Source organism: Pseudomonas sp. PsB (assembly GCF_043658375.1).
GTDB classification, from domain to species: domain Bacteria; phylum Pseudomonadota; class Gammaproteobacteria; order Pseudomonadales; family Pseudomonadaceae; genus Aquipseudomonas; species Aquipseudomonas putida_Z.
On sequence record NZ_JBIGLU010000005.1, the window covers coordinates 169673 to 224765 of the forward strand.

58 protein-coding genes (2 of these 58 cut by a window edge) are annotated in these 55093 nt (G+C 63.9%); 30 read left to right on the forward strand and 28 right to left on the reverse strand.

The window, feature by feature from the left end; all coding sequences use genetic code 11:
* From ACGLHT_RS09825 to gatC, 5 genes are all read right to left on the reverse strand, one after another.
* Window positions 1-429, reverse strand: the 5' end (the start) of a protein-coding gene (locus ACGLHT_RS09825) for a calcium/sodium antiporter (RefSeq protein WP_137164765.1). 615 nt of this gene lie to the left of the window's left edge; only the first 429 of its 1044 coding nucleotides appear in the window; the start codon lies at window positions 427-429; its stop codon lies off the left edge, out of view.
* Window positions 430-489: 60 nt separating this feature from the next.
* Entirely contained in the window at window positions 490-870 is a 381-nt protein-coding gene (locus ACGLHT_RS09830) for a septal ring lytic transglycosylase RlpA family protein (RefSeq protein ID WP_025337810.1), read from the reverse strand.
* A gap of 143 nt (window positions 871-1013) precedes the next feature.
* The gene (gene gatB, locus ACGLHT_RS09835) at window positions 1014-2459 is read right to left on the reverse strand and encodes an Asp-tRNA(Asn)/Glu-tRNA(Gln) amidotransferase subunit GatB (protein ID WP_013971062.1); all 1446 of its coding nucleotides are present in this window, start codon (window positions 2457-2459) and stop codon (window positions 1014-1016) included.
* Window positions 2460-2470: 11 nt separating this feature from the next.
* On the reverse strand, window positions 2471-3922 hold the full coding sequence (gene gatA / locus ACGLHT_RS09840; protein ID WP_024086328.1) for an Asp-tRNA(Asn)/Glu-tRNA(Gln) amidotransferase subunit GatA: 1452 nt from the start codon (window positions 3920-3922) through the stop codon (window positions 2471-2473).
* Between the two features lie 15 nt (window positions 3923-3937).
* A complete protein-coding gene (gene gatC, locus ACGLHT_RS09845; RefSeq protein WP_003255165.1) occupies window positions 3938-4225 on the reverse strand; it encodes an Asp-tRNA(Asn)/Glu-tRNA(Gln) amidotransferase subunit GatC in 288 nt (95 codons plus the stop codon).
* A gap of 205 nt (window positions 4226-4430) precedes the next feature.
* On the opposite strand from gatC, the gene mreB reads away from it, so the two are divergent.
* From mreB to tldD, 8 genes are all read left to right on the forward strand, one after another.
* Complete coding sequence (gene mreB, locus ACGLHT_RS09850) at window positions 4431-5468, forward strand: rod shape-determining protein MreB (protein ID WP_003255163.1); 1038 nt, start codon at window positions 4431-4433, stop codon at window positions 5466-5468.
* A 225-nt stretch (window positions 5469-5693) separates the two neighbouring features.
* The gene (mreC, locus tag ACGLHT_RS09855; protein WP_249352811.1) at window positions 5694-6710 is read left to right on the forward strand and encodes a rod shape-determining protein MreC; all 1017 of its coding nucleotides are present in this window, start codon (window positions 5694-5696) and stop codon (window positions 6708-6710) included.
* On the forward strand, window positions 6710-7198 hold the full coding sequence (gene mreD / locus ACGLHT_RS09860; protein ID WP_015269051.1) for a rod shape-determining protein MreD: 489 nt from the start codon (window positions 6710-6712) through the stop codon (window positions 7196-7198). Before mreC ends, mreD begins: the two co-directional genes overlap by 1 nt.
* Before the next feature lie 33 nt (window positions 7199-7231).
* Window positions 7232-7843: a nucleoside triphosphate pyrophosphatase gene (locus ACGLHT_RS09865; RefSeq protein ID WP_137163048.1), complete on the forward strand. Its 612-nt coding sequence runs from the start codon at window positions 7232-7234 to the stop codon at window positions 7841-7843.
* Window positions 7844-7897: 54 nt separating this feature from the next.
* Window positions 7898-9355: a ribonuclease G gene (gene rng, locus ACGLHT_RS09870; protein ID WP_013971067.1), complete on the forward strand. Its 1458-nt coding sequence runs from the start codon at window positions 7898-7900 to the stop codon at window positions 9353-9355.
* An 82-nt stretch (window positions 9356-9437) separates the two neighbouring features.
* Entirely contained in the window at window positions 9438-13271 is a 3834-nt protein-coding gene (locus tag ACGLHT_RS09875) for a YhdP family protein (RefSeq protein WP_274119721.1), read from the forward strand.
* 8 nt (window positions 13272-13279) lie between these two features.
* Window positions 13280-14131: a carbon-nitrogen hydrolase family protein gene (locus ACGLHT_RS09880; protein ID WP_025337815.1), complete on the forward strand. Its 852-nt coding sequence runs from the start codon at window positions 13280-13282 to the stop codon at window positions 14129-14131.
* A gap of 2 nt (window positions 14132-14133) precedes the next feature.
* Window positions 14134-15573, forward strand: a complete 1440-nt coding sequence (tldD, locus tag ACGLHT_RS09885; protein ID WP_025337816.1) for a metalloprotease TldD — start codon at window positions 14134-14136, stop codon at window positions 15571-15573.
* 118 nt (window positions 15574-15691) lie between these two features.
* On the opposite strand, the gene yjgA is transcribed toward tldD, so the two are convergent.
* A complete protein-coding gene (yjgA, locus tag ACGLHT_RS09890; RefSeq protein ID WP_025337817.1) occupies window positions 15692-16213 on the reverse strand; it encodes a ribosome biogenesis factor YjgA in 522 nt (173 codons plus the stop codon).
* A gap of 108 nt (window positions 16214-16321) precedes the next feature.
* Between yjgA and pmbA the strand changes: the two genes are divergently transcribed.
* The 4 genes from pmbA (at window position 16322) to ACGLHT_RS09910 (ending at window position 20369) form a co-directional block, all read left to right on the forward strand.
* On the forward strand, window positions 16322-17668 hold the full coding sequence (gene pmbA / locus ACGLHT_RS09895) for a metalloprotease PmbA (RefSeq protein ID WP_137163051.1): 1347 nt from the start codon (window positions 16322-16324) through the stop codon (window positions 17666-17668).
* Between the two features lie 243 nt (window positions 17669-17911).
* Complete coding sequence (locus ACGLHT_RS09900) at window positions 17912-18313, forward strand: hypothetical protein (protein WP_025337819.1); 402 nt, start codon at window positions 17912-17914, stop codon at window positions 18311-18313.
* Window positions 18306-19682, forward strand: coding sequence for a lyase family protein (locus ACGLHT_RS09905; protein ID WP_025337820.1), 1377 nt, complete (start codon window positions 18306-18308; stop codon window positions 19680-19682). Before ACGLHT_RS09900 ends, ACGLHT_RS09905 begins: the two co-directional genes overlap by 8 nt.
* A gap of 75 nt (window positions 19683-19757) precedes the next feature.
* A complete protein-coding gene (locus tag ACGLHT_RS09910) occupies window positions 19758-20369 on the forward strand; it encodes a superoxide dismutase (RefSeq protein ID WP_137163052.1) in 612 nt (203 codons plus the stop codon).
* 382 nt (window positions 20370-20751) lie between these two features.
* Here the strand turns inward: ACGLHT_RS09910 and ACGLHT_RS09915 are convergent, their stop codons facing one another.
* From ACGLHT_RS09915 to ACGLHT_RS09960, 10 genes are all read right to left on the reverse strand, one after another.
* A complete protein-coding gene (locus ACGLHT_RS09915) occupies window positions 20752-21024 on the reverse strand; it encodes an HPr family phosphocarrier protein (protein ID WP_023660775.1) in 273 nt (90 codons plus the stop codon).
* A 19-nt stretch (window positions 21025-21043) separates the two neighbouring features.
* Window positions 21044-21898, reverse strand: coding sequence for an RNase adapter RapZ (gene rapZ, locus ACGLHT_RS09920; RefSeq protein ID WP_025337823.1), 855 nt, complete (start codon window positions 21896-21898; stop codon window positions 21044-21046).
* A gap of 2 nt (window positions 21899-21900) precedes the next feature.
* Window positions 21901-22365, reverse strand: a complete 465-nt coding sequence (ptsN, locus tag ACGLHT_RS09925; protein WP_015269060.1) for a PTS IIA-like nitrogen regulatory protein PtsN — start codon at window positions 22363-22365, stop codon at window positions 21901-21903.
* 12 nt (window positions 22366-22377) lie between these two features.
* Window positions 22378-22686: a ribosome hibernation-promoting factor, HPF/YfiA family gene (gene hpf, locus ACGLHT_RS09930; protein WP_003255135.1), complete on the reverse strand. Its 309-nt coding sequence runs from the start codon at window positions 22684-22686 to the stop codon at window positions 22378-22380.
* Window positions 22687-22765: 79 nt separating this feature from the next.
* Window positions 22766-24259, reverse strand: a complete 1494-nt coding sequence (locus tag ACGLHT_RS09935; RefSeq protein ID WP_015269061.1) for an RNA polymerase factor sigma-54 — start codon at window positions 24257-24259, stop codon at window positions 22766-22768.
* 175 nt (window positions 24260-24434) lie between these two features.
* Window positions 24435-25160, reverse strand: coding sequence for an LPS export ABC transporter ATP-binding protein (gene lptB / locus ACGLHT_RS09940; RefSeq protein ID WP_015269062.1), 726 nt, complete (start codon window positions 25158-25160; stop codon window positions 24435-24437).
* Window positions 25161-25685, reverse strand: coding sequence for a lipopolysaccharide transport periplasmic protein LptA (gene lptA / locus ACGLHT_RS09945; protein WP_015269063.1), 525 nt, complete (start codon window positions 25683-25685; stop codon window positions 25161-25163).
* The gene (lptC, locus tag ACGLHT_RS09950; RefSeq protein ID WP_025337824.1) at window positions 25672-26244 is read right to left on the reverse strand and encodes an LPS export ABC transporter periplasmic protein LptC; all 573 of its coding nucleotides are present in this window, start codon (window positions 26242-26244) and stop codon (window positions 25672-25674) included. Before lptC ends, lptA begins: the two co-directional genes overlap by 14 nt.
* 8 nt (window positions 26245-26252) lie before the next feature.
* Window positions 26253-26777, reverse strand: a complete 525-nt coding sequence (locus ACGLHT_RS09955) for an HAD family hydrolase (protein ID WP_024086339.1) — start codon at window positions 26775-26777, stop codon at window positions 26253-26255.
* Window positions 26778-26789: 12 nt separating this feature from the next.
* Window positions 26790-27764, reverse strand: coding sequence for an SIS domain-containing protein (locus ACGLHT_RS09960; protein WP_003257920.1), 975 nt, complete (start codon window positions 27762-27764; stop codon window positions 26790-26792).
* Window positions 27765-28012: 248 nt separating this feature from the next.
* On the opposite strand from ACGLHT_RS09960, the gene ACGLHT_RS09965 reads away from it, so the two are divergent.
* The 13 genes from ACGLHT_RS09965 to ACGLHT_RS10025 all read left to right on the forward strand — a co-directional run bounded on the left by ACGLHT_RS09965 (window position 28013) and on the right by ACGLHT_RS10025 (window position 38851).
* Window positions 28013-28822 (forward strand): ATP-binding cassette domain-containing protein, encoded by an 810-nt coding sequence (locus ACGLHT_RS09965; RefSeq protein WP_012270662.1) that lies wholly within the window; start codon window positions 28013-28015, stop codon window positions 28820-28822.
* The gene (gene mlaE / locus ACGLHT_RS09970; protein ID WP_025337825.1) at window positions 28822-29619 is read left to right on the forward strand and encodes a lipid asymmetry maintenance ABC transporter permease subunit MlaE; all 798 of its coding nucleotides are present in this window, start codon (window positions 28822-28824) and stop codon (window positions 29617-29619) included. Before ACGLHT_RS09965 ends, mlaE begins: the two co-directional genes overlap by 1 nt.
* The gene (gene mlaD, locus ACGLHT_RS09975; RefSeq protein WP_003257921.1) at window positions 29619-30104 is read left to right on the forward strand and encodes an outer membrane lipid asymmetry maintenance protein MlaD; all 486 of its coding nucleotides are present in this window, start codon (window positions 29619-29621) and stop codon (window positions 30102-30104) included. The genes mlaE and mlaD overlap by 1 nt, the downstream gene beginning before the upstream one ends.
* Window positions 30105-30113: 9 nt before the next feature.
* Window positions 30114-30761, forward strand: a complete 648-nt coding sequence (locus tag ACGLHT_RS09980) for a phospholipid-binding protein MlaC (protein WP_025337826.1) — start codon at window positions 30114-30116, stop codon at window positions 30759-30761.
* Entirely contained in the window at window positions 30758-31060 is a 303-nt protein-coding gene (locus ACGLHT_RS09985) for a lipid asymmetry maintenance protein MlaB (RefSeq protein WP_025337827.1), read from the forward strand. The genes ACGLHT_RS09980 and ACGLHT_RS09985 overlap by 4 nt, the downstream gene beginning before the upstream one ends.
* A 117-nt stretch (window positions 31061-31177) precedes the next feature.
* Window positions 31178-31417 carry a BolA family protein gene (locus ACGLHT_RS09990; protein WP_003255121.1) on the forward strand — a complete coding sequence of 80 codons (240 nt, stop codon included), beginning with the start codon at window positions 31178-31180 and terminating at the stop codon, window positions 31415-31417.
* 23 nt (window positions 31418-31440) lie between these two features.
* Complete coding sequence (gene murA / locus ACGLHT_RS09995) at window positions 31441-32706, forward strand: UDP-N-acetylglucosamine 1-carboxyvinyltransferase (protein WP_085705453.1); 1266 nt, start codon at window positions 31441-31443, stop codon at window positions 32704-32706.
* Between the two features lie 167 nt (window positions 32707-32873).
* Window positions 32874-33509 carry an ATP phosphoribosyltransferase gene (hisG, locus tag ACGLHT_RS10000; RefSeq protein WP_003257924.1) on the forward strand — a complete coding sequence of 212 codons (636 nt, stop codon included), beginning with the start codon at window positions 32874-32876 and terminating at the stop codon, window positions 33507-33509.
* A gap of 134 nt (window positions 33510-33643) precedes the next feature.
* Complete coding sequence (gene hisD / locus ACGLHT_RS10005; RefSeq protein ID WP_085705454.1) at window positions 33644-34969, forward strand: histidinol dehydrogenase; 1326 nt, start codon at window positions 33644-33646, stop codon at window positions 34967-34969.
* A 2-nt stretch (window positions 34970-34971) separates the two neighbouring features.
* Window positions 34972-36018: a histidinol-phosphate transaminase gene (hisC, locus tag ACGLHT_RS10010; RefSeq protein WP_075043871.1), complete on the forward strand. Its 1047-nt coding sequence runs from the start codon at window positions 34972-34974 to the stop codon at window positions 36016-36018.
* Window positions 36019-36259: 241 nt separating this feature from the next.
* On the forward strand, window positions 36260-36910 hold the full coding sequence (locus ACGLHT_RS10015; RefSeq protein ID WP_274119720.1) for a FadR/GntR family transcriptional regulator: 651 nt from the start codon (window positions 36260-36262) through the stop codon (window positions 36908-36910).
* A 13-nt stretch (window positions 36911-36923) separates the two neighbouring features.
* A complete protein-coding gene (locus ACGLHT_RS10020; protein ID WP_274078563.1) occupies window positions 36924-38201 on the forward strand; it encodes an MFS transporter in 1278 nt (425 codons plus the stop codon).
* Window positions 38202-38365: 164 nt separating this feature from the next.
* Entirely contained in the window at window positions 38366-38851 is a 486-nt protein-coding gene (locus ACGLHT_RS10025; RefSeq protein ID WP_137163057.1) for a nuclear transport factor 2 family protein, read from the forward strand.
* On the opposite strand, the gene ACGLHT_RS10030 is transcribed toward ACGLHT_RS10025, so the two are convergent.
* Window positions 38830-39702: a hypothetical protein gene (locus ACGLHT_RS10030; RefSeq protein ID WP_137163058.1), complete on the reverse strand. Its 873-nt coding sequence runs from the start codon at window positions 39700-39702 to the stop codon at window positions 38830-38832. The two genes, ACGLHT_RS10025 and ACGLHT_RS10030, sit on opposite strands and share 22 nt — an antisense overlap.
* Window positions 39703-39739: 37 nt before the next feature.
* Between ACGLHT_RS10030 and ACGLHT_RS10035 the strand changes: the two genes are divergently transcribed.
* Window positions 39740-40048: a GIY-YIG nuclease family protein gene (locus ACGLHT_RS10035; protein WP_137164766.1), complete on the forward strand. Its 309-nt coding sequence runs from the start codon at window positions 39740-39742 to the stop codon at window positions 40046-40048.
* A gap of 113 nt (window positions 40049-40161) precedes the next feature.
* Here the strand turns inward: ACGLHT_RS10035 and yejK are convergent, their stop codons facing one another.
* Window positions 40162-41169, reverse strand: coding sequence for a nucleoid-associated protein YejK (yejK, locus tag ACGLHT_RS10040; protein ID WP_085664594.1), 1008 nt, complete (start codon window positions 41167-41169; stop codon window positions 40162-40164).
* A 370-nt stretch (window positions 41170-41539) separates the two neighbouring features.
* Here yejK and ACGLHT_RS10045 point away from each other — a divergent pair, with 370 nt between their 5' ends.
* Window positions 41540-41821: an HU family DNA-binding protein gene (locus tag ACGLHT_RS10045; RefSeq protein ID WP_003257928.1), complete on the forward strand. Its 282-nt coding sequence runs from the start codon at window positions 41540-41542 to the stop codon at window positions 41819-41821.
* 50 nt (window positions 41822-41871) lie between these two features.
* Here the strand turns inward: ACGLHT_RS10045 and rlmF are convergent, their stop codons facing one another.
* The 5 genes from rlmF to ACGLHT_RS10070 all read right to left on the reverse strand — a co-directional run bounded on the left by rlmF (window position 41872) and on the right by ACGLHT_RS10070 (window position 48406).
* Window positions 41872-42825: a 23S rRNA (adenine(1618)-N(6))-methyltransferase RlmF gene (gene rlmF, locus ACGLHT_RS10050; RefSeq protein ID WP_025337837.1), complete on the reverse strand. Its 954-nt coding sequence runs from the start codon at window positions 42823-42825 to the stop codon at window positions 41872-41874.
* Between the two features lie 179 nt (window positions 42826-43004).
* Window positions 43005-45851 carry a valine--tRNA ligase gene (locus tag ACGLHT_RS10055; protein WP_274119719.1) on the reverse strand — a complete coding sequence of 949 codons (2847 nt, stop codon included), beginning with the start codon at window positions 45849-45851 and terminating at the stop codon, window positions 43005-43007.
* 209 nt (window positions 45852-46060) lie between these two features.
* On the reverse strand, window positions 46061-46426 hold the full coding sequence (locus ACGLHT_RS10060; protein WP_013971096.1) for a hypothetical protein: 366 nt from the start codon (window positions 46424-46426) through the stop codon (window positions 46061-46063).
* 5 nt (window positions 46427-46431) lie between these two features.
* Complete coding sequence (locus ACGLHT_RS10065; RefSeq protein ID WP_137163060.1) at window positions 46432-46863, reverse strand: DNA polymerase III subunit chi; 432 nt, start codon at window positions 46861-46863, stop codon at window positions 46432-46434.
* Between the two features lie 49 nt (window positions 46864-46912).
* Window positions 46913-48406 (reverse strand): leucyl aminopeptidase, encoded by a 1494-nt coding sequence (locus tag ACGLHT_RS10070; protein ID WP_025337839.1) that lies wholly within the window; start codon window positions 48404-48406, stop codon window positions 46913-46915.
* A gap of 14 nt (window positions 48407-48420) precedes the next feature.
* Between ACGLHT_RS10070 and ACGLHT_RS10075 the strand changes: the two genes are divergently transcribed.
* The 3 genes from ACGLHT_RS10075 to lptG are packed head-to-tail and all read left to right on the forward strand — an operon-like array spanning window position 48421 to window position 50877.
* Window positions 48421-48711 carry a hypothetical protein gene (locus ACGLHT_RS10075; protein ID WP_025337840.1) on the forward strand — a complete coding sequence of 97 codons (291 nt, stop codon included), beginning with the start codon at window positions 48421-48423 and terminating at the stop codon, window positions 48709-48711.
* Window positions 48708-49823: an LPS export ABC transporter permease LptF gene (gene lptF / locus ACGLHT_RS10080; protein WP_025337841.1), complete on the forward strand. Its 1116-nt coding sequence runs from the start codon at window positions 48708-48710 to the stop codon at window positions 49821-49823. The genes ACGLHT_RS10075 and lptF overlap by 4 nt, the downstream gene beginning before the upstream one ends.
* The gene (gene lptG, locus ACGLHT_RS10085) at window positions 49816-50877 is read left to right on the forward strand and encodes an LPS export ABC transporter permease LptG (protein ID WP_137163061.1); all 1062 of its coding nucleotides are present in this window, start codon (window positions 49816-49818) and stop codon (window positions 50875-50877) included. Before lptF ends, lptG begins: the two co-directional genes overlap by 8 nt.
* Before the next feature lie 201 nt (window positions 50878-51078).
* On the opposite strand, the gene ACGLHT_RS10090 is transcribed toward lptG, so the two are convergent.
* The 5 genes from ACGLHT_RS10090 to gcvP form a co-directional block, all read right to left on the reverse strand.
* The gene (locus tag ACGLHT_RS10090; RefSeq protein WP_274078565.1) at window positions 51079-51567 is read right to left on the reverse strand and encodes an RDD family protein; all 489 of its coding nucleotides are present in this window, start codon (window positions 51565-51567) and stop codon (window positions 51079-51081) included.
* A gap of 91 nt (window positions 51568-51658) precedes the next feature.
* Window positions 51659-51871: a cold-shock protein gene (locus ACGLHT_RS10095; protein ID WP_003257941.1), complete on the reverse strand. Its 213-nt coding sequence runs from the start codon at window positions 51869-51871 to the stop codon at window positions 51659-51661.
* A gap of 356 nt (window positions 51872-52227) precedes the next feature.
* Entirely contained in the window at window positions 52228-53349 is a 1122-nt protein-coding gene (gene gcvT / locus ACGLHT_RS10100; protein WP_137163063.1) for a glycine cleavage system aminomethyltransferase GcvT, read from the reverse strand.
* Between the two features lie 27 nt (window positions 53350-53376).
* The gene (locus ACGLHT_RS10105) at window positions 53377-54753 is read right to left on the reverse strand and encodes an L-serine ammonia-lyase (protein ID WP_274119718.1); all 1377 of its coding nucleotides are present in this window, start codon (window positions 54751-54753) and stop codon (window positions 53377-53379) included.
* A 153-nt stretch (window positions 54754-54906) separates the two neighbouring features.
* Window positions 54907-55093: the 3' end of an aminomethyl-transferring glycine dehydrogenase gene (gcvP, locus tag ACGLHT_RS10110; RefSeq protein ID WP_274119717.1), read on the reverse strand. Its footprint extends 2669 nt past the window's final position; the window shows 187 of its 2856 coding nt (coding positions 2670-2856); its start codon lies beyond the right edge, outside the window; the stop codon is at window positions 54907-54909.

The window sequence follows — 55093 nt, forward strand, 5'->3', positions numbered from 1 at the left end:
GTAGTGGCGCGACTGGTGCCAAAGCATAGCCAGGTAGCCGACCAGCCCGGTCAGCAACAACACCCCTTCGACCCGGCCGAGGTGGCCGTTGGCGGATAACCCGTAGACCAGGCCGCTGGCGATGATCATCAGTGGGATGTCCAGGCGCACCAGTTGCCGCGACACGCGCAGCGGGATGATCAGTGCGGCCAGGCCGAGAATGACCAGTACGTTGAAGATGTTGCTGCCGATCACGCTGCCCACCGCCACGTCCGGCGCGCCCTGGTAGGCGGCCTGCAGGCTCACGGTCATTTGCGGGGCAGTGCTGCCGAAGGCCACCAGGCTCAGGCCGATGATCAGCGGGCGTACGTGCAGGCGCTGGGCCAGGCGCAGGGCTGCGCGTACCAGCAGTTCGGCACCGCCGACCAGCAACAGCAAGGCGATGCCCAGTTGCAAGAGGCTGAAGGTGGGAAGGGTAGCCAGGTCGAAAATGGTCGGACTCCTGTCGCGTCAGTCGCTAAGCCCTTGTACTCGCACGCGCGCGGTTCCGCTACGGATCATGCCGATTTTTTCTGCGGCGGCACGTGAAAGATCGATCAGGCGGCCGCGGGTATGTGGGCCACGGTCGTTGATGCGCACCACGACGCTGCGCTGGTTGGCCAGGTTGGTAACCCGTACCCGGGTGCCGAAGGGCAGGCTGCGGTGGGCGGCGGTGAGGCCATGCTGGTTGAATGGTTCGCCGCTGGCGGTGCGTTTGCCGTGGTGGCGCGCGCCGTAATAGGAAGCGGTGCCGGTCTTGTCGTAACCGTCGGGGTCGACGTCGATGTCCTGGCTGGCGCAGCCGGCCAGCAAGGAGAAGAGGGCGAGGGTGCTCAGGGATCGCTTTAGCAATTCGAATGCTCCGGTGCGGCCATTCGCGGCTAAAGCCGCTCCCACAGGTACGGCGCTGCACTGGCGAGCGGCGCTGTACCTGTGGGAGCGGCTTTAGCCGCGAACGAGGGCAAAGCCCTCGCAGGACTACAGGGGTAAAACAATCACCCTTCGAGCTTGGCCTTGAGCAATTGGTTCACTTGCCCCGGGTTGGCCTTGCCTTTGGAGGCTTTCATCGCCTGGCCGACGAAGAAGCCGAACATCTTGCCACGCTTGGCCTCGTCGGCTGCGCGGTACTGTTCGACCTGCTCGGCGTTGGCCGCCAGCACTTCGTCGAGCATCTTGTCGATCGCACCGGTATCGGTGACCTGCTTCAGGCCTTTGCTTTCGATGATGCTGTCGGCATCGCCTTCACCAGCGGCCATGGCCTCGAACACAGTCTTGGCGATCTTGCCGCTGATGGTGTTGTCGCGGATACGCAGCAGCATGCCGCCCAGCTGTGCGGCGCTGACCGGCGCCTGGTCGATCTCGATGCCCAGCTTGTTCAGCAGGCTGCCCAGCTCGACCATGACCCAGTTGGCTGCCAGCTTGGCATCGCCACCGATCTTCACCACTTCCTCGAAGTAGTCCGCCTGCTCGCGGCTGGATGCCAGCACGTTGGCGTCGTAGGCCGACAGGCCGTACTGGTTCTGGAAGCGCTCGACCTTCTGCGTCGGCAGTTCCGGCAAGCCGGCGCGGACGGTTTCGAGGAAGCTGTCCTCGATCACCACCGGCAGCAGGTCCGGGTCGGGGAAGTAACGGTAGTCGTTGGCTTCCTCCTTGCTGCGCATGGAGCGGGTCTCGTCCTTGTTCGGGTCGTACAGGCGGGTTTCCTGTACCACCTTGCCGCCGTCCTCGATCAGGTCGATCTGGCGCTGGATCTCGCTGTTGATCGCGCGCTCGATGAAGCGGAACGAGTTGACGTTCTTGATCTCGCAGCGGGTGCCGAACTCGGCCTGGCCTTTCGGGCGGATCGACACGTTGCAGTCGCAACGCAGCGAGCCTTCGGCCATGTTGCCGTCACAGATGCCCAGGTAACGCACCAGCGCGTGGATCGCCTTGACGTAGGCCACGGCTTCCTTGGCGCTGCGCATGTCAGGCTCGGAGACGATTTCCAGCAGCGGGGTGCCGGCACGGTTAAGGTCGATGCCGGTGGAGCCGCTGAAGTCTTCGTGCAGGCTCTTGCCGGCGTCTTCTTCCAGGTGCGCGCGGGTTACCCCGATGCGCTTGATGGTGCCGTCTTCCAGGGCGATGTCCAGGTGGCCCTTGCCGACGATTGGCAGGTCCATCTGGCTGATCTGGTAGCCCTTGGGCAGGTCCGGATAGAAGTAGTTCTTGCGCGCGAACACGTTGCGCTTGCCGATCTCGGCATCGATGGCCAGGCCGAACATGCACGCCATGCGCACGGCTTCCTGGTTCAGCACCGGCAGTACGCCAGGCATGCCCAGGTCAACCAGGCTGGCCTGGGTGTTCGGCTCGGAACCGAAGGTGGTGGCGCTGCCGGAGAAGATCTTCGACTGGGTGGCGAGCTGAGTGTGGATTTCCAGCCCGATCACAACTTCCCATTGCATGTGTGAATTCCTCAGAAGCCGTTAGGGGCGCGGGTGTGCCAGTCGGTCACTTGCTGGTAGCGGTGCGCGACGTTGAGCAGGCGGCCTTCCTGGAAGTATGGCGCCAGCAGCTGCACGCCGACCGGCAGGCCATCGACGAAGCCGGCCGGCATCGACAGGCCCGGCAGGCCCGCCAGGTTGGCGGTGATGGTGTAGACGTCTTCCAGGTAGGCGGCGACCGGGTCGCTGCTCTTGGCGCCGAGTTTCCAGGCCGGGTTTGGCGTGGTCGGGCCGAGGATCAGGTCGACGTCGTTGAAGGCGGCCATGAAGTCGTTCTTGATCAGGCGGCGGATCTGCTGCGCCTTCACGTAGTAGGCGTCGTAGTAGCCGGCCGACAGGGCGTAGGTGCCGACCATGATGCGGCGCTGCACTTCGACACCGAAGCCTTCGCCACGCGAACGCTTGTACAGGTCGGTGAGGTCTTTCGGGTTTTCGCAGCGGTAGCCGAAGCGCACGCCGTCGAAACGCGACAGGTTGGACGAGGCTTCAGCGGGGGCGATCACGTAGTAGGCCGGGATGGCGTGCTGCATGTTCGGCAGGCTGATTTCCTTGACCACCGCGCCGAGCTTTTCCAGCTCCTTGACGCTGGCCTGGACCAGATCGGCGATGCGTGGGTCGAGGCCGGCACCGAAGTACTCCTTCGGCAGGCCGATGCGCAGGCCCTGCAGCGAAGCATTCAGGTTGGCGCTGTAGTCCGGCACCGGCTCTTCTATGCTGGTGGAGTCCTTGGCGTCGAAACCGGCCATGCCTTGCAGCAGCAGGGCGCAGTCTTCGGCTGTACGGGCCAGCGGGCCACCCTGGTCGAGGCTGGAGGCGTAGGCGATCATGCCCCAGCGCGACACGCGGCCGTAGGTCGGCTTGAGGCCGGTGAGGTTGGTCAGTGCCGCCGGTTGGCGGATCGAGCCGCCGGTGTCGGTGCCGGTGGTGGCTGGCAGCAGGCGCGCAGCCACTGCCGCGGCCGAACCGCCCGACGAGCCGCCCGGGACGTGCTCGAGGTTCCATGGGTTCTTCACCGCGCCGTAGTGGCTGGATTCGTTGGCCGAACCCATGGCGAATTCGTCCATGTTGGTCTTGCCCAGGGTGACCATGCCGGCTTCGGCCAGCTTGGCGACCACGGTGGCGTCATACGGCGCCTTGAAGTTGTCGAGCATCTTCGAGCCGCAGCTGGTGCGTACGCCGTTGGTGCAGAACAGGTCCTTGTGGGCGATCGGGGCACCCAGCAGCGCGCCGGTTTCGCCGGCGGCGCGACGGGCGTCGGCGGCACGCGCCTGGCCCAGGGCCAGGTCTTCGGTGACGCTGATGAAGCTGTTGATCTGCGGGTCGAGCTGCTTGATGCGCGCCAGCAGGGCGCCGGTCAGCTCTTCGGAGGAAAACGACTTGTCGGCGAGTCCGCGGGCGATCTCGGCCAGGGTCAATTGATGCATGGCAGGCTCTATCCCTTACTCGATGACTTTGGGAACCAGGTACAGACCGCTTTCGGTCGACGGCGCGATGGCCTGGTAGGCGTCGCGCTGGTTGCTTTCGGTGACCTGGTCGGGACGCAGGCGCTGGCTGGCCTCCAGGGGGTGGGCCAGTGGCTCGATGCCGGTAGTGTCGACCGCTTGCATCTGGTCGACCAGCCCGAGAATGCTGTTCAGTGCGTCAGTAATGCGTGGCAGTTCGCCATCATTCAGGCCCAGACGGGCCAGATGGGCGATCTTTTCCACGTCGCAGCGTTCAAGCGCCATGGGGATCTCCAGGGGAAACAAAGACCGGAATTTGGGTCCGCAGTGAGGAACATGTCAGCTTTCTGGCGGTCTAACGGCCGCGAAATTCTGCTGGCGTGCTCGGAAAAACAGCCAATTTAACATATTGGCTCCTTGCCCAAAATCCCTGCCATTGTTAGAGTTTGCCGCACTTTTTTACCCACGCTTTCCCCAGGGTCACTTTCCCATGTTCAAGAAACTGCGTGGCATGTTTTCCAGCGATCTGTCCATCGACCTGGGTACTGCCAACACCCTTATTTACGTGCGTGAGCGCGGTATCGTCCTGAATGAGCCCTCGGTTGTTGCCATCCGTACCCATGGCAACCAGAAAAGCGTCGTCGCCGTCGGTACCGAAGCCAAGCGCATGCTGGGCCGTACGCCTGGCAACATTGCTGCCATTCGTCCGATGAAGGACGGCGTCATCGCCGACTTCAGCGTCTGCGAAAAAATGTTGCAATATTTTATCAACAAGGTTCACGAGAACAGCTTCCTGCAGCCGAGCCCGCGCGTGCTGATCTGCGTGCCGTGCAAGTCGACCCAGGTAGAGCGCCGCGCCATTCGCGAATCGGCGCTGGGTGCCGGTGCCCGTGAAGTGTTCCTGATCGAAGAGCCGATGGCCGCCGCCATCGGTGCCGGCCTGCCGGTCGAAGAAGCCCGCGGTTCGATGGTCGTCGATATCGGTGGTGGTACCACTGAAATCGCGCTCATCTCCCTGAACGGCGTGGTCTATGCCGAATCCGTCCGCGTTGGCGGCGACCGCTTCGATGAAGCCATCGTCACCTACGTGCGCCGCAACTACGGCAGCCTGATCGGCGAGTCCACCGCCGAGCGCATCAAGCAGGAAATCGGTACCGCCTACCCGGGCGGCGAAGTACGCGAAGTCGATGTGCGCGGCCGCAACCTGGCCGAGGGCGTACCGCGTGCCTTCACCCTGAACTCCAACGAAGTGCTCGAAGCGCTGCAGGAATCCCTGGCGACCATCGTCCAGGCGGTCAAGAGTGCCCTGGAGCAATCGCCGCCCGAGCTGGCCTCGGATATCGCCGAGCGTGGCCTGGTGCTGACCGGTGGTGGCGCCCTGCTGCGTGACCTGGACAAGCTGCTGGCCCAGGAAACCGGCCTGCCGGTGATCGTCGCCGAAGACCCGCTGACCTGTGTCGCCCGTGGCGGTGGTCGCGCCCTGGAGATGATGGACAAGCACGCGATGGACCTGCTCTCCAGCGAGTGATTCCGCTCGCTGTTCACGAGCCCCGGTTTACAGGTAGTACGCACAGTGCTACCTGTATGTGCTGGGCTGGCGCCCGTTCGGGGCGCCGTATCCGTCAACCCGCAACCAGGCTGGTGCGTTGTCCCATGTCCAATGACCTCCTGAGTCGTCCACGAGGAACGGCCCATTAAACCGCTTTTCTCCAAGGGCCCTTCGCTGGGCGTTCGCCTGCTCGTCCTGGTGGTGATGTCGGTCGCGTTGATGGTTGTCGACGCGCGCTTCGACGTGCTCAAACCAGTGCGCAGCCAGATGGGCCTGGTACTCATGGAGTCGTACTGGATCACCGACCTGCCGCAGCGTGCGTGGCAAGGTGTGGCCGGCCAGTTCGGCAGCCGCACCGAACTGATCGCCGAGAACGAGAAGCTCAAGACCGAAGCCCTGCTGCTGCAGGGGCGCCTGCAGAAGCTGGCGGCTCTGACCGAGCAGAACGTGCGCCTGCGCGAGTTGCTCAACTCCTCGGCGCTGGTCAACGAAAAGGTCGAAGTGGCCGAGCTGATCGGTGTCGACCCCAACCCGTTCACCCACCGCATCCTGATCAACAAGGGCGAGCGTGATGGCGTGTTCCTTGGCCAGCCGGTGCTCGATGCCCGTGGCCTGATGGGCCAGGTGGTCGAGCTGATGCCGTACACCTCGCGGGTACTGTTGCTGACCGATACCACCCATAGCATCCCGGTGCAGGTCAACCGCAACGGCCTGCGCGCCATCGCCAGCGGCACCGGCAACCCGGAGCGCCTGGAGCTGCGCCATGTGGCCGATACCGCCGACATCAAGGAAGGCGACCTGCTGGTCAGTTCCGGCATGGGGCAACGGTTCCCGGCCGGCTACCCGGTGGCCACGGTCAATGAAGTGATCCACGATTCCGGCCAGCCGTTCGCCATCGTTCGTGCCATCCCCACCGCCGCGCTCAACCGTAGCCGCTACATGCTGCTGGTGTTCAGCGACCGGCGCAGCCCGGAACAGCGCGCCACCGATGCCGCCATTGCCCAGGAAGAGGCTGACCGCAAGGGCACCTCGGCCGCAGGCCAGCCGGCCACGACGGGCGAGCAGGGCGCACCAGCTGGCAGCGCCCCTGCCACGCCGGCCACACCAGCGGCCACACCAGCGACACCGGCAGCCCCGGCTGCGCAGCCTGCAGCTCCGGCGGCCGCACCTGCCACGCCGGCTGCCGCGCCTGCCGCACCCGCTCACACCCGGAGGCAATGATGGCTGCATCACGCCGCAACAACGGCTGGGTCATCTGGCTGACTTTCGCCATCGGCCTGCTGCTCAGCGTCTCGCCCATGCCGCAGTTCATGGAAGTGTTCCGGCCCATGTGGCTGGCCTTGCTGGTGTCGTTCTGGACCCTCGCCGTACCGAACAAGGTCGGCATGACCACCGCGTTCGTGCTGGGCCTGGCCGAGGACGTGCTGTACGGCACCCTGCTGGGGCAGAACGCGCTGATCCTCACCCTCATCACCTTCCTGGTGCTGTCGTTGCAGCAGCGCCTGCGCATGTTCCCCATGTGGCAGCAGAGCCTGGTGATCCTGGTGATCTTCGGCATTGCCCAGCTGATCCAGCTGTGGCTCAGCGCGCTGACCGGCAACCGCCTGCCCACCCTGGCGTTGGTCTGGTCGGCGGTGATCAGTGCCTTGCTCTGGCCGTGGATCAGCTTCGCCCTGCGCGACCTGCGCCGACGCTTGCATATCAACTGACGGCGCCGCCGCGACTGACAGGGAGATGTCTGCATGACCCCGCTATACCTGGCCTCCGGCTCGCCCCGTCGTCGTGAACTGCTGACCCAGATCGGTGTACCGTTCAGCGTCGTCAGTGCCCCCATCGATGAAACCCCATTGCCTGATGAAAGCGCCCCGGCCTACGTCGAGCGCCTGGCCCGGGCCAAGGCTGCCGCCGGCCTGGCCTGCCTCGAAGGCCCGGCTGTGGTGCTGGGCGCAGACACTGCCGTGGTGCTCGATGGTCGTATTCTCGGCAAACCGGAAAACCGCGAAGATGCCCTGGCCATGCTGGCCGACCTTTCGGGCCGCGAGCACCAGGTATTGACCGCGGTCGCCCTGAGCGATGGCCAGCGCGTGCACAGCCTGTGCGTCACCAGCAAGGTGCGCTTCCGTGCGATCAGCGCCGAGGAAGCGCAACGCTACTGGGCCAGCGGCGAGCCCGCGGACAAGGCCGGCGGCTATGCCATCCAGGGCTTGGGCGCGGTGTTCGTCACCGGCCTTTCCGGCAGCTACTCGGCGGTGGTCGGCTTGCCCCTCAGTGAAACGGCCGAACTGCTCGGCCAATTCGGCATTGCCTGCTGGCAATCGCCCGCGCATACGCCAGAGGTAACAAACCCGCGGTAGCCAGCACTGCATACGCCATCCATCATTATCCAAGACCTTTGACGAGAGCCTGCCATGAGTGAAGAGATCCTGATCAACATCACCCCGATGGAGTCGCGCGTGGCGGTGGTGGAAAACGGGGTGCTGCAGGAAGTGCATGTCGAGCGCACCCAGCGCCGGGGCATCGTCGGCAATATCTACAAAGGCAAGGTGGTGCGTGTGCTGCCGGGCATGCAGGCGGCCTTCGTCGACATCGGCCTGGAGCGCGCGGCATTCATCCATGCCTCGGAAATATCCCAGCGCGAAGGCTCGGCGGTAGAGAACATCACCGCCCTGGTGCACGAGGGCCAGGCCCTGGTGGTGCAGGTGACCAAGGACCCGATCGGCACCAAGGGCGCGCGCCTGACCACCCAGCTGTCGATCCCGTCGCGCTACCTGGTGTACATGCCGCGCAGCAGCCATGTCGGCATTTCCCTGAAGATCGAAGACGAAGCCGAGCGCGAGCGCCTCAAGCAGGTGGTCAGCGACTGCATGGAAAGCGAGAACATCAAGGACGCCGGTGGCTTCATCCTGCGTACCGCCGCCGAAGGTGCACGCGCTGAAGAGATCCTGCAGGACATTCGCTACCTGCGCCGCCTGTGGGAGCAGATCGGCACCCAGATCAAGACCTGCGGCGCGCCCACGGTCATCTACGAGGACCTGGGTCTGGCCCTGCGTACCTTGCGCGACCTGGTCAACCCGAAGATCGAGAAGATCCGCATCGACTCGCGGGAAACCTTCCAGAAGACCACTCAGTTCGTTGGCGAGCTGATGCCGGAAATCGCCGACCGCCTCGAGCACTACCCGGGCGAACGGCCGATCTTCGACCTGTACGGCGTCGAGGACGAGATCCAGCGCGCACTGGAGCGCAAGGTACCGCTGAAGTCCGGTGGCTACCTGGTGGTCGACCCCGCTGAAGCGATGACCACCATCGATGTGAACACCGGCGCCTTCGTCGGCCATCGCAACCTTGAAGAGACCATCTTCAAGACCAACCTCGAGGCCGCCACAGCCATCGCCCGGCAACTGCGCCTGCGCAATATCGGCGGCATCATCATCATCGACTTCATCGACATGGAAGACGAGGAGCACCAGCGCCAGGTGCTGCGCACCCTGGAAAAGCAGCTGGAGCGCGATCACGCCAAGACCAATATCATCGGCATCACCGAGCTGGGCCTGGTGCAGATGACCCGCAAGCGCACACGGGAAAGCCTGGAACAGGTGCTGTGCGAGCCCTGCCTGGCCTGTCAGGGCCGTGGCAAGCTGAAAACCCCCGAGACCATCTGTTACGAAATCTTCCGCGAGATCCTGCGCGAGGCCCGTGCCTACCAGGCCGAAGGCTACCGCGTGCTGGCCAACCAGAAGGTGGTCGACCGGTTGCTGGATGAAGAGTCCGGTAACGTCGCGGAACTGGAGGCCTTCATCGGCCGAACCATTCGTTTCCAGGTGGAGTCGATGTATTCGCAGGAACAATACGATGTGGTGCTGCTCTGAGGCCTTCTGAAACGCGCCGCGGGTGGCCCGGGCTGGCAAAACCGGGACGACGGGCCATCATGGATAAACGACCTGGAGGGCCATGGCCATGGGACGTCTGACCCGCGTTCTTGTCGCCTTGACCCGCTGGGGGCTGGGCGTTTGCGCCCTGCTGGCGGTACTGGTGGCGCTGTATGTCAGCCTCGGCCGCGAACTGGTGCCGTTGGTGGCCGAGTACCGCGCCGATGTGGAAAGCAAGGCCGAACAGGCTTTGGGCCTGCCCGTGCACGTCGGTGCCCTGGAAGGCCGCTGGAGCGGCCTGGCACCGGTGCTGCGGGTGCGCGACCTGCAACTGGGCGAGGGGGCCACGGCCCTGCGCCTGGACGACGTCAAGGTGGTACCCGATGTCTGGGCCAGCCTCACCGCCCGCGAGGTACGCCTGGCACGCATTCAGTTGGGCGGCCTGCAACTGATCCTGCGCGAGAACGAGCAGGGCACCTGGAGCCTCGAAGGCCTGCCGAAGAAGGACGATGCGCCGCTCGACCCTGCCGAGTTGTTGCAGCGCCTGCGCCAGTTGGGCCGCATCGATGTGTTCGACAGCCAGGTCACCCTGCACCCCTGGCAGCGCGACCCGTTGACCCTGACTTATGTGAGCGTCGGCCTGCAGGCCGGGGCTTCGCGCCATGCCCTGGACCTGCGCGCGACCCTGCCCGATGGCCAGCCCCTGTCGCTGAACCTGCGCAGTCGTGCCTCGGCCAACGCCTGGCGCGACGGCCAGGTCGAAGCCTACCTGAGCCTGCCACAGAGTGACTGGGCGCGTTGGCTGCCGCCACGCCTGCTGGGCCAGTGGCATGCCGACGCCTTGCGGGCGGGCGGCGAGTTCTGGGTCGACTGGCGCAAGGGGCAGTTGCAGCAGGCCGTCGTACGCCTCAATGCACCGGAGCTGCAGGGCGCCTATGCCGGGCGCAAGGCGGCCAAGCTGAACAACCTGGCCCTGGGCGCCTGGTTCCAGCGCCGGGAGCAAGGCTTCGATGTGGTGGTCGACTCCCTGGCCATGGACGTTGGCAAGACCCGTTGGGAGTCGCACCTGCAATTGCAGCAGCGTCCAGGCGAGGACGCTGCCGCGGAAAGCTGGCAAGTGCAGGCCGACCGCCTCGACCTCACACCGTTGACCCCGCTGATCGATGCCCTGGCGCCGCTGCCGGACAAGGTCATGGCCGTGGTCGATGGTCTGAAGGTGACCGGCGCGCTGCGCAATGTGCGCCTGGAGGCCCGGCCCAAGGCCGAGGGTGACCAGCGCCTGCAGTTCGAAGCCAACCTGGAGAAGGTTGGTTTCGATGCCTATCACAATGCTCCTGCAGCCGGTAACGTCAGCGGCAGCATCAGCGGTGACCTTGGCCATGGCGAACTGCGCCTTGATACCGATGCTTTCATGCTGCATCTGTACCCGATTTTCGCCAAACCCTGGCACTACCAGAAGGCCAATGCGCGCCTGACCTGGGCCTTGGACAAGGAAGGTTTCACCCTGGTCGCGCCTTACCTCAAGGTACTCGGCGAGGAGGGCAAGATCGCCGGTGACTTCCTCATTCGCCTGTTGTTTGAAGAGGGTCGCGAGGACTACATGGACCTGCGTGTCGGCCTGACCGAAGGCGATGGCCGCTACACCGCCAAGTACCTGCCCGAGGTGCTCAGCCCAGCCCTTGACGAATGGCTGCGCAGTGCGATCGTCAAAGGCACGGTGGACGAAGGCTACTTCCAGTACCAGGGCTCGCTGAACCATGGCGTCGCGCCGGAAGCCCGCAGCATCAGCCTGTTCTTCAAGGTGCGTGATGCGGCCCTGGACTTCCAGCCGGGCTGGCCGCAAGTTCAGCATGTGGATGGCGATGTGTTCATCGAGGACAGCGGTGTGCGCATCAAGGCCCAGCGTGGTGTGCTGCTCGACACCAAGGTCAGTGATGTGAGCGTCGATATCCCGCATGTCGACCAGGGCCAGCAAAGCCACCTGTACCTCGATGGCGACTTCGACGGCAGCCTGGGCGATGGCCTGAAGATCCTCAAGGAAGCGCCAATCGGCACTGGCGAGATCTTCGCTGGCTGGGAGGGCGAAGGGCCGCTCAAGGGCAAGGTCAAGCTCGACATTCCGCTGGCCCACGGGCAGCGGCCGAAAGTGCAGGTGGACTTTGCCACCGACGACGCACGGTTGAAGGTAGCGCCGCCGAGCCTGGAGTTGAGCCGCCTGAAGGGTGACTTCAGTTTTGATTTGGACAAGGGCCTGAGCGGCAAGGGCATCAGCCTGCAGGCCTTCGGCAAGCCGGTAACGGCGCAAATCACCGCCGAAGGCCAGCCCGGGCAGATGCAGACACGCGTCAACGCCAGCGGCCAGGTGTCGCTCAAGGCACTGACCGACTGGCTGCAGTTCAACCAGGCCTTGCCGGCTTCCGGCGACCTGCCGTACCAGTTGCAGGTCAGCCTGGGTAGCCGGGACAACCGCCTGAGCATCAATTCCAGCCTCAAGGGCCTGGCCATCGACCTGCCAGCCCCGTTCGGCAAGGCAGCGTCCGATACCCGTGACACCCGTTTCAGCATGACCCTGCAGGGGCCGGAGCGGCGCTTCGATGTCGCCTACACCGACCTTGCCCGCTTTGCCTACGCCGCGCCGGCTGAGAAGCTGGGGCAGGGCCGTGGCGAGTTGCTGCTGGGCGCCGGTGACGCCCAGGTACCTTCCGGCCAGGGTCTGCGAGTGCGCGGGCACCTGGAGGCGCTGGACCTGGGGCCTTGGCAGGAACAGGCGGCGCGCCTGGCCGGTAACGACCCGGGTGGTAGCGCGCGGCAGAACCTGCAAGGCGTCGACCTGAGCATCGGCCAGCTGAAAGCCTTTGGCCTGGACCTGAACCAGGCCGTGGTGCGCCTGGCCCGTGGTGGCCCCGCCTGGGATTTGCGCCTCGACAGCAAGGAAGTCATCGGCAACGCCCGGGTGCCGGATGCCAAGGGCGCGCCCATGGTCGTGCGCATGCAGACCTTGCGCCTGCCCGCCGCCAGCGCTGCTGAAAAGCAGGCCGAGGCACAGGCCGAGGAGGGCCCGGACCCGCTGGCCTCGTTCGACCCGCGCAAGGTGCCGGCGCTGGACCTGAGCATCGACAAGCTCTATCGCGGTGACGACCTGTTCGGCAGTGCGTCGCTCAAGCTGCGGCCGACCGCGCGTGGCGTGATCGCCAGCGACGTCGACCTCGACTTCAAAGGCCTGCGTATCGATGGTGGCGGCGGCTGGGAAGGCGAACCGGGCAGCACCAGCAGTTGGTACAAAGGGCGCCTGGACGGCAAGAACCTGGCGGATGTGCTCAAGGCCTGGGGCTTTGCCCCGACCGTGACCAGCCGCGACTTCCGCCTGGATGTGGATGGCCGATGGCCGGGTTCGCCGGCCTCGGTGAGCCTCGAGCGCTTCTCTGGCAGCATGGACGCAGCGCTGCGCACTGGCCAGTTCGTCGAGGTCGAAGGCAGTGCCCAGGCGCTGCGGGTGTTCGGCCTGTTGAACTTCAACTCCATCGGCCGGCGCTTGCGCCTGGACTTCTCCGACCTGTTCGACAAGGGCCTGGCCTACGACCGGGTCAAAGGCTTGCTGGTGGCCAGCAACGGTGTCTATGTGACCCGCGAGCCAATCGCCGTGACTGGCCCGTCGAGCAACTTCGAGCTGGACGGTACCCTGGACCTGGTACGCGACCGGGTCGATGCCAACCTGCAGGTAAGTCTGCCAGTGACCAACAACCTGCCGCTGGCGGCCTTGATTGTCGGCGCGCCGGCCGTGGGCGGGGCGCTGTTCCTGGTCGACCGGCTGATCGGCGACCGTGTGTCGCGCTTCGCCAGCGTGCACTACCGTGTCGAAGGTCCGGTGAAAGAGCCTAGAATCACATTTGTGAAACCTTTCGAGAAATCCCGCTAGGAGTGCCCATGAAGGCAGCTGTAATCCAGATGGTCAGCCAGGACGATGTGCTGGCCAACCTGCAGCGCGCCGGTGCCCTGCTGGAGCAGGCCGCCTTTGGCGGTGCACAACTGGCCGTGCTGCCGGAAAACTTCGCCGCCATGGGCCGCAAGGACGCCGCTGCCATCGGCCGCGCCGAAGCGTTGGGCGAAGGGCCGATCCTGCCATGGTTGAAACGTACCGCCCGCGACCTCAAGTTATGGATTGTCGCCGGTACCTTGCCATTGCCACCGGTCGGCCAGCCCGAAGCAAAGGCGCATGCCTGCTCGCTGTTGATCGACGAACACGGTGAGGTGGCGGCACGCTATGACAAGCTGCACCTGTTCGATGTGGACGTTGCCGACAACCGTGGCCGTTACCGCGAGTCTGACGACTATGCCCACGGCGCCCAGGTAGTGGTGGCTGATACGCCGGTGGGGCGGCTGGGGCTGAGCGTGTGCTACGACCTGCGCTTCCCCGAACTGTACAGCGCACTGCGCGCCGCTGGTGCGGAACTGATCACTGCGCCGGCCGCCTTCACTGCGGTAACGGGCGCGGCGCACTGGGAAGTGCTGGTGCGCGCCCGTGCCATCGAGACCCAGTGCTACCTGCTGGCTGCGGCGCAGGGCGGCACTCACCCGGGGCCACGGGAAACCCATGGCCATGCGGCGATCGTCGACCCCTGGGGGCGCATCGTCGCGGAACAGGCGCAAGGTGAAGCGGTACTGCTCGCCGAGCGCGACATTGACGAACAAGCGTCCATCCGGGCGCGCATGCCGGTGGTATCGCACCGGCGCTTTTTCTCGCAGGGCGCGTTGCGGCCTGCGCACACCTCGGAGTGACTATGAGCCAGATGTTATCCACCGTCAGCGAGCAGCTCCTGGCCCCAGGCGGCTTGACCCTGGACAGCCTGCAGAGCGTGCTGGGTGAGTTGGCCGGCCCCGGCATCGATGCCGCCGACCTGTATTTCCAGGGCCAGATCTCGGAAACCTGGGCGCTGGAAGACGGCATCGTCAAAGAGGGCAGTTTCAACCTCGACCAGGGCGTGGGCGTGCGTGCCCAGTCCGGTGAAAAGACCGGCTTTGCCTACAGCAACGCAATCAACCTCGAAGCGTTGACCTCGGCCGCCCGTGCCGCCCGTTCGATCTCCCGTGCCGGGCAGAACGGCAAGGTGCAGGCCTTCCGCAGCCAGGACGTGACTGCCCTTTATCCGGCGGACAACCCGCTGGATGTGCTCAGCCGTGCTGAAAAGGTCGACCTGCTCAAGCGTGTCGACGCCGCCACCCGTGCCCTGGACCCGCGTATTCAGCAGGTCAGTGTGAGCATGGCCGGGGTCTGGGAGCGCATCCTGATCGCTGCGGCCGATGGCAGCCTGGCCGCCGACGTGCGCCCGCTGGTGCGCTTCAACGTCAGCGTCATCGTCGAGCAGAATGGCCGCCGCGAGCGTGGCGGGCAGGGCGGTGGCGGGCGTACCGACTACCGCTTCTTCACCGAAGAGCGGGTCATGGGCTATGCCCGCGAAGCGCTGCGCCAGGCCCTGGTGAACCTGGAGGCGATCCCGGCACCGGCTGGTACCCTGCCGGTGGTGCTGGGTTCGGGCTGGTCGGGCGTGCTGCTGCACGAGGCTGTCGGCCATGGCCTGGAAGGTGACTTCAACCGCAAGGGCAGTTCGGCGTTCAGCGGCCGCATTGGCGAGAAAGTGGCATCGAGCCTGTGCACCATCGTCGACGACGGCACCCTCGAAGGCCGCCGTGGCTCGCTGAGCGTGGATGACGAAGGCACCCCGACCGAGTGCACCACGCTGATCGAGAACGGTGTGCTCAAGGGCTACATGCAGGACAAGCTGAACGCGCGCCTGATGGGCATGGCGGTGACCGGCAACGGCCGCCGCGAATCCTACGCGCACCTGCCGATGCCGCGCATGACCAACACCTACATGCGTGCCGGCGAAAGCGACCCGCAGGAAATCATCGCTTCGGTGAAGAAGGGCATCTACTGCGCCAATCTCGGCGGTGGCCAGGTGGACATCACCAGCGGCAAGTTCGTGTTCTCGACCAGTGAGGCCTACCTGATCGAAGACGGCAAGATTACCGCGCCGGTGAAGGGGGCGACCCTGATCGGCAATGGCCCGGAGGCGATGAGCCGGGTGTCGATGGTCGGTAACGACCTGGCGCTGGACAGCGGGGTAGGGACTTGCGGCAAGGACGGGCAGTCGGTGCCGGTGGGGGTCGGGCAGCCGACCTTGAAGCTGGATGCGATTACCGTGGGCGGTACCGGCGCGTGATGGCTTCAGGGACCGCTTTGCGGTCCATTCGCAGCACAAGGCTGCTCCTACAGGGATCGCGTATTTCTGTAGGAGCAGCCTTGTGCTGCGAATGGGCCGCAAAGCGGCCCCAGGGTGATCAGCGCAAGCCGCGCTGCAGCTCGTCGAGGTCGCGGATGTACTTGAACACCTTGCGCGCGGCGGCAGGCGGTTTGTTCCGCGCCTTCTCGTGCTGGGCATGGCGCACCAGCGAGCGCAGTTGCTGGCGATCGGTGTCGGGGTATTCGCTGACGAAGCGCTCGAGGTCTTCGTCGTTACCGTCGATCAACCGGTCGCGCCAGCGCTCCAGGCCGTGGAAGCGCTCGTTGTACTGGCGGGTCGAGCTGTCCATCTGTTCGAGCAAGGCGTGGATGGCATCCAGGTCCTGCACGCGCATCAGCTTGCCGACAAACGACATGTGGCGTTTGCGGGCACCGTGAGCGGTGTGCTTGCTGGCTTCGGCCAGGGCCTTGCGCAGCTCGTCGGTCAACGGCAGGCGAGCCAGGGTATCGGCCTTGAGCGTGGTAAGGCGCTCGCCGAGTTCGACCAGCGCATGCAGCTCGCGCTTGATCTGGGTTTTGCTTTTTTCGCCGTCGAAGGCGTCGTCGTTTGAATCAACCATGGTGGCAGTCCGCTAGAAATCGCCGCCATGATAACCAGTCGGGGGCCGCTTGTCCGGCCCGGTCGTAGAATGACCCTCGCCGAACGCAGAATTTGAGTGGAGAGAACCATGAGTGCAGTCCAGAGCGTAGGTCCGAAGGACCTGCCAGCATTGCAGGAGCAGGTCGAGGCGATCATCGCCGAAGCGCGCCGCCAGGGGGCCAGTGCCTGCGAAGTGGCGGTGTCGCTGGAGCAGGGCCTGTCCACCACGGTACGCCAGCGAGAGGTCGAAACGGTCGAGTTCAACCGCGACCAGGGCTTTGGCATCACCCTCTATGTGGGCCAGCGCAAAGGCTCGGCCAGCACCTCGGCCAGTGGCCCGGAAGCGATTCGCGAAACCGTCGCCGCGGCCTTGGCGATTGCCAAGCATACCTCCGAAGACGAATGTTCCGGCCTGGCCGACGCAGCGTTGATGGCCCGCGAGATCCCGGACCTGGACCTGTACCACGACTGGAACCTCGAGCCGGAGAAGGCCATCGAGATGGCCCTGGCCTGCGAGGCGGCGGCGTTCGACGCCGACCCGCGTATCCTCAATGCCGACGGCACCACCCTCAATACCCACCAGGGCTGCCGCGTGTATGGCAACAGCCATGGTTTCATCGGTGGCTATGCCTCGACCCGGCACAGCCTGAGCTGCGTGATGATCGCCGAAGGCGACGGCCAGATGCAGCGGGACTATTGGTACGACGTGAACCGCCAAGGCAACCTGCTGGCAGACCCGCGTAGCATCGGCGTGCGCGCTGCCCAGCGTGCTGCCAGCCGCCTGGGTGCGCGACCGGTGCCGACCTGCGAGGTGCCGGTGCTGTTCTCGGCCGAGCTGGCCGGTGGCCTGTTCGGCAGCTTCCTGTCGGCCATCTCCGGCGGCAACCTGTATCGCAAGTCGTCGTTCCTGGAGGGGACCATCGGCCAGCGCCTGTTCCCTACCTGGCTGACCCTCGACGAGCGCCCGCACATTCCGCGGGCACTGGGCAGTGCCGCATTCGACGGCGATGGCCTGGCTACCTATGCCAAGCCGTTCGTCGACAAGGGTGAGCTGGTGTCGTACCTGCTGGGTACCTATTCCGGGCGCAAGCTGGGTTTGCCAAGCACGGCCAATGCCGGCGGCGTGCACAACCTGTTCGTCAGCCATGGTGTCGAAGACCAGGCGGCGCTGATCCGGCGCATGGGCCGCGGGCTGCTGGTGACCGAGTTGATGGGGCATGGCCTGAACATGGTGACGGGGGATTATTCCCGTGGCGCGGCAGGGTTCTGGGTCGAGAATGGCGAGATTCAGCACGCGGTGCAGGAAGTGACCATTGCCGGGAACATGAAAGACATGTTCCAGCAGATTGTCGCGATTGGCAGCGATATTGAGACCCGCAGCAACATTCACACCGGGTCGGTGCTGATCGAGCGGATGACAGTCGCCGGTAGCTGATCCACAGCCTGTACCGGCCTCTTCGCGGGTAAACCCGCTCCCACAAGAATCGCACAAGGCTCAAGTCTGGTGCAGTACCTGTGGGAGCGGGTTTACCCGCGAAGAGGCCGGTGCAGGCTAAGGAGAATTTTCAATGAAACCGAAGACCCGGCCCCCACGCCGGGTTTTTTGTTTCATCACCTTTTTCTTGAAGTGATTCTATTTATCACTTAATAATGAATATCATTATCCAGTAACCCGGCGATGATGTTCATGAAACCCGTCCTCCGTGAACTGCCCTACCTGGAAAACTGGCGCTGGCTCAGCCGACGCATCCGCTGTGCGCTCGAGCCCGACGAGCCGCGCTTGATCGAGCATTACCTGGCTGAAGGCCGTTACCTGGTGTGCTGCACCGAGACCTCGCCATGGACGGTGGCGCTGACCTCCTTCCGCCTGCTGCTGGATACCGCCTGCGACCGCATGCTGCCCTGGCATTGGCGCTGCCTGTGCCTGGACCAGGCCTGGCGCCCGCTGCTGGACCTGCGCAACCTCGACCGCGAGGCACAGAACCAGCGCTGGCAGCCCTACGCCCTGCAGTTGGCCAATTGCCGCTTGCTGCCGTCGATTTCTCCCGATGAACTGATGCAAGGATTTGATGATGAGTGATACCCGTATCGAGCGTGACAGCATGGGCGAACTGCAGGTGCCGGCCCAGGCCCTGTACGGTGCCCAGACCCAGCGCGCGGTCGACAACTTCCCGATCAGCGGCCAGCGCATGCCGGCCCAGTTCATTCGTGCGCTGCTGCTGGCCAAGGCTGCCGCGGCCAAGGCCAACGTCGAACTGGAACAGCTGTCGACCGCGCAGGGCCAGGCCATCGTAACGGCAGTCGAGCAACTGCTGGCGGGTGACTTCATCCAGCATTTCCCGGTGGATGTGTTCCAGACCGGCTCCGGCACCAGCTCGAACATGAACGCCAACGAGGTGATCGCGACTCTGGCCAGCCGCGTGCTGGGTGAGGCCGTCAACGCCAACGACCACGTCAACTGCGGCCAGAGCAGCAACGACATCATCCCGACCACCATTCACGTCAGCGCCGCCCTGGCCCTGCACGAGCAACTGCTGCCAGCCCTGGCGCACCTGGTACAGGTGATCGAGGCCAAGTCGGCACAGGTGCATCAGCACGTGAAGACCGGCCGCACCCACCTGATGGACGCCATGCCAGTGCGCATGAGCCAGGTGCTGGATGGCTGGGCGGCGCAGATCAATGGCGCCAAGGCACACATCGAAGCGACCCTGCCGAGCCTGCAGGCGCTGGCCCAGGGTGGCACCGCCGTGGGCACCGGCATCAACGCTCACCCACAGTTCGCTGCCGGTTTCGCCAGCCAGCTCAGCGGCCTGACCCAGGTCGAGTTCACCCCCGGGCAGAACCTGTTCGCCCTGATCGGCTCGCAGGACACCGCGGTGGCCCTGTCCGGCCAGCTCAAGACTGCCGCCGTGGCGCTGATGAAGATCGCCAACGACCTGCGCTGGATGAACTCTGGCCCGCTGGCCGGGCTGGGCGAAATCGAGCTGCAAGGCCTGCAGCCGGGCTCTTCGATCATGCCGGGCAAGGTCAACCCGGTGATTCCGGAGGCCACCGCCATGGTCGCCGCCCAGGTGATCGGCAATGACGCCACCATCGCCATCGCCGGTCAGTCCGGCAACTTCGAACTGAACGTGATGCTGCCGGTGATCGCCCGCAACCTGCTGGAGAGCATCGAGCTGATGGCCAACGTCAGCCGCCTGCTGGCCGACAAGGCCATCGCCAGCTTCAAGGTCAACGAAAGCAAGCTCAAGGAAGCCCTGGCACGCAACCCGATTCTGGTCACGGCGCTGAACCCGATCATCGGCTACCTCAAGGCCGCTGAAATCGCCAAGACCGCCTACAAGCAGGGCCGTCCGATCATCGACGTGGCGCTGGAGCACACCGACCTGTCGCGTGACCAGCTGGAAGCGCTGCTGGACCCGGAGAAGCTCACCGCCGGTGGTATCTGACACTGAGTCACGGCCCAAGCGCCAGCGGTGGCCGCATTGGTCATCGCCCAACCCATGCCTACGGAATGCACTGATATGCCCCATACCTTGCCTGCACTGCCTTACGCCTACGCTGCGCTGGAACCGCACATCGACGCGCAGACCATGGAAATCCACCACACCAAGCACCACCAGACCTACGTCAATGGCCTCAACGCCGCCATCGAAGGCACCGAGTGGGCTGGGTGGCCGGTGGAAAAACTGCTCGGCGCGGTCGGGCAACTGCCGGAAAACCTGCGTGGTGCGGTGACCAACCATGGCGGCGGCCACGCCAACCACAGCCTGTTCTGGACCGTGATGTCACCGCAGGGCGGGGGAGAGCCGCAGGGCGCTCTGGCGCAGGCCATCGACGCCCAACTGGGCGGCTTCGATGCCTTCAAGGAGGCCTTCACCAAGGCTGCGCTGACCCGCTTCGGCAGTGGCTGGGCCTGGCTCAGCGTGACCCCGCAGAAAACCCTGGTAGTGGAAAGCAGCGGCAACCAGGACAGCCCGCTGATGCACGGCAACACGCCAATCCTCGGCCTGGACGTGTGGGAGCATGCCTACTACCTGAAGTACCAGAACCGTCGTCCGGAATACATCGGTGCTTTCTACAACGTCATTGACTGGGCGGAAGTGGAGCGCCGCTACCTCGAAACCCTGAAGTGAGTCTCCCCGGTATGCGCTCCCAGATGATGTATGTCAGCCGTGTGCGCCTGTTTCGCCTGTTTCGCCTGTTTCGCCTGTTTCGCCTGGCGCTTGGGACTTTGCTGTTGCTGGCAGGCACTGCATTACTATTGGCGCGCGGCTTCGCCTGGTTGGACCTGGCCTGGCCAGCTTGGGGCTGTGCATCGGTTTGCGCCGGATGATGGGGTGTTCACCGGCTTCGCTGTGGGAGCGGCACATAACTCATTGAATTGGCGGGGACTCTGTGGGAGCGGCTTTAGCCGCGAACACCGGCGCAGCCGGTGCCATGCACCGCGTTGGATTCTTCGCGGCTAAAGCCGCTCCCACAGGGTACGCGTACCGCTTGCGAATGAGCCAGCGAGTTTCATTCGCCTTCGTCGAAGAAGTTGTTGATCAGCTCGACCAGCGCATCCATGGCATCAACGTCCTGCTCGCCTTCGGTATGCAGGTGCACCTGGGTGCCTTTGCCGGCCGCCAGCATCATCACCGCCATGATGCTCTTGCCATCCACCAGCTTGTCCGGCGCACGGCCAACCCTGACCTGGCAGGGGAAGCGGCCGGCAACGCCGACGAACTTGGCTGCCGCCCGGGCATGCAGACCCAGCTTGTTGATGATGGTGATTTCACGGGCGGGCATCGTGGGGCGGATCCTTGGGCTAGAGGTCGCGGTGGCGGACCTGGACGTTTTTCAGGGATTGCTGCAGCAGCTGGCCAAGGCGTTCGGTAATGTACACCGAGCGGTGGTGGCCGCCCGTGCAGCCAATGGCAATGGTGACGTAGGCACGGTTGCTGGCGGCGAAGCGGGGCAGCCACTTGAGCAGGTAGCTGGAAATGTCGTTGAACATCTCTTCGACATCCGGCTGTGCGGCCAGGTAGTCGATTACCGGTTGGTCGAGGCCGGAATGCTCACGCAGCTCGGGTTTCCAGTAGGGGTTGGGCAGGCAGCGCACATCGAACACCAGGTCGGCATCTACCGGCATTCCGCGCTTGAAACCGAACGACTCGACCAGGAACGCGGTGCCAGGCTCGGGCTGGTTGAGCAGGCGCAGCTTGATCGAATCACGCAGCTGGTAAAGGTTCAGGCTGGTGGTATCGATCTTCAGGTCGGCCAGGTCTGCAATCGGCCCAAGCAATTCGCTTTCCACCCGAATCGCTTCCGCAAGCGAGCGGTCGGCGTTGGTCAGCGGGTGGCGTCGGCGGGTTTCCGAGAAGCGCTTGAGCAGTACGTCTTCGTCGGCATCCAGGTACAGCACGTCGCACTGGATATGCCGGGCGCGGGCTTCTTCGAGCAACTCGGGGAAACGCGTCAGGTGGCTGGGCAGGTTGCGCGCGTCGATCGACACGGCGACCTTGGGTTGCAGCAACTCGGTATTGATCAGCGCATTTTCCGCCAGCTGTGGCAGCAGCCCGGCGGGCAGGTTGTCAATGCAGTAGAAACCGTTGTCTTCCAGGACATCGAGGGCGGTGCTCTTGCCGGAGCCGGACCGGCCGCTGACGATGATCAGGCGCATGTTCAGTGCTCGTTCTGTACGTCCAGGACAACCTGGAACAGGGCCTCGCTGCTGGTGGCCGCACGCAGGCGATCACGGACCTCCTTGCGATCGAGCATGCTGGCAATCTGGCGCAGCAATTCCAGATGGGCATCGGTGGCGGCTTCAGGCACCAGCAGGACGAACAGCAGGTCCACCGGCGCGCCATCGATGGCGTCGTAGTCGATAGGGGCTTCCAGGTGCAGCAGGGCGCTGACCGGAGCGGAACATCCTTCCAGCCGGCAGTGCGGGATGGCGATGCCGTTGCCGAAACCGGTCGAACCGAGTTTTTCCCGGGCGACCAGTTTTTCGAAGACGTCTTGCATCTCCAGTTCGGGCACTTGTTCAGCGATGACGGTGGCGACCTTTTCCAGGGCGCGCTTCTTGCTGCCGCCCGGCACGTTCACGAGGGAACGGCCGGGGGTCAGGATGGTTTCAAGTCGGATCATGGATGAGGGGGATCAGCGGGCAGCTGCACCTTGCAGCAGGCTTTGCTGTTTTTCCTTGTGTTTTTTCAGTTGGCGGTCGAGCTTGTCGGCCAAGGCGTCGATCGCTGCATACATGTCTTCGTGTTCGGCGTTGGCAACCACTTCGCCGCCGGGAATCTGCAAGGTCGCCTCGACCTTCTGCTGCAGCTTCTCGACTTTCATGATGACCTGCACGTTGGTGATCTTGTCGAAGTGACTTTCCACGCGAGCGAGCTTTTCAAGCACATAATCGCGCAGTGGCTGGGTGACTTCTACATGCTGTCCACTGATATTGACTTGCATACAGCTTCTCCTTTGTTGCCCGTGCATAAAGAGGCAGGTCTTGCACCTGCCCCACAAACGCTGTGGCACATCTCAGGGGCTACATCAGTCGCTTGCGCTCGCTCGACGGTGCGATGCCGAGTGACTCGCGGTACTTGGCGACGGTGCGACGGGCTACCTGGATGCCTTGTGCCTCCAGTAAACCAGCGATCTTGCTGTCACTCAATGGCTTTTTCTGATTTTCCGCCGCAACCAGTTTCTTGATGATCGCGCGGATCGCCGTAGACGAGCATTCTCCGCCTTCGGAGGTGCTGACGTGGCTTGAGAAAAAGTATTTCAGTTCGTAGATGCCACGCGGGGTGTGCATGTATTTCTGCGTGGTTACCCGCGAAATGGTCGACTCGTGCATGCCCACCGCTTCGGCGATGTCATGCAGTACCAGCGGCTTCATCGCTTCGTCGCCGTGGTCGAGGAAGCCGCGCTGGTGCTCGACGATCTGCGTGGCCACCTTCATCAGGGTTTCGTTGCGGCTTTGCAGGCTCTTGATGAACCAGCGTGCTTCCTGCAGCTGGTTGCGCATGAAGGTGTTGTCGGCGCTGGTGTCGGCCCGGCGCACAAAACCGGCGTACTGCGGGTTGACGCGCAGGCGCGGAATGGCCTCCTGGTTCAGCTCCACCAGCCAGCGGTCGCTGTCCTTGCGCACGATGACGTCGGGCACCACGTACTCGGGCTCGCTGGACTCGATCTGCGAGCCGGGGCGCGGGTTGAGGCTTTGTACCAGTTCGATGACCTGGCGCAGCTCGTCTTCCTTGATTTTCATGCGACGCATCAGCTGGCTGTAGTCACGGCTGCCGAGCAGGTCGATGAAGTCGGTGACCAGGCGCTTGGCTTCGGCCATCCACGGGGTGCTGGCGGGCAGTTGGCGCAGTTGCAGCAACAGGCATTCGCCCAGGGTGCGGGCGGCAACGCCGGCTGGCTCGAACTGCTGGATGCGGTGCAGCACCGCTTCGACCTCGTCCAGCTCGATATCCAGCTCCGGGTCGAAACCGGCGCAGATTTCCTCAAGGGTGTCTTCCAGATAGCCCTGGCCGTTGATGCTGTCGATCAGGGTGACGGCGATCAGGCGGTCGGTGTCGGACATCGGGGCCAGGTTCAGTTGCCACAGCAGGTGGCTTTGCAGGCTTTCGCCGGCCGATGTGCGGGTGGTGAAGTCCCACTCGTCGTCGTCGTTGCTCGGCAGGCTGCTGGCACTGGTCTGGTAGATGTCTTCCCAGGCGGTGTCGACCGGCAGTTCGTTGGGGATGCGCTCGCTCCACTCGCCGTCTTCCAGGGTGTCGGCACTGGTGGTGCTTTCCTGGAAGCTGTTGTCCTGGACTTCGGCGGCCGGCTTGTTCTCGGCGTTGTCCGCCATCGGGTCGCTGTTGTCGAAGTCGTCGCCGTCTTCCTGACGTTCGAGCATCGGGTTCGACTCCAGCGCTTCCTGGATTTCCTGTTGGAGGTCCAGGGTGGAGAGCTGGAGCAGGCGGATGGCCTGTTGCAACTGCGGTGTCATCGTCAGTTGCTGGCCCATTTTTAGGACGAGCGATGGTTTCATGGCTGGGGCTTAATACCTTGTTCGCCGGCGCGCATGCGCCATCCACTACACGAGGGCGCCGGGGCGCCAGATCAAGCAAGTTTTATGCCTTAAATTGTAGCGTTTGCCTAGAGCACCGTAACACTTTACCCCGGGTTTCAGGGCGATTTGCCAGTACTCCAGGCGCGTGCCAGGCTCAGAGCCGGAACTCGTGGCCCAGGTAAACCTCTTTGACCAGGTCGTTGGCCAGGATGGTTTCGGCGTCGCCTTCGGCGATCAGCCGGCCATCGTTGACGATATAGGCGGTTTCGCAGATATCCAGGGTCTCACGCACGTTGTGGTCGGTGATCAGTACACCGATACCCTTGGCCTTGAGGTGATGGATGATCTGCTTGATGTCGCCGACCGAAATCGGGTCGACACCGGCAAACGGTTCGTCCAGCAGGATGAACTTGGGTGCGGTCGCCAGCGCGCGGGCAATTTCCACGCGGCGGCGCTCACCACCGGACAGGCTCATGCCGAGGTTGTCGCGAATGTGGCTGATGTGGAACTCCTGCAGCAGGCTTTCCAGCTCTTTGCGCCGGCCGTCGCGATCGAGTTCCTTGCGGGTCTCGAGGATGGCCATGATGTTGTCGGCCACCGACAGCTTGCGGAAGATCGAGGCTTCCTGCGGCAGGTAGCCGATGCCGGCGCGGGCGCGACCGTGCATGGGCTGGTGGCTGACATCGAGGTTGTCGATCAGCACGCGCCCCTGATCGGCCTGGACCAGGCCGACGATCATGTAGAAGCAGGTGGTCTTGCCGGCGCCGTTGGGGCCGAGTAGGCCGACGATCTGGCCGCTGTCGATAGACAGGCTGACGTCACGTACGACTTGCCGCCCCTTGTAGCTCTTGGCCAGGTGCTGGGCTTTGAGGGTTGCCATTTACTCGGCCTTCTTCTTGGGCTGGATCACCATGTCGATACGCTGACGCGGCGAGGTCACGTTGCCACCGCGACCGGCGGTTGCCACCTGGGTCTGGGTGTTGTAGACGATCTTCTCGCCTTCGGTGGTGTTGCCTTCGTTCTCGACCTTGGCGCGGTCGGTGAGGATCACCATGTCCTTCTGCGACTGGTACTGGATGGTCACCGCCCAGCCTTTCATCTTGTCTGGCTTGGCTGCGCTCTGCTGCTGCTCGAAGTAGGCCAGGTTGCCCACCGAGGTCACCACGTCGATGTCGCCGGAGGCGGAGCGGGTGATGGTCACGGTGTTGCCTTTGATCATCATCGAACCCTGGGTGATGATCACGTCGCCGGTGTAGGTGGCCACGCCCTGCTTGTCGTCCAGGTGGGCGTTGTCGGCCTGGATGCGGATAGGCTGGTCACGGTCGTTCGGCAGGGCGAGGGCGCTCGCGCTTCCCAGTGCTGCGCTCAGGCTGAGCAAAAGGGGGAGGGTTTTAACGAGCCTCATACTGTCCTCTTACGTTAGAGAGCAAGTCCATCTTGCCTTCTTTCAAATACGCTTTCATTCCTTTGCCCGTAGTTGTGCCACCGGCGCCGTCGATTCTAACGGCTTGCTCGGTCTGCGCATATTGCTTCTGCGGGAACACGGTCATGCGTGAGCTGGTAATGATCATTTCGCGCTGCTTTTCGTCGGTGCGGGCGACCCGTACGTTGTCGATCAGTTCGACTTCGCTGCCGTCCGGGTTGACTTCGGCGCGGGTGCTCTGCACGTGCCACGGGTATTCGGTACCGCGGTACAGGTGCAGGTCCGGCGTGGTCAGCAGGGTGATTTCGCTGGCCTTGAGGTGTTCGACCTTGTCGGCGGTCATTTCGTACTGCAGCTTGCCGTCGGGCAGGAACTGCACACTGTGGGCGTTGACCGCATAGTAGTCGATGGCGCTTTCGTCGACCTGGGTCACCGGCTTGTCGAGGAAGCTTTCCGGGCTGACATTCCAGTAGCCGATCGCCACCAGCAGGGCGGCGATCACCGCGAGCAGCGCAATGTTGCGGGCTTTCTTGCTGAACATGGGCAGCCTTACAGGTAGTTGGCGTTGGCAGCGTCCAGGGTGCCCTGGGCCTGCATGATCAGTTCGCAGAATTCACGGGCCGCGCCTTCGCCGCCACGTGCCTGGGTCACGCCATGGGCGTGCTGGCGAACGAACGGCGCGGCGTTGGCCACCGCCATGCCCAGGGCGACCCGGCGGATTACCGGCAGGTCGGGCAGGTCGTCGCCCAGGTAGGCCACTTGAGCATAGCTCAGGCCCAGTTCGGCGAGCAGGCCGTCCAGCACCACCAGTTTGTCCTCGCGGCCCTGGTACAGGTGCGGGATGCCGAGGTTCTTCGCCCGGCGCTCGACCACCGGGGTCTTGCGCCCGCTGATGATCGCGGTGGTCACGCCCGAGGCCATGAGCATCTTGATGCCCTGGCCGTCGAGGGTGTTGAAGGTCTTGAACTCGCTGCCGTCCTCGAGGAAGTACAGGCGCCCGTCGGTGAGCACGCCGTCCACGTCGAACACTGCCAGCTTGATGTTCTTGCCGCGTTGCATGAGGTCCTGGTTCATTCCATCGCTCCTTTACATCACGCCGGCGCGCAGCAGGTCGTGCATGTTCAGGGCGCCGGTGGGGCGGTCCTCGCGGTCCACCACCACCAGGGCGCCGATCTTGTGGTCTTCCATGATCTTCAGGGCCTCGGCCGCGAGCATTTCGGCGCGGGCCGTCTTGCCGTGCACGGTCATTACCTGGTCGATCAGGGTGGTGTGGACGTCGATGTTGCGGTCCAGGCTGCGGCGCAGGTCGCCGTCGGTGAAGATCCCTGCCAGCTTGCCATCGGCTTCGACGATCACGGTCATGCCCAGGCCTTTGCGGGACATTTCAAGGAGTGCGTCCTTGAGCAGGGTGCCGCGGGGCACCTGGGGCAGTTCGTCGCCGGCGTGCATCACGTTTTCCACCTTGAGCAGCAGCCGGCGGCCCAGTGCACCACCCGGGTGCGAGAAGGCAAAGTCCTCGGCGGTGAAGCCGCGGGCTTCGAGCAGGGCAATGGCCAGCGCGTCGCCCAGCACCAGCGATGCGGTGGTGGAGGAGGTGGGGGCCAGGTTCAGTGGGCAGGCCTCTTGCTCGACGCGGGCGTCGAGGTTGACCTCGGCAGCCTGGGCCAGGGGCGAGTCCGGGTTGCCGGTCAGGCTGATCAGCTTGATGCCCAGGCGCTTGATCAGCGGCAGCAGGGTGACGATTTCGGCGGTGCTGCCGGAATTCGACAGGGCAAGGATGACATCATCGCGGGTGATCATGCCCATGTCGCCATGGCTGGCTTCGGCCGGGTGCACGAAAAACGCCGGCGTGCCGGTGCTGGCCAGGGTGGCGGCGATCTTGTTGCCGATGTGCCCGGACTTGCCCATGCCGACCACGACGACCCGGCCCTTGCTGGCCAGGATCAGTTCGCAGGCCTTGACGAAATTGTCGTCGATGCGCGCCAGCAGGGCCTCTACGGCCTCGAGTTCCAGGCGCAGGGTGCGTTGGGCGGATTGGATCAGCTCGCTGGATTGGCTCATGTCGAAAAAGCAATGCCTGATGAAAAGGCGGCGATTATAGCTGCAATGAAAGAAACCCTCACGCTTTCGATTGCCGTGGTGAATGTCTCGCCAGCCTGTCGCAGGGCTGAACGACTCGTTAGCCGACCTTGGGGCGGCGCTGTCAGCGGTGCTATAGTTCGCCGCTATTCGGCCTGCCAGGGGTGCTTGTGCCTTCCAGATGGAGGCCGACGTCCATTAGGACGAGGCTGCACTAGCAAGGAGTCTAGATGAGTGTGGATAGCGCCTACGCGGTCGAGTTGAAGGGGGTTACCTTCAAACGCGGTTCGCGCAGCATTTTCAGCAACGTCGACATTCGCATCCCGCGCGGCAAGGTCACCGGTATCATGGGGCCATCGGGTTGCGGAAAGACCACGTTGCTCCGCCTGATGGGCGCGCAGTTGCGCCCCTCCAGCGGTGAGGTCTGGGTTGCCGGGCAAAACCTGCCGACGCTGTCGCGCAGCGACCTGTTCGACGCCCGCAAGCAAATGGGGGTGCTGTTCCAGAGCGGCGCGCTGTTCACCGATCTCGATGTGTTCGAGAACGTCGCGTTCCCGCTGCGCGTGCACACCCAGCTGTCGGACGAGATGATCCGCGATATCGTGCTGATGAAGCTGCAGGCCGTGGGGCTGCGCGGTGCCATCGACCTGATGCCCGACGAGCTGTCCGGTGGCATGAAACGCCGTGTGGCGTTGGCCCGGGCGATTGCCCTGGACCCGCAGATCCTCATGTACGATGAACCGTTCGTCGGCCAGGACCCGATCGCCATGGGTGTATTGGTGCGTCTGATCCGCCTGCTCAACGACGCCCTGGGTATCACCAGCATCGTCGTTTCCCATGACCTGGCGGAAACCGCCAGCATCGCCGACTACATCTATGTGGTAGGTGATGGCCAGGTGCTGGGCCAGGGGACGCCTGACGAGCTGATGGGCTCGGACAACCCGCGCATTCGCCAGTTCATGAAGGGCGATCCGGACGGCCCGGTGCCTTTCCATTTCCCTGCGCCTGACTACCGCGCCGACCTGCTGGGAGCGCGTTGATGCGCAGAAAATCCTTACTCGAACGTGTCCGCCTGCTGGGGCGCTCGGCCATCGACGTGCTGGCGGTGCTGGGGCGCTCCTGTCTGTTCCTGTTCCATGCGCTGATCGGCCGTGGCGGCATCGGTGGCGGCTTCCAGCTGCTGGTCAAGCAGCTGTATTCGGTGGGCGTGCTGTCGTTGGCGATCATCGTCGTGTCCGGCGTGTTCATCGGCATGGTGCTGGCGCTGCAGGGCTTCAGCATCCTGACCAAGTACGGCTCGGAGCAGGCAGTGGGGCAGATGGTTGCCCTGACCCTGCTGCGTGAGCTCGGCCCGGTGGTGACGGCATTGCTGTTCGCCGGCCGTGCCGGTTCGGCGCTGACCGCAGAAATCGGCAACATGAAGTCCACCGAGCAGTTGTCGAGCCTTGAAATGATCGGCGTCGACCCGCTCAAGTACATCGTCGCGCCGCGCCTGTGGGCCGGTTTCATCTCGTTGCCGTTGCTGGCGCTGATCTTCAGCGTGGTCGGCATCTGGGGTGGCTCGTGGGTGGCGGTGGACTGGCTGGGCGTCTACGAGGGCTCGTTCTGGGCCAACATGCAGAACAGTGTTTCGTTCACCGACGACGTGCTCAACGGGCTGATCAAGAGCCTGGTATTTGCCTTCGTCACGACCTGGATCGCCGTATTCCAGGGGTACGACTGTGAGCCCACCTCAGAAGGGATCAGCCGTGCCACCACCAAGACCGTGGTCTATGCCTCGTTGGCAGTGCTGGGTCTGGACTTTATTCTGACCGCCTTGATGTTTGGAGATTTCTGATGCAAAACCGCACCCTGGAAATCGGTGTCGGCCTGTTCCTCCTGGCCGGGATCCTGGCGCTGCTGCTGCTCGCCCTGCGTGTCAGCGGGCTGTCGGCCAGCCCGAGCAGCGATACCTATAAAGTTTATGCCTACTTCGACAATATCGCCGGTTTGACGGTCAGAGCTAAAGTGACCATGGCCGGTGTGACCATCGGCAAGGTTACCGCCATCGATCTGGACCGTGATTCCTACACCGGTCGGGTGACGCTGCAGCTGGACAAGTCGGTGGACAACCTGCCGACCGATTCCACTGCCTCGATCCTGACCGCCGGGTTGCTTGGCGAGAAGTACATCGGCATCAGCGTGGGCGGTGAGGACCAGGTGCTCAAGGACGGCGGGACCATCCACGACACCCAGTCTGCGCTGGTGCTGGAAGATCTGATTGGCAAGTTCCTGCTCAACTCCGTTGGCAAGGAACCGAAAGAAGCGCAACCGGCTAATTAAGGAGTTTCCATGATTTCCATCCTGCGACGTGGCCTGCTGGTCCTGCTGGCGGCCTTCCCCCTGCTGACCATGGCTGCGCAGACGCCTCACGATGTGGTTCAGGGCACCACCACTGAACTGCTGGGCGACCTCAAGGCCAACAAGGAACAGTACAAGTCCAACCCCAACGCCTTCTACGATGCGCTGAACCGCATCCTCGGCCCGGTGGTGGACGCTGACGGTATTTCCAGAAGCATCATGACCGTCAAGTACTCGCGCAAGGCTACCCCCGAGCAGATGCAGCGCTTCCAGGAAAACTTCAAGCGCAGCCTGATGCAGTTCTATGGCAATGCCCTGCTCGAGTACAACAACCAGGGCATCACCGTCGACCCGGCCAAGGCTGATGACGGCAAGCGCGCCAGCGTTGGCATGAAGGTCACCGGCAACAACGGTGCCGTGTATCCGGTGCAGTACACCCTGGAAAACATCGGCGGCGAGTGGAAGGTGCGTAACGTGATCGTCAACGGCATCAACATCGGCAAGCTGTTCCGCGACCAGTTCGCCGACGCCATGCAGCGTAATGGCAACGACCTGGACAAGACCATCGACGGCTGGGCCGGCGAAGTGGCCAAGGCCAAGCAGGCCGCCGACAACTCGCCAGAGAAGACCGTCAAATGAGTGAGGCCGGTGTAAGCATGGCCGAGCCGGGCGTGCTGCGCCTGGCCGGCGTGCTGGACTACCGCAGCGGGCCGGCCCTGCGCAAGCAGGGCAAGGCGCTGATCGCGGCCTGCCGCGAGGCGCAGTTGGTGCTCGATTGCTCGGCAGTGCAGCGCTCCACCAGTGTCGGCCTGTCGTTGCTGCTGGCATTCATGCGTGATGCCCAGGCCGCCGGCAAGGGTTGCCAGGTGCGCAGCATGCCCGACGACATGCGGGAAATTGCCGAGGTTTATGACCTCGATGAAGTGCTGGCAACCTGATGGCCTGGCACGGATGATGGCCCCTCGGTCAGCGAAGCCCTCGTTGGGCTTCGCAGGCGAGGGGCTTTTTTGTATGATGGCCGACCCGTGCGCATCGGGCGCCGATTGAGGTTGAGCATGCAGGCCGTAGAAGTTAAAAGCTTCCTTGAAGAGAAATTGCCGGGTTCCCGGGTCGAAGTTGAAGGCGAAGGCTGCAACTTCCAGTTGAACGTGATCAGCGACGAGTTGGCTGGCCTGAGCCCGGTCAAACGCCAGCAGGCGATCTATGCTCACCTGAATCCGTGGATCGCCAATGGCAGCATCCATGCGGTAACCATGAAATTTTTCAGCAGCGCAGCCTGGGCTGAGCGCACCTGAGCCAACGTGGCGGCGAGATTCCAATGGACAAACTGATTATTACTGGCGGCGCTCGCCTTGATGGCGAGATCCGCATTTCGGGCGCGAAGAACGCAGCCCTGCCGATTCTGGCGGCGACCCTGCTGGCCGACGGCCCGGTCACCGTGGGCAACCTGCCGCACCTGCACGACATCACCACCATGATCGAGCTGTTCGGCCGCATGGGCATCGAGCCGGTGATCGACGAAAAGCTGGCGGTCGAGATCGACCCTCGCACCATCAAGACCCTGGTTGCACCTTACGAGCTGGTCAAGACCATGCGTGCCTCGATCCTGGTGCTGGGCCCGATGGTCGCCCGTTTCGGCGAGGCCGAAGTGGCCCTGCCTGGCGGTTGCGCCATTGGCTCGCGCCCGGTCGACCTGCACATCCGTGGCCTCGAGGCCATGGGCGCGAAGATCGAAGTCGAAGCCGGCTACATCAAGGCCAAGGCGCCTGAGGGTGGCCTGCGCGGTGCGCACTTCTTCTTCGACACCGTGAGCGTGACCGGTACCGAGAACATCATGATGGCCGCTGCCCTGGCCAAGGGCCGCAGCGTGCTGCAGAACGCCGCGCGCGAGCCGGAAGTGGTCGACCTGGCCAACTTCATCAACGCCATGGGCGGCAAGGTTCAGGGCGCTGGTACCGACACCATCGTCATCGATGGCGTCGAGCGCCTGCACTCGGCCAACTACCGCGTGATGCCGGACCGTATCGAGACCGGTACCTACCTGGTTGCCGCTGCCGTGACTGGCGGCCGCGTCAAGGTCAAGGACACCGATCCGACCATCCTTGAAGCCGTACTGGAAAAACTCAAGGAAGCCGGTGCCGACATCAACACTGGCGAAGACTGGATCGAGCTGGACATGCACGGCAAACGGCCGAAAGCCGTCAACCTGCGTACCGCCCCGTACCCGGCGTTCCCGACCGACATGCAGGCGCAGTTCATCTCGCTCAACGCCATTGCCGAAGGCACCGGTGCAGTGATCGAGACGATCTTCGAAAACCGCTTCATGCACGTCTACGAAATGCACCGCATGGGCGCGCAGATCCAGGTCGAAGGCAACACTGCCATCGTCACTGGCGTCAAGGCGCTGAAGGGGGCCCCGGTAATGGCCACCGACCTGCGTGCTTCCGCCAGCCTGGTGCTGTCGGCGCTGGTAGCCGAAGGCGATACCCTGATCGATCGCATCTACCACATCGACCGTGGTTACGAGTGCATCGAAGAAAAACTGCAGATGCTGGGCGCGAAGATCCGTCGCGTACCGGGCTAGTAGCCCGTCGGCATACCGTGTGGGAGCGGGCTTGCCCGCGAATACCGGCAGAGCCGGTGCCATGCACCGCGGTGGTTGCTTTGCGGGCAAGCCCGCTCCCACAATGAATCAAATGCGGTCGGGCTCGACGCCCGGCCGGCAGTAGCCGCTTAAGGACCGACGTTCCAATGTTGACCATCGCGCTTTCCAAAGGCCGTATTCTCGACGATACCCTGCCGTTGCTGGCCGAGGCCGGTATCGTGCCGACCGAGAACCCGGACAAGAGCCGCAAACTGATCATCCCCACCACGCAGGACGATGTGCGCCTGCTGATCGTGCGTGCCACCGACGTGCCGACCTATGTCGAGCATGGTGCCGCCGACCTGGGTGTGGCCGGCAAGGATGTGCTGATGGAGTACGGCGGCCAGGGCCTTTACGAGCCCCTGGACCTGCAGATTGCCCGTTGCAAGCTGATGACCGCTGGCGTGGTCGGCGCACCCGAGCCCAAGGGCCGTCTGCGCGTGGCTACCAAGTTCGTCAACGTAGCCAAGCGCTACTACGCCGAACAGGGCCGCCAGGTCGACATCATCAAGCTGTACGGCTCGATGGAACTGGCTCCGCTGATCAACCTGGCCGACAAGATCATCGACGTGGTCGACACCGGCAACACCCTGCGTGCCAACGGCCTGGAGCCCCAGGAACTGATCGCCACGATCAGCTCGCGCCTGGTGGTCAACAAGGCCTCCATGAAAATGCAGCACGCCCGTATCCAGAGCCTGATCGACACGCTGCGCGGTGCGGTCGAATCGCGACACCGCGGCTGACTCTCTACCGACTGCGCGCGGCCTTCGCTGCCGCGCCCGTCTATCCGCGTCATAGCCATTTTTCTCGGGTGCCCGCGCGGATGGACTGGTAGCCTAGGGCGCCTGAGCATTCGCCAATAATCGAGGCCCTCGCCATGACCGTGTCCACTGCAATTGCCCGTCTCAACGCTGCTGATCCGGATTTCGCCCGACATCTGGATCATCTGCTGAGCTGGGAAAGTGTGTCCGATGACGCGGTCAACCAGCGCGTGCTCGACATCATCAAGGCCGTGCGCGAGCGTGGCGATGCGGCATTGGTGGAATTCACCCAGCGTTTCGATGGTGTCGATGCCAAGTCCATCGATGACCTGATCCTCGATCGCGAGCGCCTGGAACTGGCCCTGACCCGCATTACCCCGGTCCAGCGCGAAGCCCTGGAAAAGGCTGCCAACCGTGTGCGCATGTACCACGAGCGGCAGAAGCAGGATTCCTGGCAGTACACCGAGGCCGACGGCACCGTGCTTGGCCAGAAGGTCACCCCGCTGGACCGCGCCGGCCTGTATGTGCCGGGTGGCAAGGCGTCGTACCCGTCGTCGGTGCTGATGAACGCCATCCCGGCCAAGGTCGCCGGTGTGGCCGAAGTGGTGATGGTGGTGCCGACCCCGCGTGGCGAGGTCAACGAGCTGGTGCTGGCGGCTGCCTGCATCGCCGGTGTCGACCGTGTGTTCACCGTCGGTGGCGCCCAGGCTGTCGCTGCCCTGGCCTACGGTACCGAAAGCGTGCCGCAGGTGGACAAGATCGTCGGCCCGGGCAACATCTACGTCGCCACCGCCAAGCGCCACGTGTTTGGCCAGGTGGGTATCGACATGATCGCCGGCCCGTCGGAAATCCTCGTGGTATGCGACGGCCAGACCGACCCGGACTGGATCGCCATGGACCTGTTCTCCCAGGCCGAGCACGACGAAGATGCCCAGGCCATCCTGGTCAGCCCGGACGCCGCCTTCCTCGACCGCGTTGCCGCCAGCATCGACAAGCTGCTGCCGACCATGGAACGTGCCGAGATCATCGAGAAGTCGATCAATGGCCGTGGTGCGCTGATTCAGGTGCGTGACATGCAGCAGGCCATGGAAGTGGCCAACCGCATCGCACCCGAGCACCTGGAACTGTCGGTGGCCGACCCGCAGGCCTGGCTGCCGCACATCCGCCACGCTGGCGCGATCTTCATGGGTCGCCACACCAGCGAAGCGCTGGGCGACTACTGCGCAGGGCCCAACCACGTACTGCCGACCTCCGGCACCGCGCGTTTCTCGTCGCCGCTGGGGGTGTATGACTTCCAGAAGCGCTCGTCGATCATTTTCTGCTCCGAGCAGGGCGCGTCCGAGCTGGGCCACACCGCCTCGGTCCTGGCCCGTGGCGAGTCGCTGACCGCCCACGCCCGCAGCGCCGAATACCGCATCCTGACCCAAGAGAAGGGGAACTGAGCATGAGTCGATTCTGGAGCCCCTTCGTCAAGGACCTGGTGCCTTACGTGCCGGGCGAGCAGCCCAAGCTGGCCCGCCTGGTCAAGCTGAACACCAACGAAAACCCCTACGGCCCGTCGCCCAAGGCGCTGGAGGCCATGCGCGGCGAGCTGAACGACAACCTGCGCCTGTACCCGGACCCGAACGGTGACCGGCTGAAGCAGGCGGTGGCCGAGTACTACGGCGTGACGCCGGCACAAGTGTTCGTCGGCAACGGCTCGGACGAGGTGCTGGCGCACATCTTCCACGGCCTGTTCCAGCACGACGCACCGCTGCTGTTCCCTGACATCAGCTACAGCTTCTACCCGGTCTACTGCGGCCTGTACGGTATCGCCTTCGAGCAGGTGGCGCTGGACGAGCAGTTCCAGATCCGCATCGAGGACTACAACAAGCCCAATGCCGGCATCATCTTCCCCAACCCCAACGCGCCGACCGGTTGCCTGATGCCGCTGCAAGCGGTGGAGCAGTTGCTGCAGGCCAACCGTGATTCGGTGGTGGTGGTCGATGAAGCCTACATCGACTTCGGTGGCGAAACGGCGATCAGCCTGGTGGACCGCTACGACAACCTGCTGGTCACCCAGACCCTGTCGAAGTCGCGTTCGCTGGCCGGGCTGCGGGTTGGCCTGGCGGTGGGGCACCCGGACCTGATCGAAGCGCTGGAGCGAATCAAGAACAGCTTCAACTCCTACCCGCTGGACCGTGCCGCGATCGTCGGCGCGGCGGTGGCATTCGAGGACCGCGAGTACTTCGAGGAAACCTGCCGCAAGGTGATCGACAGCCGCGAGGTGTTGGTCGGGCAGCTGCAGGCCAAGGGCTTCGAAGTGCTGCCGTCGGCGGCCAACTTCATCTTCGCTCGCCATCCGCAACAAGATGCCGGTGAGCTGGCTGCACGCCTGCGCGAGCAGGGCGTGATCGTGCGCCACTTCAAGCAGCCGCGCATTGCCCAGTTCCTGCGCATCACCATCGGTACGCCAGAGATGAACCAGGCGCTGCTCGATGCGTTGACCTGACGTCATCCACTGCCCTGCGCGGTCCTTGTAGGAGCGGCCTTGTGTCGCGATAGGGCCGCAAAGCGGCCCCAGCAGTTTTTGCATCTGCGCTGAAATCCAGGGGCCGCTTTGCGGCCCTTTCACGACACAAGGCCGCTCCCACAAAAAATCGCGCCAGGTTTCTAATCGCAGCTCTCTCCAATGACAAACACTTTGCCCACCGGTATGCTGCGCCAATTCATCGGATGATTGGTTGAGTTGCATGAGTACCGAATTGACCAGGCGGTCCCTGGTCGAACTGGCCGTCGAGCGCATGCGCGAACGCATCGTGCTGGGCGACTGGCAGGTTGGCCAGCGTTTGCCGACCGAGCCGGAACTGGCCCTGCAGTTGGGCATAAGCCGCAACACCGTACGCGAGGCCATGCGTGTGCTGGCATTCAGTGGCCTGGTGGAGATCCGCCAGGGCGACGGCAGCTACCTGCGCACGGCCCAGGACCCGCTGCAGGCGGTGCAGGCGATGTCACGCTGCACGCCCGAGCAGGCCCGTGAAACCCGGCACATCCTCGAAGCCGAGGCCATCGGCCTGGCCGCACTGCGCCGAACCGACGCCGACCTGCAGGCGCTGCGTGATGCCCTGGCCAGCAGTGCCGGGCATTTTCACGGTGATATCGATGCTTATGTGGCCTGCGACCTGGTGTTTCACCAGCGGCTGGTCGATGCCGCCCACAACCCGGCCTTGAGTGAGCTGTACCGGTACTTTTCCGGGGTGGTGGCTGCCGCGCTGCAGCACAACATGGCGACCGTGCCGCGCTGCCAGGCCACGTTCGACCTGCATGGGCAGATCCTTGCCGCCATCGAGCAACGCGATGCGGAGCAGGCCAAGCGCCTGAGCCGTACCCTTATCGAATCCTGACTCCGAGAAGGCCATGGCTGATTCCATCACCCGTAACACCCCACCGAGCGAGCGGGACCTCGAAGAGTTGCTGATCGACGCCGAGGCTGACGACGAACAGGTCCAACAGCAGCCGGTACAGGTACAGCGGCCTTGGCTGTTGTTGCTCGGCCTGGTGCTGGTGGCTTTGAACCTGCGACCGGCATTGTCGAGCATGGCGCCAGTGCTGGGCCAGGTGTCCGAAGGCCTGGGGCTGAACGCCTCGCAGGCCGGTTTGCTGACTACCTTGCCAGTGCTGTGCCTGGGCCTGTTCGCCCCTTTGGCGCCGGTGCTGGCGCGGCGCTTTGGCAGCGAGCGGGTGATCCTCGGCATTCTCGCTACCCTGGCGCTTGGCATTGTCGTGCGCAGTAGCCTGGGGGCCACCGGGGTGTTCCTCGGCAGCCTCATGGCGGGGGCCAGCATCGGCATCATTGGCGTGCTGTTGCCGGGCATCGTCAAGCGCGATTTCCCGCAGCACGCTGGCACGCTGACCGGCGTGTACACCATGGCGTTGTGCCTGGGCGCCGCCATGGCGGCTGGCGCCACGGTGCCCCTGGCCCAGCATTTCGACGGCTGGGCGCTGGGGCTTGGCTTCTGGATGTTGCCGGCCCTGCTGGCCATGCTGGTATGGCTGCCGCAGGCCCGCCAAGGTCATGGCCTGCACAAGGTCGCCTATCGCGTGCGTGGGCTGTGGCGTGATCCGCTGGCCTGGCAGGTGACCCTGTACATGGGCCTGCAGTCGTCACTGGCCTACATCGTCTTTGGCTGGTTGCCATCGATCCTGATCGGTCGCGGCCTGAGCCCGACCGAGGCGGGGCTGGTGCTGTCGGGGTCGGTGATCGTGCAGTTGGTCAGTTCGCTCAGTGCGCCCTGGCTGGCCACTCGCGGCAAGGACCAGCGCCTGGCGATCGTGCTGGTCATGCTGATTACCCTGGCCGGCCTGTTCGGTTGCCTGTATGCGCCGCTTTCCGGGCTGTGGGGCTGGGCGGTTGTGCTGGGCCTGGGGCAGGGCGGTACCTTTGCCCTGGCGCTGACCTTGATCGTGCTGCGCTCGAAGGATGCCCATGTGGCGGCGAACCTGTCGAGCATGGCGCAGGGGGTGGGTTATACCCTGGCGTCGATGGGGCCGTTTGCGGTGGGGCTGGTGCATGACCTGACCGGGGGCTGGGCGGCAGTGGGGTGGATCTTTGCCGTGCTGGGGGTGGGGGCCATCGTGTTCGGCCTGGGCGCCGGGCGCGCTTTGCATGTGCAGGTGAGCAGCGAGAAAGTCTGAAGGGGCCTCTTCGCGGGCACGCCCGCTCCCACAGGAGAGCCACAGGTTCGAAGCGTGTGTAGATCCTGTGGGAGCGGGCGCGCCCGCGAAGAGGCCGGTACTGGCATATGCAACCGGGGCAGATTATCGTGCTGCTTTCATCCCCAGGACGGACCAGCCCCCCCATGAGCGACGCCAACCGCGACCTGATCACCCGCTTCTACCAGGCCTTCCAGCGCTTGGACGCCGAGGCCATGGTCGCCTGCTACAGCGACGATATCGTCTTCAGCGACCCGGTCTTCGGCACCTTGCGTGGCAAGGATGCAGGCGACATGTGGCGAATGCTCACCAGCCGGGCCAAGGACTTCACCCTGACCTTCGACAACGTCCGCGCCGATGAACGCACAGGCGCCGCACATTGGGTGGCCACCTACCTGTTCAGCCAGACCGGCCGCATCGTGGTCAACGATATCCAGGCGCGTTTCCTGATTCGTGACGGGCTGATCTGCCAGCACGATGACCACTTCGACTTGTGGCGCTGGTCGCGGCAGGCGCTGGGTGTGCCTGGCATGCTGCTGGGCTGGTCGCCGCTGGTGCAGAACAAGGTACGCCAGCAGGCGTTCAAAGGCCTGCGGGCATACCAGCATGCTCAAGGCAGCGCTACCGCCTGATCACTCTCGTGGTAGCTGAAGGCGGCGCGTTCATTGAGGTCGTTCGGTAGACGAATACGAATGACAGGTATGAATGTGCCGTTGGTCCTGTGCCAATCCTGCTGATCGGCCTGAGCTTGTTGCAATGCGCCGTAAGCGCCTTCGATATGGAAGAACGACTGGATTGGCAGCTTGCTGGATTGCTTTTCGTCCCACGCACCGATCACCACCTCGTTCCACGGGAACGGTAGTTCAGGCGCAAACAACTGTTTGGCGCGTATGCTCTGGTAGAAGGCTTCAGCTCGCTCGGGAACCCGCGCCCGGCGGATATCGAATGCGCATTGGGCCTTGTAGTCGCCGCTTTGCCGGAACCGCGCCATCCATTGCTCGGCAGTGAGTATTCCCTGTTCATGGCAAGCCGCTTCGGTTGGGGCCGTCTGCCGATTGTCGCCGCAACCTCGGTTGTCACGCTCCCAGGTGTCGCCGTCAGTGGGCCAGGCGCATAGCATTTCATAGCGCAAGCTATCTTTTGGGCGTTGCAGCATCGGGTACAGGGTAAAACCGCTACGGCCGTCGGCAGCCAGCTGCGTGGTGGGAATGTCGCTGCGCAGGTATGAAAACGATACGCCGCCTTTGTCCTTGCTGTTCTGGCTATGATGCCAGGAATGATAACGCGGTGAAGGTTTGGTCGACCTTAGCAAGACGCCCGAACAGGCGTGGGCAGGTACCGCGTTGCCCGGGCAATGCGCGGGCGTGGAGTCGTAGTTTTTCTGCAACTGTTCGGCGGTCCGGGCGCCGATGGAGGCCTGGGCGGTGGATACGCCGGCCAATAGGGCAGCGGCAAGCAAGGTGCGGGATACTGAAGTGAGCATGATGAAGCCCTTCTGGGGTGGGCTCACCAAATTAATGATGGAAAGAGCAGGCGTCGTGAGTGAAAAAGTGCCGGATCAGGCAGTAAAACCCTGGTATGTCTACTTGGTAAGGGCTGCCAATGGATCGCTGTATTGCGGTATCAGCGATGACCCGCAGCGGCGCTTTCTGGCGCACCAGAAAGGGCAGGGCGCGCGTTACTTCAAGACCAGCCCGGCCCAGGCGCTGGTGTATGTGGAGCAATGGCCGGACAAGGGCGAGGCGTTACGCCAGGAGCGGCTGGTGAAGCGGCTGCGCAAGTCGGCGAAGGAGGCGTTGGTGGCCTCGTATCTGGTCGGTTCGGCATAAGATTGCGGGGCCCTTGTGGGAGCGGGTTTACCCGCGAAGAATTCGACGCGGTGCATGGCACCGGCTTCGCCGGTGTTCGCGGGTGAACCCGCTCCCACAGGGCCCCGGGGCCATCAGTCCTTGCGCCGCTTCAACTGATCCACCAAGGTGGTCGGAAGGCCTTTGATGATCAAGGTCCCTGCCTCCTCGTCATACTCGACCTTGTCCCCCAGCAGGTGCGCTTCGAAGCTGATCGACAACCCCTCGGCACGCCCGGTGAAACGGCGGAACTGGTTGAGGGTGCGCTTGTCTGCGGGGATTTCCGGCGACAGGCCGTAGTCCTTGTTGCGGATGTGGTCGTAGAACGCCTTGGGCCGGTCCTCGTCGATCAGGCTGGACAGCTCTTCCAGCGTGACCGGCTCGCCCAGTTTGGTCTGGGTTGTGGCGTACTCGACCAGGGTCTGGGTTTTTTCGCGGGCAGACTCTTCCGGCAGGTCTTCGCTCTCGACGAAGTCACTGAAGGCCTTGAGCAGGGTGCGGGTTTCGCCCGGGCCGTCGACGCCCTCCTGGCAGCCAATGAAGTCGCGGAAGTAGTCCGAGACCTTCTTGCCGTTCTTGCCCTTGATGAACGAAATGTACTGTTTGGAGTTCTGGTTGTTCTTCCACTCCGACAGGTTGATGCGCGCTGCCAGGTGCAACTGACCAAGGTCGAGGTGGCGCGAAGGCATCACGTCGAGCTCGGCGTTCACCGCCACGCCTTCGCTGTGGTGCAGCAGGGCGATCGCCAGGTATTCGGTCATGCCTTGCTGGTAGTGGGCAAACAGGATGTGGCCGCCGGTGGACAGGTTGGACTCTTCCATCAGCTTCTGCAGGTGCTCCACGGCCACGCGGCTGAAGGCGGTAAAGTCCTTTTCTTCGTCCAGGTACTGCTTCAGCCAGCCGCTCAGCGGGTAAGCGCCGGACTCGCCGTGGAAAAAGCCCCAGGCCTTGCCTTGCTTGGCGTTGTAGCTGTCATTGAGGTCGGCCAGGAGGTTTTCGATGGCGTCGGAGGCGGCCAGTTCGCAATCGCGGGCATGCAGCACGGCGGGGCTGCCATCGGGCTTTTTGTCGATCAGGTGAACGATGCAATGACGGATTGGCATGGAATTCTCGGCGAGCTGCAAAAGTCGTCCAGTTTACCCTAGACACAAGGTGGTGCAGTGGCCGGATGTTGGCGGAAATGCCGGTTGTTCGTTTTTTGTTCAAATTTGTGCGTTTTAGGCTAAAACCCCCGAAAAACCTGCATTAAATCGAAGCGCGCAGCGGATATTTATCCGTTCCTGTGGTAGCTTTGCGCGGTCTTGCGCCCCTTGTGTGGCGCATTGCTGGCAGCGTGCTGTCGTCGTGTCGAACCAAACGTCGATTTGCGTATCTACATACGCGATTGGCGCGGCCCTCCACTTTCAGGGGCTGGCCCGATAACGTCGTAGTCCGCTGCATAACCATCGAATTTGATAGGGAAGGAACACCACCATGGCATTGACCAAAGACCAACTGATTGCCGACATCGCCGAATCGATCGCCGCGCCAAAAGCCACCGCCAAGAACGCTCTGGAGCAACTGGGCCAGATCGTTGCCGACCAGCTGGAAAACGGCGCTGAAATCACTCTGCCAGGCATCGGCAAGCTGAAAGTCGCTGAGCGTCCTGCCCGTACCGGCCGCAACCCTTCGACTGGCGCTGCCATCGAAATCGCTGCCAAGAAAGTCGTCAAGTTCGTTCCAGCCAAAGTGCTGACCGACGCCATCAACAAGTAATTGTTGAAGCTTTGACGAAACCGCGCCCGGCTTGCCCCGGCGCGGTTTTTTCATGCCTGGGTTTTACGCCCGGCGTGCCAGGCCTGGCGCGCGGCGTCGTCGTGGAAGCTCCAGGCGACCATGCGGCTCTGCTTCTGCCCTTGGCCCATTTCACTGATGCGCACGGCCTTGGCGCCCGCTTTCCTGAGCGCAGCCTCGATCCCCGGCAGGTTGCTGGCCTTGGACACCAGGCTGGTGAACCACAGTACCCGCTCGGCGTACTGCACGCTTTCGCTGACCAGTTGGCTGACAAAGCGGATTTCGCCGCCTTCGCACCACAGTTCGTTGTTCTGGCCGCCGAAGTTGAGCACCGGCAGCTTGCGCTTGGGGTCCTGCTTGCCGAGGTTCTTCCACTTGCGCTGGCTGCCGCGGGTGGCTTCGTCGCGTGAGGAATGGAAGGGCGGGTTGCACAGGGTGAGGTCGAAGCGTTCGCCCTCCTGCAGCAGGCCGCTGAGGATGTGTGCACGGTTGGCCTGCTGGCGCAGGGTGATGGCCTTGCCCAGGCCGTTGGCCTGGACGATGGCCTTGGCCGAAGCCAGGGCCACGGGGTCGATGTCCGAGCCGAGGAAGCGCCAGCGGTAGTCGCTGTGGCCCAGCAGCGGGTAGATGCAGTTGGCCCCCACGCCGATGTCCAGCGCACGCACCTGGGCGCCCTTGGGGATCTCGCCGGCATTGTCGTCGGCCAGCAGGTCGGCGGCCACGTGAATATAGTCGGCGCGGCCGGGAATCGGCGGGCACAGGTAGTCGGCGGGGATATCCCAGTGCTGGATGCCGTACTGGGCCTTCAGCAGGGCACGGTTGAACACCCGCACGGCCTCGGGGTTGGCGAAGTCGATGCTGGGTTTGCCGTGTGGGTTGGTGATGGTGAAGCGCGCCAGGTCAGGGTGGGCCTTGATCAGGCTGGGGAAGTCGTAGCGGCCCTGGTGGCGGTTGCGCGGGTGCAGGGTGGGTTTGTTCGGGGTCATGGCAGTGTCCAGCCCTATACGAGCGGTGGCTGATAGAGCCTGGGGCTGCTTTGCAGCCCTTTCGCGACACAAGGCCGCTCCTACAGAATAGCGGCGCCCTTCAGACCGGCGCCGTCCCTGTAGGAGCGGCCTTGTGTCGCGAAAGGGCCGCAAAGCGGCCCCAGCTTTTTCTCTAGTGATTAAAGCGCTGCAATCCGCGCATGCTGCTCGGTGAAGTTGGCCAGGGCCTGTTCGGACTCGGCCAGCTTGGCGCGTTCCTTCTCGATCACGGCAGGTGGTGCCTTGTCGACGAAGGCGGCGTTGGACAGCTTGCCACCCACGCGAGCCACGTCACCCTGCAGGCGCTGGATTTCCTTGTTCAGGCGCGCCAGCTCGGCATCCTTGTCGATCAGGCCGGCCATTGGCACCAGCACTTGCAGGTCACCGACCAGGGCGGTGGCCGACAGCGGCGCTTCGTCGGCATCGCCCAGTACGGTGAACGATTCGACCTTGGCCAGCTTCTTCAGCAGGGCTTCGTTTTCCTGCAGGCGACGCTGGTCGTCGGCGTTGGCGTTCTTCAGGAACAGCGGCAGCGGCTTGCCCGGGCCGATGTTCATTTCGGCGCGGATGTTGCGCAGGCCGACCATCAGCTCCTTGAGCCACTCGATGTCGCCTTCGGCGGCAGCATCGATGCGGCTTTCATTGGCCACCGGCCATGGCTGCAGCATGATGGTCTTGCCTTCGATGCCGGCCAGCGGCGCGATGCGCTGCCAGATTTCTTCGGTGATGAACGGCATGAACGGGTGCGCCAGGCGCAGCGCCACTTCCAGCACGCGCACCAGGGTGCGGCGGGTGCCACGGGCGCGCTCGACTGGGGCGTTCTCGTCCCACAGCACTGGCTTGGACAGCTCCAGGTACCAGTCGCAGTACTGGTTCCAGATGAACTCGTACAGCGCCTGGCTGGCCAGGTCGAAGCGGAACTGCTCCAGCTGGCGGGTCACTTCGGCTTCGGTACGCTGCAGCTGCGAGATGATCCAGCGGTCGGCCAGCGACAGCTCGTAGGCTTCGCCGTTCTGGCCGCAGTCCTCGCCCTTGTCCAGCACGTATCGGGCGGCGTTCCAGATCTTGTTGCAGAAGTTGCGGTAGCCTTCGACGCGGCCCATGTCGAACTTGATGTCGCGGCCGGTGGAGGCCAGCGAGCAGAAGGTGAAGCGCAGGGCGTCGGTGCCGTAGCTGGCGATACCTTCGGGGAACTCGGCCTTGGTCTGCTTGGCGATCTTTTCGGCAAGCTTGGGCTGCATCATGCCGCTGGTGCGTTTTTCCAGCAGGGCGTCGAGGGTGATGCCGTCGACGATGTCCAGCGGGTCCAGCACGTTGCCCTTGGACTTGGACATCTTCTGGCCCTGGCCGTCACGTACCAGGCCGTGCACGTACACGGTCTTGAACGGTACCTGCGGGGTGCCATCCTCGTTCTTGATCAGGTGCATGGTCAGCATGATCATGCGCGCAACCCAGAAGAAGATGATGTCGAAGCCGGTCACCAGCACGTCGGTGGAATGGAACTTCTTGAGGAACTCGGTCTGTTCCGGCCAGCCCAGGGTGGAGAAGGTCCACAGTCCCGAACTGAACCAGGTGTCGAGTACGTCGTCGTCCTGGCGCAGGACCACGTCTGCGCCCAGGTTGTGCTTGGCGCGCACTTCTTCCTCGTTGCGGCCGACATAGACCTGGCCGGCCTCGTCGTACCATGCCGGGATGCGGTGGCCCCACCACAGCTGGCGGCTGATGCACCAGTCCTGGATGTCACGCATCCAGGAGAAGTACATGTTCTCGTACTGCTTGGGCACGAACTGGATGCGGCCATCTTCCACGGCGGCGATGGCAGGTTCTGCCAGCGGCTTGGTGGAAACGTACCACTGGTCGGTCAGCCACGGCTCGATGACGGTGCCCGAACGGTCGCCTTTCGGCACTTTCAGCGCGTGGTCATCGATGCTGACCAGCAAGCCCTGGGCATCCAGGTCGGCGACGATCTGCTTGCGCGCGACGAAGCGGTCGAGGTTGGCGTATTGGGCCGGCAGGCGGGTGTCCACCTGCTCGTTGACGCTGCCGTCGAGGTTGAAGGCCTGCGCGCTGGCCAGCACGAAGGCGTTCTTGTCGAAGATGTTCAGCAGCGGCAGGTTGTGGCGCTTGCCGACTTCGTAGTCGTTGAAGTCGTGGGCCGGGGTGATCTTCACGCAGCCGGTACCGAACTCGGGGTCGCAGTAGTCGTCGGCGATGATCGGGATGCGGCGGCCGACCAGCGGCAGTTCGACGAACTTGCCGATCAGTGCCTGGTAGCGCTCGTCGTTCGGGTTGACCGCCACGCCGGCGTCACCCAGCAGGGTTTCCGGACGGGTGGTGGCGACTACCAGGTAGTCCTTGCCTTCGGCGGTCTTGGCGCCGTCGGCCAGTGGGTAGCGCAGGTTCCACAGGTGGCCCTTCTCGTCGTGGTTTTCCACTTCGAGGTCGGAGATGGCCGTGTGCAGCTTGGTGTCCCAGTTGACCAGGCGCTTGCCGCGGTAGATCAGGCCGTCTTCATGCAGGCGCACGAAGGCTTCCTTGACCGCTTCGGACAGGCCGTCGTCCATGGTGAAGCGCTCGCGGCTCCAGTCGACCGACGAGCCCAGGCGGCGGATCTGACGACTGATGTTGCCACCGGACTGGTCCTTCCATTCCCAGACCTTTTCCAGGAACTTTTCGCGGCCCAGGTCATGCCGGTTCTGGCCCTTGGCCTCGAGCTGGCGCTCGACCAGCATCTGGGTGGCGATACCGGCGTGGTCGGTGCCTGGCTGCCACAGGGTGTCGCGGCCTTGCATGCGGCGGAAACGGATCAGGGCGTCCATGATCGCGTTGTTGAACCCGTGGCCCATGTGCAGGCTGCCGGTCACGTTCGGCGGCGGGATCATGATGGTGTAGGACTCGCCTGCACCTTGTGGGGCGAAATAGTTCTCGGACTCCCAGGTGTTGTACCAGGAAGTTTCGATGGCGTGCGGCTGGTAGGTCTTATCCATGCGCGGCGGGACCCTGTGCATTTATTCGGGAAAGCCGGGAAGTATAACCAAGCTGGGGGCCGCAGGCGACAAGCTGCTGCTATCTGGCAGGCAGGGACGGCCTATTCGCGGGTAAACCCGCTCCCACAGGAGCTGCGCAAGCTTTGAGACTTGCGCCGGTCCTGTGGGAGCGGGTTTACCCGCGAAGAAGGCACCGCCGAATTTCGGTTTTACTCGGAACGCTTGATCAACCGCTCGATCCGCGCATCCAGCCGGCGCTTGATCTCGTTCTCGATGTGCGGGGTGAAGTCGTTGATCACGTCCTGCATGATCATCTGCGCCGCCGCACGCAGTTCGCTTTCCAGGTGCAGCAGGGTGTCCTGGCGACGGGTCTGCGGGTCATCTTCGGGTTCGGCAGCTACCGGTTCGGCCGCAGGCACATGATTGCCGGGCGCTTCTTCCAGCAGCAACGGGATCTGCTCCACCGTCTCGGTCAGCAGCGGCGGTTGCAGGTCGGCGTCGCCAAGCAACTGGCGTATCGACTCGAGGTCATCGAGCAGATGGGCGGAATCGGGCAGGGGGGAGGGCTTGTCCATCGTCGTCAAAGTCGCTGTAAGCGGTGGTCTTGCAGAGCATAGCCCTGTTCACGGTAGAAACGGAATCGTTCACGGGCCGATTGGCGGATGCCAGGCTCTTCAACGACTATTTCGGCCACCCGCTCGAACTGGCCGACGAAGGCCGGTACGCCGGCGCCCAGGTTGATCAACAGGTCGTGGTGCTCGCCTGCACTGTCAGCGGCCAGGCCCAATGCCACACTGGCATCGGCATGCACTTCCGCGAGGTCGTGGGGCACGAAGGCCTCGCCCTTGAAGCGCCACAGGCGTTGGTCCAGCTCGCTGCGCTGCTCGGCGTCCTGGCAATGCAGGTAGACCCGGTGGCCAAGGCGCCAGGCCTTTTCGCACAGCTTGCAGGCGAAATCGAGCCGCGCCGACAGCGAGTCGGTGGGCAGGATGTAGAAATCGACTTTGCTCATGGTGGTATCGCCGGCCGGTGGCGCGCGGGGCGCCACCGGCTTCATGGCGTCAGGCGCCAGCGCGGTCCAGCAGGTACTGGGTCAGCAGGGGCACAGGGCGGCCAGTGGCACCCTTGTCCTTGCCACCGCTGACCCAGGCGGTGCCGGCGATGTCCATGTGCGCCCAGTCGTAGGCCTTGGCAAAGCGCGACAGGAAGCAGCCGGCGGTGATGGTGCCGGCCTTTGGCCCGCCGATGTTGCCCATGTCGGCGAACGGGCTGTCCAGCTGCTCCTGGTACTCATCGAACAGCGGCAGTTGCCAGGCACGGTCGTCGGCGCGCTTGCCGGCGTCGAGCAACTGGCCGACCAGGTCGTCGTTGTTGCCCATCAGGCCGGTGGTGTGGCTGCCCAGGGCGACGATGCAGGCACCGGTCAGGGTGGCGATGTCGATGACTGCCTGCGGCTTGAAGCGCTCGGCGTAGGTCAGGGTGTCGCACAGCACCAGGCGGCCTTCGGCGTCGGTGTTGAGGATTTCCACGGTCTGCCCGCTCATGGTGGTGACGATGTCACCCGGGCGGGTGGCGCCGCCGCTCGGCATGTTCTCGGCGCAGGCCAGCAGGCACACCAGGTTGACCGGCAGCTGCAGCTCGAGCACCGCACGCAGGGTGCCGAGGACGCTGGCGGCACCGCACATGTCGTACTTCATCTCGTCCATGCCGGCACCAGGCTTGAGGCTGATGCCGCCGGTGTCGAAGGTAATGCCCTTGCCCACCAGCACGAACGGTTTGTCCGCCTTCTTGCCGCCCTGGTAGTTGAGCACGATCAGGCGTGGCGGCTGGTCGCTGCCCTGGCCGACGGCGTAGAACGCGCCCATGCCCAGGTCCTTGATCTTCTTCTCGTCCAGCACTTCGACTTTCAGCGCCTTATGCGCCTTGCCCAGGTCCTTGGCCTGTTCGGCCAGGAAGCTTGGGTGGCACAGGTTGGGCGGCAGGTTGCCCAGGTCGCGGGTGAAAGCCATGCCGGTGGCGATGGCGCTGGCATGCTTGACGGCACGCTCGACCTCGGCCTGGCCGGCCTTGTCGGCCAGCAGGGTGACCTTCTTCAGGGCGCGCGGCTCGGCCTTCTGGCTCTTGAAGCGATCGAACACGTATTCGCCGTCGAGCAGGGTTTCGGCCAGCAGGCGGTACTTGCCATAGTGGGCATCGCGGTTGCTGACCGCGATGTCGTCCAGGGCCAGCACTGCGTCAGCGCCGTTCAGGCCCTTGAGCACGCCAGCGACGCTGGCGACCAGTTTGCGCCAGGCGCGGTCGCCCAGGGCTTCGTCCTTGCCGCTGCCCACCAGCAGTACGCGCTCGGCCTTCAGGCCCGCGAGGTTCTGCAGGAGCAGGGTCTGGCCCGGCTTGCCGGCCAGGTCGCCACGCTTGAGCACGGCACTGATGGCGCCCTCGCTGGCCTGGTCGACGGCCTTGGCCACGGCGCCGAGCTTGCGGTTTTCACCTACCGGGAGGACCAGGGTGGCGGTTTTTACGGATGCAGCAGCTACGCTTTTTACAACCAGTTCCATGTCAGGATCCCCGAATGATCGATACAGTCGGCGCTGTGTGTTCCAGCGCTCTGGACGGGCCTGGCCGCGTCGTCGCGCGCCAGCGGAAAAGCTGCCAGTTTGAGCCTGCGGCAAGCGTGCTGACAACCCCGTTGTGCGCCTTCATGCGCGGCGAAGTGACAGGGGCGGTCAATCACAGGATAATGCGCGCACTTTACATGGAGGTTCGCCTTTGGCGAACCGGCATTGGTCTTGGCTGTACTAAGTCATTGTCTGGCGCCATTGATTGGCAGTCCGCCCTGACAACCCAGGAGTGTCTGGTTTGATCGTCTTTCGTTATCTGTCCCGCGAGGTCCTGGTGACCTTGAGCGCCGTCAGCGCCGTGCTGCTGGTGATCATCATGAGTGGGCGCTTCATCAAGTACCTGGCCCAGGCTGCCCAGGGTGTGCTCGACCCGAGCGTGCTGTTCCTGATCATGGGCTTCCGTCTGCCGGGCTTCCTGCAGCTGATCCTGCCTCTGGGGCTGTTCCTCGGCATTCTCCTGGCGTACGGGCGCCTGTACCTGGAAAGCGAGATGACCGTGCTGTCAGCCACCGGCATGAGCCAGCAGCGCCTGCTGGGCCTGACCATGGCACCGGCCGCCCTGGTCGCCCTGCTGGTGGCCTGGCTTAGCCTGAGCCTGGCGCCGCTGGGTGTTGCCCAGGTGCAGCAGATCATCAGCCAGCAGGATGCCCTGACCGAGTTCGACACCCTGGTGCCGGGCCGCTTCCAGACCCTGCGCGACGGCTCTCGGGTGACCTACACCGAAGAGCTGTCGGACGACCGCATCAACCTGGCCGGGGTGTTCATTTCCGAGAAGCGCTTCAACCAGGACAAGACCAAGGACCGCGCCCCGTCGGTGCTGGTTGCCGAAAAAGGCCACCAGGAAATCCAGGCCGACGGCAACCGCTACCTGGTGCTGGAAAACGGTTACCGTTACGACGGCAACCCGGGCCAGGCCGATTACCGAGCAATCAAGTACGACACCTACGGCGTGCTGCTGCCCAAGCCGGAAGTCGCCGAGGAAGTGACCGATCGCGAAGCCATCCCCACTTCCGAGCTGATCGGCAAGAAAGGCCTGCGTGAGCGCGCCGAGCTGCAATGGCGGCTGTCGCTGCCGATCCTGGTGTTCATCGTCACCATGCTGGCGGTGCCGCTGTCCCGGGTCAACCCGCGCCAGGGCCGCTTCCTCAAGCTGCTGCCGGCAATTCTTCTGTACATGGCCTACCTGACAATGCTGATTTCCGTACGTGGCGCCCTCGAGAAGGGCAAATTGCCGATCGCCCTGGGCATGTGGTGGGTCCACGGCCTGTTCCTGCTGATCGGCCTGGGCCTGATGTACTGGGAGCCGCTGCGTCTCAAGCGCGCCGCCCGTCGTGCGGAGGTGGCCCATGGGTAAGCTCGACCGCTACATCGGCCAGAGCGTGCTGCTGGCCATCCTCGCCGTGCTGGGGATCATCCTCGGCCTGGCTTCGCTGTTTGCCTTCATCGACGAGATGAGCGACCTGAGTGACACCTACACGGTAATGGAGGCGGGCAACTTCGTCCTGCTGACCGCACCGCGGCGGCTGTACGAAATGCTGCCGATGGCCGCCTTGATCGGCTGCCTGATCGGCCTGGGCAGCCTGGCCAGCAGCAGCGAGCTGACCATCATGCGTGCTGCCGGGGTTTCCATCGGGCGCATCGTCTGGGCGGTGATGAAGCCGATGCTGGTACTGATGCTGGTCGGCCTGCTGATCGGCGAGTACGTGGCGCCGGTGACCGAGAACAAGGCCCAGGCCGACCGTTCCCTGGCCCAGGGTGGTGGTGATGCGCAAAGCTCCAAGCGCGGCATGTGGCACCGCCAGGGCGAGGAATACGTGCACATCAACGCCGTGCAGCCCAACGGCCTGCTGCTGGGTGTGACCCGTTACCGCTTCGACAGCGAGCGCAAGATCGTCAGCTCGAGCTTTGCCCGCCGTGCACAGTACCAGGACGACCACTGGATGCTCAGCGACGTGCGCACCACCTTCTTCCGTGGCGACCACACCGAAGTGGTGACCGCGCCGAAGGAGCGCTGGGACGTTTCGCTCACGCCGCAACTGCTCAATACCGTGATCCTGGCGCCGGAGTCGCTGTCCATCACCGGGCTGTGGGACTACATCCACTACCTGTCCGACCAGGGCCTGAACAATGCCCGTTACTGGCTGGCGTTCTGGACCAAGGTGTTGCAGCCGATGGTGACCGCGGCGCTGGTGCTGATGGCCATTTCCTTCATCTTCGGCCCGCTGCGTTCGGTAACCCTTGGCCAGCGCGTGTTCACCGGTGTACTGGTGGGCTTCGTGTTCCGCATCGCCCAGGACCTGCTGGGGCCTTCGAGCCAGGTGTTCGGCTTCCCGCCGCTGCTGGCGGTGGTGATCCCGGCAGGCATCTGTGCGCTGGCCGGTGTGTGGTTGTTGCGCCGGGCAGGTTGATGGCCTGAGCTGTACAAAAAAGCCGACCTCAGGGTCGGCTTTTTGCTGCTTGACCAATAGCTGTAGGCTTGCGGCGAACTTGTAGGAGCAGCCTTGTGCTGCGAAAGGGCCGGTCTGGCAAAACACTCTCGTTGCCAGTGATGGCCTCTTCGCAGCACAAGGCTGCTCCTACAGGTACATTGGTTGCCCTGAAGCTTGTACTTATCTCTTCTGCTTCGGCACCCGCACCAGCTGGCTTTCCGAATAGATGTCATGCCAGCCCCTCTGGCGCTTGTCGATCAACACCCAGAAAAACCCCAGCCCCAGGCACAGCCACGAGGCAATCGACACCACGAAGCGCAGCAGCGCCTGCCACAGGCTGATGGCCGTGCCATCGGCGTTCTGCACCCGCACGCCCCACACCTGCATGCCCAGGGTCTGCCCGCCATGGGTCCAGAACTTGGCAAAGAAACCGAACAGGACGAACAGCAACACGGTGGACAACAGCGGGTCGCCGTCCAGTGCGCCAGCCTCGGTCAGCTCACGCATGCGGGCTTCGCCGATGATCGCCATCTGGATCATCTTGTAGGCGCCGGCGGTCACGATCAGCAGTGCCGCGCAAAGCAGGAAGTCGTAGAACATCGCCGCCAGGCGCCGGCCCAGGCCGACCGGCGGAAAATCACCCTGGGGTGTGAGCAGAGGCTTGGACATGCAAAACGGCTCCAGAAGACGAAGCCGCTATTCTACGGGCAAAAAAAAGCCCCTGCACTTGGCAGGGGCTTTTCTCGAAGTCGGGTTCGGCTTAGCCGGCGACCTGAACTTTGTCAGCCTGCATGCCTTTCTGGCCCTGGACTGCTTCGAAGGTGACCTTCTGGCCTTCTTTCAGGCTCTTGAAGCCGTTACCTTCGATAGCGCGGAAGTGCACGAACAGATCCGGACCGCTTTCTGGGGTGATGAAGCCGTAACCTTTTTCGTCATTGAACCACTTGACGGTACCGTTCTGACGCTCAGCCATTGTCTTATTTCCTATGAAGCTTGAATTTTGATGACAGTTTCTTTTGCAATAAAGGAAGCAAAAGATTACTGGGCTGGGTTGCAGGAAAGTAAGAGACGTCGAACGGGTTGTAGCAGATTGCGGCTACTGGCCCAGGTCACGAACTGTTGCGACCCATGCAAACACAGTGCAGTGACTCTACGCCAACTCCCGAGCGAAAAACAAGCCCTTGGTCGTATGGAAAATCGGCCGTTTGCCGATAACCGACCGATTTGTCGGAAACGGCATGGCGCCTGGCCTGGCGCCATGTTCAAAAGTTATTGGACAGGTTCGAAAACGAATATGTCGAACCTGCCCGCAACCTTCACAAAGCGGCTTCAGCCCCGGTAGTAACGTTGTGCCACGAAAGGCATTTTGCTGACTTTCAAGGCAACCTTCTTGCCGCGCACCAGGGCAAACAGTGAGGTGTCGATAGCGCTATGTTCACTATCGATATAACCCATTGCTACAGGTGCACCGAGTGTCGGGCCAAAGCCGCCGCTGCACACTTTGCCTACAGGTTTATCGTTTGCATCGACAATATCCGCGCCTTCACGTACTGGGGTACGCTCCTGCGGCAACAGGCCCACACGTTTGCGCGCCACACCATCGCGCTGATGAGCGAAGATGGCCTCGGCACCCGGGAAACCGGCGGCACGCGCGCCATCGGCACGGCGAACCTTGGAAATTGCCCACAACAGGCTGGCTTCCACCGGCGTGGTTTCGGTGTTCATGTCGTGGCCATACAGGCACAGGCCGGCTTCCAGGCGCAGCGAGTCACGCGCACCCAGGCCGATCGGCTGTACTTCGGGCTCGGCCAGCAGGCGGCGGGCCAGGGCTTCGGCGGCATGTACCGGTACCGAGATTTCGTAGCCGTCTTCGCCGGTGTAGCCCGAGCGGCTGACGAAGCAGTCTTCACCCAGCACTTTCACCGGGCGGAACTGCATGAAGGTCATGCCGGCCACTTCCGGGGCCAGGCGCTCCAGCACCTTGACCGCCGCCGGGCCTTGCAGGGCCAGCAGAGCGCGCTGCTCGAACAGCGGCTGCACCTCGCAACGGCTACCGATGTGCGCTTGCAGGTGGGCCAGGTCCTGGTCCTTGCAGGCGGCGTTGACCACCAGGAACAGCGTGTCGTCGCCCAGGTTGGCGACCATCAGGTCGTCGAGGATGCCGCCTTGCTCATTGGTGAACATGGCATAGCGCTGCATGCCCACCGGCAGGTCGATGATATCCACCGGCACCAGGCTTTCCAGGGCCTTGGCGGCATCGCTGCCGCGCAGGGTGATCTGGCCCATGTGCGAGACATCGAACAGGCCGGCCTGCTCGCGGGTGTGCAAGTGTTCCTTGAGCACGCCCAACGGGTACTGCACCGGCATGTCATAGCCGGCGAACGGCACCATGCGCGCACCCAGTTCCAGGTGCAGGGCGTGCAGTGGGGTCTTGAGCAGTGTTTCGGACATCGGTGACTCCTTGCTGTTGTTGTCGGGTCAACATTCGATGATGTTGACGGCCAGGCCGCCACGGGCGGTCTCTTTGTATTTGCTTTTCATGTCGGCGCCGGTCTGGCGCATGGTGCGGATGACCTTGTCGAGCGACACGTAGTGCTGCCCGTCGCCGCGCAAGGCCATGCGCACCGCGTTGATCGCCTTCACCGAGCCCATGGCGTTGCGCTCGATGCAAGGCACCTGGACCAGCCCGCCAATCGGGTCGCAGGTCAGGCCCAGGTTGTGTTCCATGCCGATTTCGGCAGCGTTCTCCACCTGCTGCACGGTGCCGCCCATCACCTCGCACAGCGCCCCGGCGGCCATCGAGCAGGCCACGCCGACCTCGCCCTGGCAGCCTACTTCGGCGCCGGAGATGGAGGCGTTTTCCTTGTACAGGATGCCGATGGCCGCGGCGGTGAGCAGAAACCGCACCACCCCGTCCTCGTTGGCTCCCGGTACGAAGCGCATGTAGTAATGCAGCACCGCCGGAACAATGCCCGCCGCGCCGTTGGTCGGCGCGGTGACCACACGCCCGCCGTAGGCGTTTTCCTCGTTCACTGCCAGGGCATAGAGGTTGACCCAGTCGAGTACCGACAGGGCATCGCGCAGGCTGGCTTCCGGGTTGCGGCTCAGTTGGCGGTACAACGCCGGCGCTCGGCGCTTGACCTTGAGCCCGCCCGGCAGGATGCCTTCATGCTGGCAACCGGCTTCGACGCAGTCCTGCATCACTTGCCAGATGCGCAGCAGCCCGGCACGGGTTTCCGCCTCGGGGCGCCAGGCCGCCTCGTTGGCCAGCATTACCTGGCTGATCGACAGGTTTTGCCCGGTGCAATGGCCGAGCAGCTCCTTGGCGGTCTTGAACGGGTAGGTCAGCGGTGTGCTGTCCTCGACGATGCGGTCGTGGCCGGCAGCGTCCTGGTCGACCACGAAACCGCCGCCCACCGAGTAGTACTCGCGGCTGCGGATTTGCAGGCCGGCCTCGTCGAAGGCGCGGAAGATCATGCCGTTTGGGTGGTAGTCCAGCGGCTTGCGAATCATCGCCAGGTGCTGCTTTTCGATGAACGCGATGCTGTGCTCGCCGAGCAGGTTCAGCCGACCGCTGTCGCGGATGGCCAGCAGGCGGGCAGGGATGGTGTCGGTGTCGATGACATCGGGGTGTTCGCCTTCAAGGCCCAGCAGCACGGCCTTGTCGCTGCCGTGGCCCTTGCCGGTGGCGCCGAGCGAGCCGTACAGTTCGGCCTTGACGCTGACCGTGCCGGCAAGCAGGCCATCACGGCGCAGCCCTTCGGCGAAGCGCGCGGCGGCGCGCATCGGGCCGACCGTGTGCGAGCTGGAGGGGCCGATGCCGATCTTGAACAGGTCGAAGACGCTCAAAGACATGGTGGACCTCCAGCCAGGAATATTGGGCAAACGCTGAACCCTGTGGGAGCGGGCGCGCCCGCGAATGCGTCGTTGAAGCCAACATCGCATTCGCGGGCACGCCCGCTCCCACAGTGGACCACACCTCGAGTCAGGTGGCGGGCCCGAGGGCTATCAGGCGTCCTGATAGCTCTCGATCGACGGGCAGGCGCACACCAGGTTGCGGTCGCCGAACACGTTGTCGACCCGGCCGACCGGCGGCCAGTACTTGCCTCCCACCAGGCTCGGCAGCGGGTACACCGCCTGCTCGCGGCTGTAGCCATGGGCCCATTCGCCAACCAGCTCGGCCGCAGTGTGCGGG

Bases quoted from the DNA above. Each gene is read 5' to 3' on its own strand.
- mreB (WP_003255163.1), top strand. From the start codon at position 4,431: ATGTTCAAGAAACTGCGTGGCATGTTTTCCAGCGATCTGTCCATCGAC.
- rng (WP_013971067.1), top strand. From the start codon at position 7,898: ATGAGTGAAGAGATCCTGATCAACATCACCCCGATGGAGTCGCGCGTG.
- yjgA (WP_025337817.1), bottom strand. From the start codon at position 16,213: ATGGTTGATTCAAACGACGACGCCTTCGACGGCGAAAAAAGCAAAACC.
- mlaD (WP_003257921.1), top strand. From the start codon at position 29,619: ATGCAAAACCGCACCCTGGAAATCGGTGTCGGCCTGTTCCTCCTGGCC.
- ACGLHT_RS09880 (WP_025337815.1), top strand. From the start codon at position 13,280: ATGAAGGCAGCTGTAATCCAGATGGTCAGCCAGGACGATGTGCTGGCC.
- ACGLHT_RS10060 (WP_013971096.1), bottom strand. From the start codon at position 46,426: ATGGACAAGCCCTCCCCCCTGCCCGATTCCGCCCATCTGCTCGATGAC.
- yejK (WP_085664594.1), bottom strand. From the start codon at position 41,169: ATGCCAATCCGTCATTGCATCGTTCACCTGATCGACAAAAAGCCCGAT.
- ACGLHT_RS10055 (WP_274119719.1), bottom strand. From the start codon at position 45,851: ATGGATAAGACCTACCAGCCGCACGCCATCGAAACTTCCTGGTACAAC.
- ACGLHT_RS10025 (WP_137163057.1), top strand. From the start codon at position 38,366: ATGAGCGACGCCAACCGCGACCTGATCACCCGCTTCTACCAGGCCTTC.
- lptB (WP_015269062.1), bottom strand. From the start codon at position 25,160: ATGGCAACCCTCAAAGCCCAGCACCTGGCCAAGAGCTACAAGGGGCGG.
- ACGLHT_RS10090 (WP_274078565.1), bottom strand. From the start codon at position 51,567: ATGTCCAAGCCTCTGCTCACACCCCAGGGTGATTTTCCGCCGGTCGGC.
- gcvT (WP_137163063.1), bottom strand. From the start codon at position 53,349: ATGTCCGAAACACTGCTCAAGACCCCACTGCACGCCCTGCACCTGGAA.
- gatC (WP_003255165.1), bottom strand. From the start codon at position 4,225: ATGGCGCTTGAACGCTGCGACGTGGAAAAGATCGCCCATCTGGCCCGT.
- rlmF (WP_025337837.1), bottom strand. From the start codon at position 42,825: ATGACCCCGAACAAACCCACCCTGCACCCGCGCAACCGCCACCAGGGC.
- rapZ (WP_025337823.1), bottom strand. From the start codon at position 21,898: ATGCGCCTGATCATCGTCAGCGGCCGGTCCGGCTCCGGCAAGAGCACC.
- ACGLHT_RS09915 (WP_023660775.1), bottom strand. From the start codon at position 21,024: ATGCCCGCCCGTGAAATCACCATCATCAACAAGCTGGGTCTGCATGCC.
- pmbA (WP_137163051.1), top strand. From the start codon at position 16,322: ATGAGTGCAGTCCAGAGCGTAGGTCCGAAGGACCTGCCAGCATTGCAG.
- ACGLHT_RS10070 (WP_025337839.1), bottom strand. From the start codon at position 48,406: ATGGAACTGGTTGTAAAAAGCGTAGCTGCTGCATCCGTAAAAACCGCC.
- ACGLHT_RS09865 (WP_137163048.1), top strand. From the start codon at position 7,232: ATGACCCCGCTATACCTGGCCTCCGGCTCGCCCCGTCGTCGTGAACTG.
- ACGLHT_RS10035 (WP_137164766.1), top strand. From the start codon at position 39,740: ATGGAAAGAGCAGGCGTCGTGAGTGAAAAAGTGCCGGATCAGGCAGTA.
- mreD (WP_015269051.1), top strand. From the start codon at position 6,710: ATGGCTGCATCACGCCGCAACAACGGCTGGGTCATCTGGCTGACTTTC.
- mlaE (WP_025337825.1), top strand. From the start codon at position 28,822: ATGCGCAGAAAATCCTTACTCGAACGTGTCCGCCTGCTGGGGCGCTCG.
- ACGLHT_RS10015 (WP_274119720.1), top strand. From the start codon at position 36,260: ATGAGTACCGAATTGACCAGGCGGTCCCTGGTCGAACTGGCCGTCGAG.
- ACGLHT_RS10105 (WP_274119718.1), bottom strand. From the start codon at position 54,753: ATGTCTTTGAGCGTCTTCGACCTGTTCAAGATCGGCATCGGCCCCTCC.
- ACGLHT_RS09955 (WP_024086339.1), bottom strand. From the start codon at position 26,777: ATGAACCAGGACCTCATGCAACGCGGCAAGAACATCAAGCTGGCAGTG.
- ACGLHT_RS10095 (WP_003257941.1), bottom strand. From the start codon at position 51,871: ATGGCTGAGCGTCAGAACGGTACCGTCAAGTGGTTCAATGACGAAAAA.
- ACGLHT_RS10020 (WP_274078563.1), top strand. From the start codon at position 36,924: ATGGCTGATTCCATCACCCGTAACACCCCACCGAGCGAGCGGGACCTC.
- ACGLHT_RS10045 (WP_003257928.1), top strand. From the start codon at position 41,540: ATGGCATTGACCAAAGACCAACTGATTGCCGACATCGCCGAATCGATC.
- ACGLHT_RS09990 (WP_003255121.1), top strand. From the start codon at position 31,178: ATGCAGGCCGTAGAAGTTAAAAGCTTCCTTGAAGAGAAATTGCCGGGT.
- gatA (WP_024086328.1), bottom strand. From the start codon at position 3,922: ATGCATCAATTGACCCTGGCCGAGATCGCCCGCGGACTCGCCGACAAG.
- ACGLHT_RS10075 (WP_025337840.1), top strand. From the start codon at position 48,421: ATGATCGATACAGTCGGCGCTGTGTGTTCCAGCGCTCTGGACGGGCCT.
- ACGLHT_RS10065 (WP_137163060.1), bottom strand. From the start codon at position 46,863: ATGAGCAAAGTCGATTTCTACATCCTGCCCACCGACTCGCTGTCGGCG.
- ACGLHT_RS09960 (WP_003257920.1), bottom strand. From the start codon at position 27,764: ATGAGCCAATCCAGCGAGCTGATCCAATCCGCCCAACGCACCCTGCGC.
- ACGLHT_RS09905 (WP_025337820.1), top strand. From the start codon at position 18,306: ATGAGTGATACCCGTATCGAGCGTGACAGCATGGGCGAACTGCAGGTG.
- ACGLHT_RS09875 (WP_274119721.1), top strand. From the start codon at position 9,438: ATGGCCATGGGACGTCTGACCCGCGTTCTTGTCGCCTTGACCCGCTGG.
- lptC (WP_025337824.1), bottom strand. From the start codon at position 26,244: ATGTTCAGCAAGAAAGCCCGCAACATTGCGCTGCTCGCGGTGATCGCC.
- mreC (WP_249352811.1), top strand. From the start codon at position 5,694: ATGTCGGTCGCGTTGATGGTTGTCGACGCGCGCTTCGACGTGCTCAAA.
- ACGLHT_RS09935 (WP_015269061.1), bottom strand. From the start codon at position 24,259: ATGAAACCATCGCTCGTCCTAAAAATGGGCCAGCAACTGACGATGACA.
- hisD (WP_085705454.1), top strand. From the start codon at position 33,644: ATGACCGTGTCCACTGCAATTGCCCGTCTCAACGCTGCTGATCCGGAT.
- murA (WP_085705453.1), top strand. From the start codon at position 31,441: ATGGACAAACTGATTATTACTGGCGGCGCTCGCCTTGATGGCGAGATC.
- hisC (WP_075043871.1), top strand. From the start codon at position 34,972: ATGAGTCGATTCTGGAGCCCCTTCGTCAAGGACCTGGTGCCTTACGTG.
- lptA (WP_015269063.1), bottom strand. From the start codon at position 25,685: ATGAGGCTCGTTAAAACCCTCCCCCTTTTGCTCAGCCTGAGCGCAGCA.
- ACGLHT_RS09900 (WP_025337819.1), top strand. From the start codon at position 17,912: ATGATGTTCATGAAACCCGTCCTCCGTGAACTGCCCTACCTGGAAAAC.
- ACGLHT_RS09910 (WP_137163052.1), top strand. From the start codon at position 19,758: ATGCCCCATACCTTGCCTGCACTGCCTTACGCCTACGCTGCGCTGGAA.
- hpf (WP_003255135.1), bottom strand. From the start codon at position 22,686: ATGCAAGTCAATATCAGTGGACAGCATGTAGAAGTCACCCAGCCACTG.
- lptG (WP_137163061.1), top strand. From the start codon at position 49,816: ATGGGTAAGCTCGACCGCTACATCGGCCAGAGCGTGCTGCTGGCCATC.
- ptsN (WP_015269060.1), bottom strand. From the start codon at position 22,365: ATGATCCGACTTGAAACCATCCTGACCCCCGGCCGTTCCCTCGTGAAC.
- ACGLHT_RS09980 (WP_025337826.1), top strand. From the start codon at position 30,114: ATGATTTCCATCCTGCGACGTGGCCTGCTGGTCCTGCTGGCGGCCTTC.
- ACGLHT_RS09985 (WP_025337827.1), top strand. From the start codon at position 30,758: ATGAGTGAGGCCGGTGTAAGCATGGCCGAGCCGGGCGTGCTGCGCCTG.
- ACGLHT_RS10030 (WP_137163058.1), bottom strand. From the start codon at position 39,702: ATGCTCACTTCAGTATCCCGCACCTTGCTTGCCGCTGCCCTATTGGCC.
- hisG (WP_003257924.1), top strand. From the start codon at position 32,874: ATGTTGACCATCGCGCTTTCCAAAGGCCGTATTCTCGACGATACCCTG.
- ACGLHT_RS09965 (WP_012270662.1), top strand. From the start codon at position 28,013: ATGAGTGTGGATAGCGCCTACGCGGTCGAGTTGAAGGGGGTTACCTTC.
- tldD (WP_025337816.1), top strand. From the start codon at position 14,134: ATGAGCCAGATGTTATCCACCGTCAGCGAGCAGCTCCTGGCCCCAGGC.
- gatB (WP_013971062.1), bottom strand. From the start codon at position 2,459: ATGCAATGGGAAGTTGTGATCGGGCTGGAAATCCACACTCAGCTCGCC.